52 protein-coding genes (2 of these 52 cut by a window edge) are annotated in these 56,812 nt (G+C 62.4%); 37 read left to right on the forward strand and 15 right to left on the reverse strand.

The window, feature by feature from the left end:
- The 8 genes in view from NCR35_RS23990 to NCR35_RS24025 are tightly spaced (at most 22 nt apart) and all read left to right on the forward strand, a layout consistent with a single transcriptional unit that may run on beyond the window.
- On the forward strand, positions 1-304 hold the 3' portion of the coding sequence (locus tag NCR35_RS23990; protein ID WP_250474163.1) for an MSMEG_0572/Sll0783 family nitrogen starvation response protein. The gene continues 179 nt to the left of window position 1, outside the view; 304 of the gene's 483 nt are visible here — the last part of the coding sequence; its start codon lies off the left edge, out of view; the stop codon is at positions 302-304.
- A gap of 5 nt (positions 305-309) precedes the next feature.
- On the forward strand, positions 310-1,296 hold the full coding sequence (locus NCR35_RS23995; protein ID WP_250536410.1) for a Nit6803 family nitrilase: 987 nt from the start codon (positions 310-312) through the stop codon (positions 1,294-1,296).
- Positions 1,289-2,359, forward strand: a complete 1,071-nt coding sequence (locus tag NCR35_RS24000; protein WP_502801720.1) for an MSMEG_0568 family radical SAM protein — start codon at positions 1,289-1,291, stop codon at positions 2,357-2,359. The genes NCR35_RS23995 and NCR35_RS24000 overlap by 8 nt, the downstream gene beginning before the upstream one ends.
- Positions 2,360-2,361: 2 nt before the next feature.
- Positions 2,362-2,922: an MSMEG_0567/Sll0786 family nitrogen starvation N-acetyltransferase gene (locus tag NCR35_RS24005; protein WP_250536412.1), complete on the forward strand. Its 561-nt coding sequence runs from the start codon at positions 2,362-2,364 to the stop codon at positions 2,920-2,922.
- Positions 2,919-3,863, forward strand: a complete 945-nt coding sequence (locus NCR35_RS24010) for a sll0787 family AIR synthase-like protein (RefSeq protein ID WP_250536413.1) — start codon at positions 2,919-2,921, stop codon at positions 3,861-3,863. The genes NCR35_RS24005 and NCR35_RS24010 overlap by 4 nt, the downstream gene beginning before the upstream one ends.
- On the forward strand, positions 3,851-5,008 hold the full coding sequence (locus NCR35_RS24015; RefSeq protein WP_250536414.1) for an MSMEG_0565 family glycosyltransferase: 1,158 nt from the start codon (positions 3,851-3,853) through the stop codon (positions 5,006-5,008). Before NCR35_RS24010 ends, NCR35_RS24015 begins: the two co-directional genes overlap by 13 nt.
- 10 nt (positions 5,009-5,018) lie before the next feature.
- Positions 5,019-5,303 carry an MSMEG_0570 family nitrogen starvation response protein gene (locus tag NCR35_RS24020; RefSeq protein ID WP_250536415.1) on the forward strand — a complete coding sequence of 95 codons (285 nt, stop codon included), beginning with the start codon at positions 5,019-5,021 and terminating at the stop codon, positions 5,301-5,303.
- Positions 5,304-5,325: 22 nt separating this feature from the next.
- Positions 5,326-6,597, forward strand: coding sequence for an MSMEG_0569 family flavin-dependent oxidoreductase (locus NCR35_RS24025; RefSeq protein ID WP_250536416.1), 1,272 nt, complete (start codon positions 5,326-5,328; stop codon positions 6,595-6,597).
- A gap of 174 nt (positions 6,598-6,771) precedes the next feature.
- Here the strand turns inward: NCR35_RS24025 and NCR35_RS24030 are convergent, their stop codons facing one another.
- On the reverse strand, positions 6,772-7,539 hold the full coding sequence (locus NCR35_RS24030; protein WP_250536417.1) for an SDR family oxidoreductase: 768 nt from the start codon (positions 7,537-7,539) through the stop codon (positions 6,772-6,774).
- A gap of 104 nt (positions 7,540-7,643) precedes the next feature.
- On the opposite strand from NCR35_RS24030, the gene NCR35_RS24035 reads away from it, so the two are divergent.
- The 7 genes from NCR35_RS24035 (at position 7,644) to NCR35_RS24065 (ending at position 16,124) form a co-directional block, all read left to right on the forward strand.
- Positions 7,644-8,588 (forward strand): LysR family transcriptional regulator, encoded by a 945-nt coding sequence (locus tag NCR35_RS24035; RefSeq protein ID WP_250536418.1) that lies wholly within the window; start codon positions 7,644-7,646, stop codon positions 8,586-8,588.
- 310 nt (positions 8,589-8,898) lie between these two features.
- Positions 8,899-9,660 carry an enoyl-CoA hydratase/isomerase family protein gene (locus NCR35_RS24040; RefSeq protein ID WP_244851061.1) on the forward strand — a complete coding sequence of 254 codons (762 nt, stop codon included), beginning with the start codon at positions 8,899-8,901 and terminating at the stop codon, positions 9,658-9,660.
- 51 nt (positions 9,661-9,711) lie between these two features.
- Entirely contained in the window at positions 9,712-10,773 is a 1,062-nt protein-coding gene (locus NCR35_RS24045; protein ID WP_250536419.1) for an ABC transporter substrate-binding protein, read from the forward strand.
- A gap of 10 nt (positions 10,774-10,783) precedes the next feature.
- Positions 10,784-11,845 (forward strand): ABC transporter ATP-binding protein, encoded by a 1,062-nt coding sequence (locus NCR35_RS24050; RefSeq protein ID WP_250536420.1) that lies wholly within the window; start codon positions 10,784-10,786, stop codon positions 11,843-11,845.
- A gap of 9 nt (positions 11,846-11,854) precedes the next feature.
- Positions 11,855-13,636: an ABC transporter permease subunit gene (locus tag NCR35_RS24055; protein WP_250536421.1), complete on the forward strand. Its 1,782-nt coding sequence runs from the start codon at positions 11,855-11,857 to the stop codon at positions 13,634-13,636.
- 23 nt (positions 13,637-13,659) lie between these two features.
- Complete coding sequence (locus NCR35_RS24060; protein WP_250536422.1) at positions 13,660-15,201, forward strand: AMP-binding protein; 1,542 nt, start codon at positions 13,660-13,662, stop codon at positions 15,199-15,201.
- Positions 15,202-15,275: 74 nt separating this feature from the next.
- Entirely contained in the window at positions 15,276-16,124 is an 849-nt protein-coding gene (locus NCR35_RS24065; RefSeq protein WP_250536423.1) for an IclR family transcriptional regulator, read from the forward strand.
- A 63-nt stretch (positions 16,125-16,187) separates the two neighbouring features.
- On the opposite strand, the gene NCR35_RS24070 is transcribed toward NCR35_RS24065, so the two are convergent.
- Positions 16,188-16,991: an IclR family transcriptional regulator gene (locus NCR35_RS24070; RefSeq protein WP_250536424.1), complete on the reverse strand. Its 804-nt coding sequence runs from the start codon at positions 16,989-16,991 to the stop codon at positions 16,188-16,190.
- A 175-nt stretch (positions 16,992-17,166) separates the two neighbouring features.
- On the opposite strand from NCR35_RS24070, the gene NCR35_RS24075 reads away from it, so the two are divergent.
- A complete protein-coding gene (locus NCR35_RS24075) occupies positions 17,167-18,303 on the forward strand; it encodes a branched-chain amino acid ABC transporter substrate-binding protein (RefSeq protein WP_250536542.1) in 1,137 nt (378 codons plus the stop codon).
- A gap of 165 nt (positions 18,304-18,468) precedes the next feature.
- Here the strand turns inward: NCR35_RS24075 and NCR35_RS24080 are convergent, their stop codons facing one another.
- Positions 18,469-20,046: an aldehyde dehydrogenase family protein gene (locus NCR35_RS24080; protein ID WP_250536543.1), complete on the reverse strand. Its 1,578-nt coding sequence runs from the start codon at positions 20,044-20,046 to the stop codon at positions 18,469-18,471.
- A 28-nt stretch (positions 20,047-20,074) separates the two neighbouring features.
- The gene (locus NCR35_RS24085) at positions 20,075-21,415 is read right to left on the reverse strand and encodes an NAD(P)/FAD-dependent oxidoreductase (RefSeq protein ID WP_250536425.1); all 1,341 of its coding nucleotides are present in this window, start codon (positions 21,413-21,415) and stop codon (positions 20,075-20,077) included.
- A 173-nt stretch (positions 21,416-21,588) separates the two neighbouring features.
- Here NCR35_RS24085 and NCR35_RS24090 point away from each other — a divergent pair, with 173 nt between their 5' ends.
- Positions 21,589-22,908: an aspartate aminotransferase family protein gene (locus NCR35_RS24090; protein WP_250536426.1), complete on the forward strand. Its 1,320-nt coding sequence runs from the start codon at positions 21,589-21,591 to the stop codon at positions 22,906-22,908.
- Positions 22,909-22,972: 64 nt separating this feature from the next.
- Positions 22,973-23,725 (forward strand): aldolase, encoded by a 753-nt coding sequence (locus NCR35_RS24095; protein ID WP_250536427.1) that lies wholly within the window; start codon positions 22,973-22,975, stop codon positions 23,723-23,725.
- 83 nt (positions 23,726-23,808) lie between these two features.
- Here the strand turns inward: NCR35_RS24095 and NCR35_RS24100 are convergent, their stop codons facing one another.
- Both NCR35_RS24100 and NCR35_RS24105 read right to left on the reverse strand, forming a co-directional pair.
- Positions 23,809-24,927, reverse strand: coding sequence for an NAD(P)/FAD-dependent oxidoreductase (locus NCR35_RS24100; protein WP_250536544.1), 1,119 nt, complete (start codon positions 24,925-24,927; stop codon positions 23,809-23,811).
- 92 nt (positions 24,928-25,019) lie between these two features.
- Entirely contained in the window at positions 25,020-26,411 is a 1,392-nt protein-coding gene (locus NCR35_RS24105; protein WP_250536428.1) for an MFS transporter, read from the reverse strand.
- 119 nt (positions 26,412-26,530) lie between these two features.
- On the opposite strand from NCR35_RS24105, the gene NCR35_RS24110 reads away from it, so the two are divergent.
- Positions 26,531-27,400 (forward strand): LysR family transcriptional regulator, encoded by an 870-nt coding sequence (locus NCR35_RS24110; RefSeq protein ID WP_350029226.1) that lies wholly within the window; start codon positions 26,531-26,533, stop codon positions 27,398-27,400.
- Between the two features lie 160 nt (positions 27,401-27,560).
- On the opposite strand, the gene ehuA is transcribed toward NCR35_RS24110, so the two are convergent.
- The 4 genes from ehuA to ehuB are packed head-to-tail and all read right to left on the reverse strand — an operon-like array spanning position 27,561 to position 30,711.
- Complete coding sequence (ehuA, locus tag NCR35_RS24115; RefSeq protein ID WP_502801717.1) at positions 27,561-28,406, reverse strand: ectoine/hydroxyectoine ABC transporter ATP-binding protein EhuA; 846 nt, start codon at positions 28,404-28,406, stop codon at positions 27,561-27,563.
- A 52-nt stretch (positions 28,407-28,458) separates the two neighbouring features.
- Positions 28,459-29,127, reverse strand: a complete 669-nt coding sequence (gene ehuD / locus NCR35_RS24120; RefSeq protein WP_244851045.1) for an ectoine/hydroxyectoine ABC transporter permease subunit EhuD — start codon at positions 29,125-29,127, stop codon at positions 28,459-28,461.
- The gene (ehuC, locus tag NCR35_RS24125) at positions 29,124-29,807 is read right to left on the reverse strand and encodes an ectoine/hydroxyectoine ABC transporter permease subunit EhuC (protein ID WP_250536430.1); all 684 of its coding nucleotides are present in this window, start codon (positions 29,805-29,807) and stop codon (positions 29,124-29,126) included. Before ehuC ends, ehuD begins: the two co-directional genes overlap by 4 nt.
- Positions 29,808-29,856: 49 nt before the next feature.
- Positions 29,857-30,711: an ectoine/hydroxyectoine ABC transporter substrate-binding protein EhuB gene (gene ehuB / locus NCR35_RS24130; RefSeq protein ID WP_250536431.1), complete on the reverse strand. Its 855-nt coding sequence runs from the start codon at positions 30,709-30,711 to the stop codon at positions 29,857-29,859.
- 235 nt (positions 30,712-30,946) lie between these two features.
- Here ehuB and ehuR point away from each other — a divergent pair, with 235 nt between their 5' ends.
- From ehuR to NCR35_RS24170, 8 genes are all read left to right on the forward strand, one after another.
- Entirely contained in the window at positions 30,947-32,344 is a 1,398-nt protein-coding gene (ehuR, locus tag NCR35_RS24135) for a MocR-like ectoine utilization transcription factor EhuR (RefSeq protein WP_250536432.1), read from the forward strand.
- Between the two features lie 75 nt (positions 32,345-32,419).
- Complete coding sequence (eutB, locus tag NCR35_RS24140) at positions 32,420-33,382, forward strand: hydroxyectoine utilization dehydratase EutB (RefSeq protein ID WP_250536433.1); 963 nt, start codon at positions 32,420-32,422, stop codon at positions 33,380-33,382.
- 5 nt (positions 33,383-33,387) lie between these two features.
- Positions 33,388-34,392: a cyclodeaminase gene (locus NCR35_RS24145; protein WP_250536434.1), complete on the forward strand. Its 1,005-nt coding sequence runs from the start codon at positions 33,388-33,390 to the stop codon at positions 34,390-34,392.
- 11 nt (positions 34,393-34,403) lie between these two features.
- Complete coding sequence (gene doeA / locus NCR35_RS24150; RefSeq protein WP_250536435.1) at positions 34,404-35,621, forward strand: ectoine hydrolase DoeA; 1,218 nt, start codon at positions 34,404-34,406, stop codon at positions 35,619-35,621.
- 4 nt (positions 35,622-35,625) lie between these two features.
- Complete coding sequence (gene doeB / locus NCR35_RS24155) at positions 35,626-36,654, forward strand: N(2)-acetyl-L-2,4-diaminobutanoate deacetylase DoeB (RefSeq protein ID WP_250536436.1); 1,029 nt, start codon at positions 35,626-35,628, stop codon at positions 36,652-36,654.
- A complete protein-coding gene (locus NCR35_RS24160) occupies positions 36,654-37,133 on the forward strand; it encodes an Lrp/AsnC family transcriptional regulator (RefSeq protein WP_250536437.1) in 480 nt (159 codons plus the stop codon). Before doeB ends, NCR35_RS24160 begins: the two co-directional genes overlap by 1 nt.
- A gap of 130 nt (positions 37,134-37,263) precedes the next feature.
- Positions 37,264-38,742 carry an NAD-dependent succinate-semialdehyde dehydrogenase gene (locus NCR35_RS24165; RefSeq protein ID WP_250536547.1) on the forward strand — a complete coding sequence of 493 codons (1,479 nt, stop codon included), beginning with the start codon at positions 37,264-37,266 and terminating at the stop codon, positions 38,740-38,742.
- A 44-nt stretch (positions 38,743-38,786) separates the two neighbouring features.
- The gene (locus NCR35_RS24170) at positions 38,787-40,205 is read left to right on the forward strand and encodes an aspartate aminotransferase family protein (RefSeq protein WP_250536438.1); all 1,419 of its coding nucleotides are present in this window, start codon (positions 38,787-38,789) and stop codon (positions 40,203-40,205) included.
- Positions 40,206-40,361: 156 nt separating this feature from the next.
- Here the strand turns inward: NCR35_RS24170 and NCR35_RS24175 are convergent, their stop codons facing one another.
- Positions 40,362-41,129, reverse strand: a complete 768-nt coding sequence (locus NCR35_RS24175) for a DeoR/GlpR family DNA-binding transcription regulator (RefSeq protein ID WP_250536439.1) — start codon at positions 41,127-41,129, stop codon at positions 40,362-40,364.
- Between the two features lie 177 nt (positions 41,130-41,306).
- Here NCR35_RS24175 and NCR35_RS24180 point away from each other — a divergent pair, with 177 nt between their 5' ends.
- The 9 genes from NCR35_RS24180 (at position 41,307) to NCR35_RS24220 (ending at position 50,541) form a co-directional block, all read left to right on the forward strand.
- Positions 41,307-42,161: a transketolase gene (locus NCR35_RS24180; RefSeq protein ID WP_244851035.1), complete on the forward strand. Its 855-nt coding sequence runs from the start codon at positions 41,307-41,309 to the stop codon at positions 42,159-42,161.
- Positions 42,154-43,098: a transketolase family protein gene (locus tag NCR35_RS24185; protein WP_250536440.1), complete on the forward strand. Its 945-nt coding sequence runs from the start codon at positions 42,154-42,156 to the stop codon at positions 43,096-43,098. Before NCR35_RS24180 ends, NCR35_RS24185 begins: the two co-directional genes overlap by 8 nt.
- A 14-nt stretch (positions 43,099-43,112) precedes the next feature.
- Positions 43,113-43,910 carry a GolD/DthD family dehydrogenase gene (locus tag NCR35_RS24190; protein ID WP_250536441.1) on the forward strand — a complete coding sequence of 266 codons (798 nt, stop codon included), beginning with the start codon at positions 43,113-43,115 and terminating at the stop codon, positions 43,908-43,910.
- Between the two features lie 48 nt (positions 43,911-43,958).
- A complete protein-coding gene (locus NCR35_RS24195) occupies positions 43,959-44,903 on the forward strand; it encodes a D-ribose ABC transporter substrate-binding protein (protein WP_244851032.1) in 945 nt (314 codons plus the stop codon).
- A 74-nt stretch (positions 44,904-44,977) separates the two neighbouring features.
- Positions 44,978-45,613 carry a DUF2291 family protein gene (locus NCR35_RS24200; RefSeq protein WP_250536442.1) on the forward strand — a complete coding sequence of 212 codons (636 nt, stop codon included), beginning with the start codon at positions 44,978-44,980 and terminating at the stop codon, positions 45,611-45,613.
- A complete protein-coding gene (locus NCR35_RS24205) occupies positions 45,610-47,157 on the forward strand; it encodes a sugar ABC transporter ATP-binding protein (RefSeq protein ID WP_250536443.1) in 1,548 nt (515 codons plus the stop codon). Before NCR35_RS24200 ends, NCR35_RS24205 begins: the two co-directional genes overlap by 4 nt.
- Before the next feature lie 19 nt (positions 47,158-47,176).
- Positions 47,177-48,259, forward strand: a complete 1,083-nt coding sequence (locus tag NCR35_RS24210; RefSeq protein ID WP_250536444.1) for an ABC transporter permease — start codon at positions 47,177-47,179, stop codon at positions 48,257-48,259.
- A gap of 10 nt (positions 48,260-48,269) precedes the next feature.
- The gene (locus NCR35_RS24215) at positions 48,270-49,730 is read left to right on the forward strand and encodes an FGGY family carbohydrate kinase (protein WP_250536445.1); all 1,461 of its coding nucleotides are present in this window, start codon (positions 48,270-48,272) and stop codon (positions 49,728-49,730) included.
- 10 nt (positions 49,731-49,740) lie between these two features.
- Positions 49,741-50,541, forward strand: a complete 801-nt coding sequence (locus NCR35_RS24220) for an SDR family oxidoreductase (RefSeq protein WP_250536446.1) — start codon at positions 49,741-49,743, stop codon at positions 50,539-50,541.
- Between the two features lie 136 nt (positions 50,542-50,677).
- Here the strand turns inward: NCR35_RS24220 and NCR35_RS24225 are convergent, their stop codons facing one another.
- The 4 genes from NCR35_RS24225 to NCR35_RS24240 form a co-directional block, all read right to left on the reverse strand.
- The gene (locus NCR35_RS24225) at positions 50,678-51,850 is read right to left on the reverse strand and encodes a zinc-dependent alcohol dehydrogenase (protein ID WP_250536447.1); all 1,173 of its coding nucleotides are present in this window, start codon (positions 51,848-51,850) and stop codon (positions 50,678-50,680) included.
- Between the two features lie 11 nt (positions 51,851-51,861).
- On the reverse strand, positions 51,862-52,605 hold the full coding sequence (locus NCR35_RS24230; RefSeq protein ID WP_250536448.1) for an SRPBCC family protein: 744 nt from the start codon (positions 52,603-52,605) through the stop codon (positions 51,862-51,864).
- Positions 52,606-52,817: 212 nt separating this feature from the next.
- Entirely contained in the window at positions 52,818-53,966 is a 1,149-nt protein-coding gene (locus NCR35_RS24235; protein ID WP_250536449.1) for a glutathione-independent formaldehyde dehydrogenase, read from the reverse strand.
- Between the two features lie 716 nt (positions 53,967-54,682).
- Positions 54,683-55,585 carry a LysR substrate-binding domain-containing protein gene (locus NCR35_RS24240; RefSeq protein WP_250536450.1) on the reverse strand — a complete coding sequence of 301 codons (903 nt, stop codon included), beginning with the start codon at positions 55,583-55,585 and terminating at the stop codon, positions 54,683-54,685.
- A gap of 150 nt (positions 55,586-55,735) precedes the next feature.
- Between NCR35_RS24240 and NCR35_RS24245 the strand changes: the two genes are divergently transcribed.
- A protein-coding gene (locus NCR35_RS24245; protein WP_284503278.1) for an NAD(P)/FAD-dependent oxidoreductase crosses the window boundary here: on the forward strand, positions 55,736-56,812 show its 5' portion. It continues 249 nt past the right edge of the window; only the first 1,077 of its 1,326 coding nucleotides appear in the window; the start codon lies at positions 55,736-55,738; the stop codon falls past the right edge of the window.

The following is a 56,812-nucleotide window of genomic DNA, read 5'->3' on the forward strand; positions in this document are numbered from 1 at the left end:
CAAGGGCTTCGATACCTCGGTGCTGCTGTATGGTCCGGGTGTGACGCTAGGACTGCAGCGCGGCTTTCCCACGCTCGGCGACGAAGCCTTTCCCGGCCATCTCAACTTCAACAAGCAACTGCAGAAGTTCATGGCCGAAGGGGGCAAGGTCTATGCATGCCGCTTCGCGCTCCAGGCGCTCTATGGTCATGGCGAAGCGTCGCTTATCGAAGGCATCAGGCCGATCAATCCGCTCGACGTGCTCGATATCCAGTTGCTTCACCGCAAGGAGAACGCGCTGATCATTCACACCTGGACCGTGTGATCGTCATGCGCTCGGTACGCGCCGCCGCAGTGCAGATCACACCCGACTTCGAGCGCCCCGAAGGCACGCTCGACAAGGTCTGCACGGCCATCGACGAGGCCGCCGCGAAGGGCGTGCGGCTGATCGTGTTTCCCGAGACCTTCGTGCCGTATTACCCGTACTTCTCGTTCGTGCGCGCACCGGTGGCATCGGGCGCGGATCACATGAAACTGTACGAGCGCGCGGTCGTCGTTCCGGGGCCGGTGACACAGGCCGTCGCCGAGCGTGCGCGCACGGCGCAGATGGTCGTCGTGCTCGGCGTCAACGAACGCGACCACGGCAGTCTGTACAACACGCAGCTCGTCTTCGATACCGACGGCAAGCTCCTGCTCAAGCGCCGCAAGATCACGCCGACGTTTCACGAGCGGATGATCTGGGGCCAGGGCGATGCGGCAGGACTGAAGGTGGTCGAGACGCAAGTGGGCCGCGTCGGCGCGCTCGCGTGCTGGGAGCACTACAACCCGCTTGCGCGCTACGCATTGATGACGCAGCACGAAGAGATCCATTGCAGCCAGTTCCCCGGCTCGCTGGTGGGTCCCATCTTCGCGGAGCAGATCGAGGTGACCATCCGACATCATGCGCTCGAGTCCGGCTGCTTCGTCGTCAACGCAACGGGATGGCTCACCGATGCGCAGATCGAAGCCATCACGCCCGATGCCGGTTTGCAGCGCGCATTGCGCGGCGGCTGCAACACGGCGATCGTGTCGCCGGAAGGCCAGCATCTCGCAGAGCCGCTGCGGGAAGGCGAAGGCATGGTGATCGCCGATCTCGACATGTCGCTCATCACCAAGCGCAAACGCATGATGGATTCGGTCGGTCACTATGCGCGGCCCGAACTGCTGAGTCTCGCAATCAACGATCGCCCTGCATCGCCCGTGACGACATTCAAGGAAACGACAGACGATGAGCGCCAGAGAGAACCTGCCGGCATCGAGCCGGCAATTGATGACTGAACTGCAGTCCGCGGGCCTCAGGCTCGCCGATGCGCGCGCGGGCGTGTCGAGCCGACGCGGCGGCGCGGGTCCGTCCGACCACAAGGCGGTGACGCTCGACGGCGTGACTATCATGGTGCCGGTGCATACGAACACCGCGTGGCACTCGCCGTTCGTCGCCGGTCAACCCGATGCCGATGGCAACAGCGCGCTCATGCGCGATGCCATTCCCATTGCATCCATCAGCTTTCCGAGCGCGCCGCGCTTTTATGCGATGCAGACGCTCGACGGCGTGCCGTACTCGCATATCGCAACCTTGCACGGCAAGGACGTGCTTGCGACGACGGTGCTGCAAACGTGTATCCGTTATGAGAGCCGCCGCAAGTCGTGCAAGTTCTGCGCGATCGGGCAGTCGCTCGCGGCGGGGCGCACCATCGCGCGCAAGACCCCCGAGCAACTCGCGGAAGTCGCGCGCGCGGCCGTGTTGCTCGATGGCGTAAAGCACATGGTTCTCACGACCGGCACGCCGCCGACCCCGGACCGCGGCGCGAAGATTCTTTCCGAGAGCGCCTTCGCGATCAAGGCAGCGGTCGACCTGCCGATTCAGGCGCAATGCGAACCGCCGGATGACGACCAATGGTTCGAGCGCATGAAAGCGAGCGGCATCGACACGCTCGGCATGCATCTCGAAGCGGTGAGCGCGGAGGTTCGCGCACGCATCATGCCGGGCAAGGCGACCGTGCCTGTCTCGCGCTACATGGAGGCCTTTCGTGCCGCCGTGAAAGTGTTCGGGCGGGGACAGGTAAGCACGTACATTCTGGCGGGCCTCGGCGACAGCGCAGCGGCCATCGTCGATATGGCGCGCGATCTGATCGGCCTCGGCGTGTATCCGTTCGTCGTGCCGTTCGTGCCGATCAGCGGCACTCCGCTCGAGGACCATCCCGCACCGACGCCTGACTTCATGCGCTCGGTGCTCGCGCCCATCGGCGCGATGCTGGCCGATGCCGGCATGCGATCCGCCGACATCAAGGCGGGCTGCGGCAAATGCGGCGCATGTTCCTCTCTTTCATCGTACGAGGTGTGAGCATGGTGATCGCCGATACCGTCGATGATGTCGTCGAACACGACTACGCTCCGGTCGAGTTTCGCGTGAAATGGGCGACGCTGCCCTGGGAAGTGCAGGAAGCGCGCAAGCTGCGTCGCGCGGTGTTCTGCATCGAGCAAGGCATCTTCGTGGGCGATGACCGCGATGACATCGATACGCACGCGCAATTGCTCGTGGCATCCAGTTGCGTGGCGGGCATGCCCGAGCAGGTGGTCGGCACCGTGCGCATTCACGAGGAATCGCCGGGCGTGTGGTTCGGCTCGCGGCTCGCGGTGCATGCGGCGTTTCGGTCGCAGGCCAGGATCGGCGCGACGTTGATTCGCCTCGCGGTGTCGAGCGCTCATGCGCGAGGCTGCAAGACGTTCCTCGCCCACGTGCAGGTGCAGAACGTGCCGTTGTTCGAGCGTCTGAACTGGACGTCGATCAGGGAGGAAGCGCTCTTCGGTCGCGCGCATCATCTGATGCAGGCAGCGCTGGATGCGTATCCGCCGTGCGTCACGCCGCAAAGCGGCTTCGTCGCGCTGGCGCGGAGAGCGTCGTGAGCGCGCTGCACGGCATCGTGGAGCGCCTGCGCGAAAGCCGCGGCTTTCGTCACAAGCGCGATATCTCCGGCGTGCTGTCGCGCCTGCCGCATCCGGCCGTTGCCATCGGCGACGACTGCGCCGCGATTCCCGACGGCGACGGCTATCTGCTCTTCGCCATCGAGGGCATGGTCAGCGATTTCGTTCGCGCGATGCCCTGGTTCGCGGGCTATAGCAGCGTGATGGTCAATGTCAGCGACATCTATGCAATGGGCGGCCGCCCGATTGCGATCGTCGATGCACTATGGAGCGGCAGCGCCGATGAAGCCAACGATGTGCTCGCAGGCATGGCGGCGGCATCGAAAGCGTACGACGTGCCTATCGTCGGCGGACACACCAACGTGCGCAGCGATGGCGCGCAACTCGCGGTGTCCATCGTCGGACGCGCGCGCAAGTTGCTGACGAGCTTCGTCGCGAGGCCCGGCGATGCGCTCATCATGGCCGTCGATCTACGTGGCCACTACGAGGAGCCCTATCCGTTCTGGAACGCCTCGGTAAGCGCGCCGGAGCGCCGCGCGCGCGGCGACTTCGAACTGCTGCCGGAGCTTGCCGAAGCGAGTCTTTGCGATGCCGCGAAAGACATCAGCATGGGCGGCGTGCTGGGCACCGCGCTCATGTTGCTCGAATGCTCGAAGGTGGGCGCACGCATCGATCTCGACGCCGTGCCGCGTCCCGATGACCCCGATTTCGAGCGCTGGCTCCGTGCGTTCCCGAGCTTCGGCTTCGTCCTGTCGGTGCGTCAGGAGCATGTGGATGCAGTGCTCGCACGCTTCGCTTCGCGTTCGCTGGCATGCGCCGTGATCGGGCAAGTCGATGCCTCGCAGGAAGTCGTCGTCACGCGCGCACACGAAAACGCGCTGCTGTGGAACCTGCGCGAGGAGCCTTTCATATGTGCGCGATGAAGGCGTTGCGCATTGCGCTGCTGACGCATTCGGTGAATCCGCGCGGCGGCGTCGTGCATACGCTCGAGCTTGCGCGTGCGTTGCACGAGAGCGGTCATGACGTGACCGTCTTTGCGCCGGCGCGTGAGAACGAGGTCATGTTTCGCGCGACGCCCATTCCTGTCGTCCTCGCGCGCGTCGAAGGAAAGCGCGATGTCGCGCAGATGGTCGATGAACGCATTCGTGCGTTGAAGGCCTCGTTGGCGAGTCAGGTTTTCGATGTGTATCACGCACAGGACAGCATCAGCGGCAACGCGCTCGCCGAGCTAAAAGAAGAGGGCGCGATACGCGGCTTTATCCGCACGGTGCATCATCTCGACCGTTTCGACGACCCGCGACTCGCTCATTGGCAACAACGCGCATGGCGTGACGCCGATGAGGTGCTGTGCGTCAGCGAGACGTGGACGCGCACCATGCGCAAGACCTATGGCATCGAAGCAAGTACCGTCAGCAATGGCGTCGATGTGAGCCGATACAGCGCGCCCGTGGATTGCGGCGCCTTGCGCGAACGCTTCGGCATCGCGGGATGCGGACCGGTCGTGCTCGCTGTCGGCGGCATCGAGGAACGCAAGAACACGTCCATGTTGCTCGAAGCGTTCGCCTTGCTGCGCGCGGCGAAGCCTTCCGCGCAACTTGTGCTCGCGGGCGGCGCGAGTTTGCTGGATCACGATGCTTATGCGCGCCGTTTTCTATCGCGCGCTGCGCAACTAGGACTTGAAGCGGACGCCCGCGGCACGCCCATCGTCATCACCGGACCGCTGGACGATGCCGCGATGCCAGCGTTGTTCCGCATCGCCGACGTCGTAGCGATGATCTCGCTGCGCGAAGGCTTCGGCCTCGTCGCGCTGGAGGCGCTGGCAAGCGGCCGGCCGGTGGTCGTTTCAAGAATCGCGCCGTTCACCGAGCATCTCGACGATCGCACCTGCGTCTTCGCCGACCCGCATGATCCATATGACATCGCGCGCGCACTGACCGATACGGGCGGCATCGACTTCGATCATGCGGTGCCGGCACTGCTGAAACGTTACGCATGGCAAGCCAGCGCGCGCCGTCATCTCGACATCTACCGGCAGTGGCTCGCAAACGCGCTGCTCACCTACGACTGAGGACGATTCAATGCCAGTCATGCACTTTCGCATTCGTTGGCCCGATGGCGTCGAAGCCAACTGCTATTCGCCCTCGACGGTCGTCGGCGAGTTCTTCACCGCAGGCAGCCGCTATCCCGTCGATGACTTCGTTGCGCGCTCGCGCGAAGCCTTAAGCATAGGCTCCGAGCGCGTGCGGGCGAAGTTCGGCTTCGCGTGCTCGGCGGCGATGGATCAGCTTGCGCGCATCGAAGAGGACGCGAGCCGTTTCAGCGATACACGCGACGCACATGTCACCGTGCTCGGATTCGAATGACACTTCGTCGAGGGATACGGCCATGTCGAACCCACACTCCAGCGTGATCGTCGTCGGCGGCGGACAGGCGGGGCTTTCGGTGAGCCACTTTCTGCAGCAGTCGGCCATCGATCATCTCGTCATCGAAAAGCACACCTTGACGCATACCTGGCGCACGCAGCGTTGGGACACCTTCTGCCTCGTGACGCCGAACTGGCAATGCGCGCTGCCGGGGCATCCCTATACGGGCGCCGACCCGCACGGCTTCATGAAGAAGGACGAGATCATTGCGTATCTCGACGGCTTCATCGCCAAGGTGAATGCGCCGGTGCTGGAGTACACGGCGGTGACGCGCGTGAAGCGGGACGCAAACGGCCGCTATGACGTGCAGACCACGCGCGGCGCATTCACGGCGGATCACGTCGTGGTTGCTTCGGGCGGCTATCACGAGCCTATCGTGCCGCGCATGGCCGAGCGCTTGCCGGCGGACATCCTGCAGATTCAGTCGTCGGACTATCGGAACGCGGACGCGTTGCCGCCCGGCGCGGTGCTGGTGGTGGGTTCCGGACAATCCGGCGCACAGATCGCGGAAGATCTGCACTTGTCCGGCCGCAAGGTGCATCTCGCCGTTGGCGAAGCGCCGCGCTGCGCGCGGTTCTATCGCGGACGCGATGTCGTCGATTGGCTCGCGGACATGCGCTACTACGATATGCCCGTGACGGATCATCCGCTGCGCGAGGGCGTGCGCGACAACACGAATCACTACGTCACGGGTCGCGACGGCGGGCGCGATATCGATTTGCGCCGCTTCGCGCTCGAAGGCATGGAGCTGTTCGGGCGGCTCGAAGACTTGCGCGACGGCAACCTGCGCTTCGCACCGAATCTACGCGCCGCTCTGGACGACGCGGACAAGACGTACAACAACATCAACGCGAGTATCGACGGTTTCATCGAACGGCAGGGCATCGATGCGCCGCCCGCCTCACGCTATGAGCCGCTATGGGAACCGCAGGCGGAGCGCGAGGCACTGAACCTGCAGGCGAGCGGCATCAGTACAGTCGTCTGGTGTATCGGCTTCAGGCCGGACTTCGGCTGGCTCGACGTGCCGGTGTTCAACGGCAGGGGCCATCCTTCGCATCTACGCGGCGTGACGGCCGTGCCGGGAGTCTATTTCGTCGGCCTGCCGTGGCTGCATACGTGGGGGTCGGGCCGATTCTCGGGCGTTGCGCGTGATGCGCAATACATCGTCGATGACATCTGCAGTGGACGCGTGAAGCGCCATTCAGGTGTTGATGCGTGCGTGGCGCGGGCATGATGCAGGGAAGGGTTCCCGTCACTCCACGTACGCTCGCACTTGGCGGGAGTGAGTCCGGCCATGCAGCCGCGCCCGCAAGATAGCCGCAACGCGCAGCGCATCGCGGGGGCGGCTTTGAACGCTTTGCAGATTCCGGGCCTCTGATTCCTTTGACACGACTGCGTTGGCGTGGCGTTACACGAGACGCGCGCCGCCGTCGACGTTGAGCGTGGCTCCGTTCATGAAGCCATTGGTCATCAGGAACACCACGCCGGCGCCGGCTTCGCTGGCTGTGCCGAGACGGTGCAGCGGCAGCGTCTTCTCCATGTTTGCGACGACCGCATCGCGCGCGTCACCGAGCGCCTTGCGCAGGATCGGCGTATCGATCGGACCGGGCGACAGCGTGTTGACGCGCACCGGCGCGAGTTCGAGCGCGAGGCCGCGCGCGAGTGCTTCCATCGCAGCCGATGCTGCCGCGAGCACCGCGGTGCCGTAGGCGTTCGGACGGTCGGCGAGACTGCCGGAGATGAACGTGATCGAGCCATCGGCGCTCAAGCGGTCGCCCAGCGCGCGAATGACGTGCACGGCCGCCCAGATGCGCTCCTCGAAGGCGTTGCGCAGATGCGCGACGTCCGCCTCGCGCACCGTCCCCGCGACGAACGTGCCGGCGAGCAAGACCAGATGATCGACCTTCGGAATGTCGCGGACCGCCTGTTGCAGCGCGTCTGCGTCGGTTACGTCGGCTGCGCGCCAGCCAGCGAAGCCATGTTGCGCGGCGACGCGTTGAGCCGTATCCGCCGATCTTCCCACGACGATGACCTCCGCGCCCGCGCGCTGCGCCTGGAGCGCCGCGTCAAGCCCGATCCCCGACGTTCCGCCGAAGATGAGTGCGGTCTTGCCCGCCAGTGCGCCGTTGCGAACTTCCGTGGCCTTTTCGTCCTGCGCTTTCGTATTCGCGTTCATGTCCTTCTCCTGGTTGACTTCGCCGGTGTGGCGTCGATGGAAGAAGGTTAATTCGCGAAATCCAGCTTGATAATCAGGCTATGGTTCGTTTTAATGATGCCATCATGGAACAAATCGCCGTCGAAAGACTGACTGGGCTGATCGCCTTCGCGCGCGCGGCATCGCTTGGCAGCTATACGGCTGCCGCGCGTTCGCTGTCCGTTTCGCCATCGGCCATAAGCAAGAGCATTCAGCGGCTGGAGCAGCATTTCGGGCTCAGGCTGTTCAGCCGGACCACGCGCTCACTGACGCTGACGCCGGAGGGACGCGATCTTCTCGAGCGCACGCAACGCCTGTTGCGCGAGGCGGAAGGTATCGAGCAAGGCGTCGCCGCCGCGCGCGCAGAGCCGGCCGGAACGCTCAAGGTGACGGCGCCGCTGCCCGTTGGCGTGAACATCCTTGCGCCCGCGTTGCCCGCGTTTCGCCGGCAACATCCGAAAGTGACCGTCGACGTGCGCCTGAGCGATCGATACGTCGATCTGATCGAGGAGGGCGTCGATGTCGCCATTCGCGTGGGCGATCCCGGCGACACGCGGTTGATCGCGCGCCGTCTCGCGCCGCATCGGATCTGCGCGTTCGCGTCGCCCGGATATCTGCGGGACCGAGGCTTACCGCAGCATCCCAACGATCTCATGCAACACGATTGCGTGAACTTCAGATATCAGTCGACGGGACAGGAGGCTGCGTGGCCGTTCGACGTGGGCGGCAAGCTCGTCGAGTTCACGCCTGCGTCGAGTTTGATTATCGACGTCAGCGACGCGATCGCCGTGACGTTGGCGGCCGGCGCCGGTATCGGCATCTCGACGACGTATATCGCGGCGCCCTTCGTTCGACGGCGCGAACTCGTGCCTGTGCTGCATGAGTTCGCTTATGACCGATTCCATCTGCATGCAGTGTGGCCCGAGAGCCGCCGCAGCAATCCGGCGGTGAGGGCGTTTGTCGGATTCTTGCAGGACATCTTTCCGTCTCCCGCCCCGTGGGACGTGCTCGTGCAGGCTCATGCTTCCTAGCACTTGTTGTCGAGGTACGCGTTAATCGTGTGCAACGGACGGCCGTCGAACGATACCGACGTGTGTGGACCGTTCAGTCACGGTGCCATCAAGCACTTCCCGAAAGGCCGTCGCGTGCGGCCGCTCGTCACGCCATAGGCGGCGCAGTCCGGAGCACGCTACGCGTGCATGTCAGCTGACGCATCAACTCTCTCTTCCCAAGGCAGCGACCGAGAAATCCGGCTCGCCGCCAACCGCGTAAACCCGCTTGCATCGTATTTTTGATGGGGATATATTGCAATCTACCATCAACTATTGCATAGCGATAACTATGGACGACGACGTTCTGTTCTCGAGTCACGGCCGCGTCGCGGTCATCACGCTGAATCGTCCGGAGCGCCTGAATGCGTGGACGACGCCGATGCGAAACAAGATCATCGACGCGCTCGACCGCTACAACGGCGACGATGAAGTGGCCGCGATCATCATGACCGGCGCGGGCAACCGCGCATTCTCGGCGGGACAGGACCTGTCCGAAGCGCACGACTTCGACGGCGAGCGCGCCGTGGCATGGGTCAAGGAATGGCAGCGCTATTACGCCGCACTGCGTGGCCTGAAGAAGCCGCTCGTCATGGCGCTCAACGGCACGGCCGCAGGCTCGGCGTTTCAGGTGGCGCTGCTCGGCGACATCCGCGTCGGGCATCCGGGCGTGCGCATGGGCCAGCCGGAAATCAACGCGGGCATCGCCAGCACCACGGGTCCGTGGATCATGAACTCGATGCTCGGCATGTCGCGCACCATCGAACTCACGCTCACCGGACGGCTGATGGACGCGGAGGAATGCCATCGAATCGGCCTGATTCATCACCTCGTGCCGGAGGAGAAGGTCTTCGAAAAGGCACTGGAGATCGCCACCGAACTCGCCGCCAAGCCGCCCGTCGCCATGCGTCTGGACAAGCAGCGTTTCCGTGAAATGACGGAGCCGGGCTTCATCGACTGCATCGAAGCGGGCATGCGCATCCAGCGCGAAGCCTACGACTCCGGGGAGCCGGCACGCATGATGGAAGAATTCTTCAAGAAGCGCGCGAAGTAAATCGGGCTGAAGCGGGCCGTTCCTTTTAATCCCAGTGCGGGAGACCTGAACATGACGCAAGACTTCAACCCGACGCGCCGCCGCATTCTGCACGGCGCGGGCGCCCTCGCCGTCGCGGGCGCAATGCCGCTCGCCGCGCGTGCAGAGAGCAAGCAAATCGTGGTGTCGGACCCGGGCGGACCGTACACGACGGCTTATCGCGAAGCGTTCTACGATCCGTTCGAGAAAGCCACCGGCATCAAGGTCGTGAGCGTCGCGCGGGAATCGCAGCCGGTCGCGCAGTTCGCCGCGATGGTGCAGACGAAGAACTACGTGTGGGACGTGACCACGCTCACGCTGTCCGCCGACATTCCGTATCTGGAGTCCAAGGGCCTGCTGGAACCCATCGGCCTCAGGCCGGGCGACTTTCCGGACATCATGCCGGAGGCCATCACGCCGAACTGGCTCGGCGTGGACGTCTATTCGACGGTGCTCGCGTATCGCGCCGACAAGTTCAAGGACAACGGGCCGAAGTCGTGGGCGGACTTCTGGGACGTCAAGAAATTTCCGGGCCGCCGCTGCCTGCGCCGCAGTCCGCTCGACACGCTCGAACAGGCGCTGCTCGCCGATGGCGTGCCCCTCGACAAGCTCTATCCGCTGGACGTGGACCGCGCCTTCAGGAGCCTCGACAAGATCAAGCCGCACATCGACATCTGGTGGACTTCCGGCGCGCAGGCGATGCAGGCGATCCAGAGCGGCGACGTCGACATGATCTCGACCTGGAACGGCCGCGCGCAAGCCGCGAAGGATGCGGGCGCGCCGGTCGCGATCGTGTGGAACCAGGGTCTCTATTCGATCGAAGGCTGGGGCATTCCGAAGGGCACGCCGCGCGCCGATGCGGCGAAGCAGTTCGTGCGCTTTTGCGCCGACGCGAAGCGCCAGGCGCTGCTCACGCGCACGCTGGCCTACGGGCCGACCAACAAGCGCGCGTTCGACGCCATCGGCCGCGACCGCGCGACGCTTTTGCCCACCGCGCCGGACAACATCAGGGACATGAAGCTGCCGAGTCCGCAATGGTGGGAAGCGAACCGGCAGAAAGTCACCGAACGATTCAATTCGTGGATCATTTCCTGAGGAGCGGACGATGAGCTCGAAACTCGAGGCGATCGGCATCGCCAAGCGCTACGGCGACACGACGGCGCTGGAACCGACGGACCTCGCCGTGCAGGCGGGCGAGTTCCTGACGCTGCTCGGTCCCTCGGGTTCGGGCAAGACCACGTTGTTGCAGATGATCTCGGGTCTCGTCGCGCCGAGCGCGGGACGCATCGAGATAGACGGGCGCGACGTGACGCACACGGAGCCGGGCAAGCGCGGCATCGGCATGGTGTTCCAGAGTTACGCGCTCTTTCCGCACATGAGCGTGTGGGACAACGTCGCCTATGGCTTGCGCATGCGCCGCAAATCACGCGACGAAGTGCGCACGGCCGTCGACGAATCGCTCGCCATGGTGCGCATGACCGAATACGCGAAGCGCTTTCCAAAGGAGCTGTCGGGCGGACAGCAGCAACGTATCGCGTTGGCACGGTGCTTCGCGTATCGGCCATCGGTGATCCTGCTCGACGAACCACTCGGCGCGCTCGACAAGAAACTGCGCGAGCACATGCAGGCGGAGATACGCCGCCTGCACAGGGAGCTCGGCGCGACGTTCGTCTACGTCACGCACGATCAGGACGAAGCCCTGACGCTCTCCGACCGCATCTGCCTCATGAATCAGGCGCGCGTCGAACAGGTGGGCACGCCCGCCGATCTCTACGACCGTCCCGCTACGCGTTTCGCGGCGGGTTTCATCGGACACTCGAATCTGCTCGAAGGCGCGCTCGACGAGGCGCGCGGCAGTGGCGGCGAGCCGATCCTGCTCGCGGCGGGCGGGCGCATTCCGTTGCCGCTCGGCGCGTCGATCAGGCCTGCCGCGCGTCATACCTTGCTGGTGCGTCCTGAAGCGCCGCGTCTCGTCGAACCGCAAAGCGGCTTCGTCGACGGCACGATCGCCGACGTCGTGTTCTTCGGCAGCGACACGCGCGTGCAACTCGCGATGAACGACGGCAGCGCGCTCACCGTGCGCTGCGAACGTAGCGTGAGCCCGCGCATCGGCGATCGGGTGGGCCTCGTGTGGGACCCGTATCGCACGACGCTGCTCTCCGCCTGAGGACATGCCATGACCCTTGCACTGCATGCGCAACGCGAGAACGAGGCATCGCGGCGCGGTCGTTCGGTGTGGATCGCGCGCACGCTGCGCATCCTGCCGATTCTGCCGACGCTCGTTTTCCTGCTGGTGTTTTTCATCGTGCCGGTCGGCGAGATTCTGCAAGGCGGCCTCGTCAGCGCGGAAGGGCAGATCGGTTTCGCGCAGTTCGAGCGCATCGCGCGCACGCCGGTCTACGCGAAGGTGCTGGGGATCACCTTCGGCATCTCGTTCTTGACGGCGGCGCTGTCCATCTTGCTCGGGTATCCGGTCGCCTACCTGTTGAGCCGTCTGTCCGAGCGCGTGCGCGAACGCTGGCTGCTGTGGATCATGCTGCCGTTCTGGACCAGCTATCTCGTCAAGACCTACGCGTGGATGCTGCTGCTGTCGAAGACCGGCGTACTCTCGACCATCGCGCTGTCGCTCGGCCTCGTGCGCGAGACGAGCGGCACCATTCCCTCGCTGACGGGCGTGCTCATCGGCATGGTGCATTCGATGCTGCCGCTCGCCGTGATGACCATGCTTCCGGTGATGCGCGGCATCGACGAGCGCCTCGCGCAGGCGGCCGAAACGCTCGGCGCGGATCGCAGCACGAGCTTCTTCACCGTGTTTCTGCCGCTGTCGTCGCCGGGCGTCGCGGCGGCGGGCTTGCTCGTGTTCATTTCGAGCCTCGGCTTCTTCATCGTGCCGGCGCTGCTCGGCTCGCCGAAAGAAACGATGATCGCGCAGCTGGTCATTTCGTCCGTGCTCGAACTCTTCGACATGAAATTCGCCGGCGCGCTTTCGACCGTGTTGCTGCTCTGTTCCATCGTCATCTTCTTCGTCTACGACCGTATGGTCGGACTCACCTCGCTGACAGGCGAAGTCACCGAGCGCTCGCGCGGCTCCCGTGCGGCAGGCTTGAGGCTGCGCGTGCTCATCGCGGCAGGCCGCTTCTTCGCGCCCTTCCTCATGCGCCGCAAAGTGAACGCGGACACGACCGCACGCGCGGCGAGCCCGCTCGGGCTTTATACGTGCGTCATCATGGCGATGCTGGTCGTGCCGGTGCTGTCGGTCATTCCGTATGCGTTCACGAAGAGCGACTACATCGCGTTTCCGCCGAAGCTCGTGAGCACGCGATGGTTCGGCACCTTTCTCGAATCGCCCGTTTGGCACAGCGCCATCGTGCGTTCGTTCGAAGTCGGACTCGGCACCGCGTTGTTGTCGCTTCTGCTCGGCTTCGGCGCGACGCTCGCCATGACGCGCATGCCGCGCCGCGCGAGCAAGCCGGTATTCGCGCTGCTGGTCGCGCCGTTGATCGTGCCGCGCATCGTCGTGGCGGTCGGGCTTCTGTATCTGTTCGGTCGTTTCGGGCTCACGGGAACCAACCTCGGCCTCGTGATCGGTCACACGGTGCTCGCCATTCCGTATGTCGTGGTCACGCTCGCGGCGGGCTTCCAGCGTTTCGACTGGCGGCTCGACGACGCCGCGCGCGTGATGGGCGCATCGCCGTTGCGGCGCATCACGTCGGTCGTGCTGCCGCTTCTGATGGCGAGCGTGACAGCCGCATTCCTGTTCGCGTTCCTCGTCTCTTTCGACGATCTCACCATCGCCATCTTCGTGAGCGGCGGCATCAACTCGACGCTGCCCAAGCAAATGTGGGACGACATTCAGCTCGCGGTCACACCGACGCTGGCGGCGGTCTCGACCACGCTCATCGTGCTGATCGCGCTGGTGGTCGCGGTGTCCTCCTGGCTCAAGCGCCGCGCGCGCTGATTGGCTTCCTATCTGCTTCAGACATGCACCGATACCCCGAATACTTCGCGCATCGCCACGCAGACGACGATCTCGACTGCGCGCCGCTGCTTGCCGCGGGCTTGCGCGCCGCACCCGGGCGCACCGTCGTCCACTTCGATGAATGCGTCATTACGTGCGCGGAAGCGTCGCGGCACATCGCGCAATTGCAGCGCTGGTTCGCCGACGTGGGTCTCGTCGCCGGCGATCGCGTCGCGGTGATGCTCGGCAATAGCGCCGAGCATATTCACCTGATCTACGCGCTCGTGCTGAGCGGCCTCGTCTGGGTGCCGGTGAACACGAAGCTGCGCGCGGCCGGCCTCGAATATCTGGTGCAGCATGCGGAGCCGAAGCTCTTCGTCGTCGACGACGAATTCGATGCGGCGACCGCCATCATCGACTGCGGTCGCGCGCGCCGCACGCGCTTGCCGGCGTTCGATCCGGGCGATACCAACGACGCCTTCGCGACGCCCGCCATCGCCGTGGACGACCCGCTGTGCATCATCTATACGTCGGGCACGACCGGCGCGCCGAAAGGCGTGATCTTCACGCATCGCATGATGCGCATTGCAAGCGAGGCCGCGTTGCGCGTCGCAGATGTGCGCGCAGGCGACCGGCTGTTTCTATGGGAGCCGCTGTGCCATATCGGCGGCGCACAGATGCTGCTGCTGCCGTTTCTCGAAGCCGTCACGCTGCACGCGGTGCCGCGCTTTTCCGCATCGCGCTTCTGGTCGCAGGTCGAGCGCGCGGGCGCGACGCAGCTGCATTACCTCGGCGGCGTGCTCGACATTCTCATGCGGCTGCCCGAATCCGCGCAGCCGGCCGCGCATACCTTGCGCGTCGCGTGGGGCGCGGGGGTGAGCGCATCGGCGTGGGAAGCGGTTCAATCGCGCCTCGGCGTGCGTCTGCGCGAGTGCTACGGCATGACCGAATGCGCGAGCTTCGCGACGCTGAATGTGACGGGCAAGCCGGGTTCCATCGGCCGCGCGCTGCCGTGGATCGAGGTCGAACTGCTCGACGATAACGGCCTTCCTGCGAAGCCGGGCGAAGCCGGCGAGATCGTGCTGTCGAGCAAGGTGGAAGGCACGTTCCTGCCGGCTTATCTGAAGAATCCCGATGCGACTCGCGCCGCCCTGCGCAACGGCAAGCTGCACACGGGAGACCGCGCGCGCCGCGATGCCGATGGCGATCTCTTCTTCATCGGACGGCAGACGGACAGCATGCGCGTGCGCGGCGAGAACGTATCGGCGTGGGAAATCGAACGGGTCTTCGCCACGCATCCGGCAGTGCGCGCAAGCGCCGCGATCGGTGTGGCATCGGCCATCGGCGAGCAGGACATTTTGCTCAACGTGCAGTTCAAGGATGCGCCCGTCGAATGGGAAACGCTGCACGCGTGGGCGCGCGAACGGCTGGCGAGTTTCCAGTTGCCGCGCTATTACCGCGCGGTGCCGGGCTTCGAACTGACGGCGAGCGAACGCATTCGCAAGCATCTTCTGCCGCGTAATGTGGACGACGCATGGGATCGGCTCGCCGCCGCGCGAGCGTGAGTGCAGGTATATCTCATATAGATGATGTTCTGGCGCTATGTGATAATTTGGCGTCCAGCAACAACATGAAAGCGATGAGCGACGAATCCAAAACCACAGCCACGCGCAGGCGCCGGGTGCCCGCAAAGAAGGCGGGCGGTGATTCGGCGGACCCGAGCGCGTCTTCGCTCTACGTGCAGTCCGTGGAAAAAGCGATGAAAGTGCTGACGGCCTTCGACGGCACGAAGCGGCAATTGTCGCTCTCGGAAATTGCGTCGCTGACAGGCTTCGATATGAGCGCCACGCAGCGGTTCACTTATACGCTGAGTGCACTCGGCTATCTCTTCAAGGACCCGGACAGCCGCAAGTACGAATTGTCGCCGCGCCTTCTGGACTTCACGTACCACTATCTCACGTCGAACGACCTCGTCAGTCGTGCCACGCCATACCTCCAGCAACTCGGCTCCGAAACCGAAGAAGCGACCAATCTCACCGTGCTGGACGATACGGACATCGTCTTCGTGCTGCGCATCGTGAGCCGCAACGTTTTCAATGCCCACGTGATCACGGGCTCGCGCTTGCCGGCGTATTGCACGGCGCCGGGCCTCGCCATTCTTGCGACACTCGACGACGGCGATATCGACGATATCCTGTCGCGCTCGAATCTCGTGCAATACACGGCATCGACGGTGCATGAACCGCACAAGATCAAGAAGCGGATAGAACAGATCCGCAAGCAGGGCTACGCGCATACGGAAGACGAATACTTCGTGAGCGATATCTCGACCGCTGCCGCGATCACCAACGCCCACGGGCGCGGCATCGGCGCGGTGAACATCGCTGTGGCGCGCTCACGCTGGAACACGGAGCGCGATGAACGTCGCGTTGCCGACCTCGTCATCTCGACCGCATCGGCCATTTCGACGCGCCGACGCGTGCAATAGGGAAGCGGCCGCGCAGCAGGTCCGGGATGGTCTTCGCTTAGCTGAGATCGCACTCAGCCATCGTCAGGCTTTTTCAGCGCCTGCGGACATCGCGACGGTAAGCCGTTTTGCCGCCAGTGCCAACGTGCGCTGATGCTCCTCGCGTCTTTCGCCGAGCAGGGACGAGATGCCGCCAGTGAGCGCCACGCTGAAAATGACGCCGACATCGGGCAAATGGATTGGCAAAGCCAGGCCGCCGAAGCCTTCGTAATCTTCGCCGTTGCAGACCGCGAAGGCCCCGTCACGTATGCGGGAGAACTCGGCCAGAAGGGCATCGGTATCGGTAATCGTCTTGTCGGTCAGCCGAGGCAGCGGGTAGGGCAGGAGGCGCCGCACCAATGCGGGTTCCTGGAAGGCAAGGATGGCCTTGGCGGAAGCAGCGGCATGCATTGCCAACTGGCGGCCGGGCACGACATACCCGCTTGCCGGATCGTTGGGCGTAACCATCGCCACCGACCGGATCTTTAGGTCTTCGAACTTTGCAACGAAGCACGTCTGACCCGTCTGCTCGGCGACTTCGCCGAGAACGACGCGCGTCAGTTTCTCGACCCAATCTGCCCCCGCGCTCGAATACAACAGGCGGCGCACGCGTGACCCCGGGATGTAGAGCAGCGGCGACGCTGGGCTTGTCTCGAGCACTTCGCTCTCCAACAAGCCACGCAATAGTCTGTGAACCGTTGTTTTGGGCAACCCGACGATCTCCGAAACCTGCGCGAGGCCAATCCCGGAAGGGAACGCGCATACCACCTCCAGAATCCGGAAGTAACGATCAAGTGGCTTGTCTTCGCTTTTCGAGGCCCGTGCGGTTGGGTCAATGTCCATTTGCATACCGTTTTTCGGAACGCTCCCATTATGCCCAACGCGTCGGGCGGCGACAACGTCCGAAAGGGGGCGAAAGCGGGCGATCAACGCTTCCCCTATATATGCACCCGCTTTTTTTTCGAATAGGATGCTAATAGACCGGAACGCAATCCCGCTTTTCGGAACTCAATTGGAGAACTCAATGAAATCCGTGTTGTCTCGCGTCCTGATCCCGACGGCGCTTGCGTTCGCTGTGCAATCGGCATGGGCGGCCGATATCGAAGTGAAAATAGGACTCGGAGCGCCGCTGTCCGGGGGCTCTGCTGCCTATGGGAAGGACATCGAGAATGGCGTCCGCATTGCTCTGGACGAGGCGAATGCGCAGAACATCCGGGTCGGTGCACAGACAGTTCATTTCGTGCTCGACAGCCAGGACGACCAGGGCGATCCGCGTATTGGCGTTCAGGCCGCGCAGAAGTTGGTCGACGACGGTGTGACCGTGGTCATCGGCCACTTCAACTCGGGTATCTGCATTCCTGCATCGACCGTTTACGCACGCGCAAACGTCGCGATGATCACACCGGCAGCCAGCGCGCCGGGCATCACGTCACGCGGGCTGACTAACGTTTTCCGGACGCTTCCGCAGGACGCCCAGAACGCCGCCCTGGCGGGGCAGTACGCGGTGAAGGGACTGAAAGCGAAGCGCATTGCGATTCTCGACGATCGCACCGCGTTCGGCCAGGGCGAGGCCGACGAGTTCGAGAAAGCGGTGAAAGCTGAAGGCGGCACGGTCGTCGCGCGCGAATTCACTAATGACAAGGCAGTGGACTTCAGTTCGCAGCTTACGGTGTTCAAGTCACAGCGGGCCGACCTCGTCTACTTCGGCGCGCTCGACCAGCTTTCGGCCAACCTGGTCAAGAAGATGAAGCAGTTGAACATGCCGGCTCAGTTTCTCGGCGGCGGCGGGATCGTCGACGACGTGTTCCTCAAGCTCGCGGGAAGCGCGGCGGAGGGCGCCCAGGCATACGAGTACGGCCAACCGCTGACGAAACTGCCGCAAGGACCCGCGTTCATCGCGAAATACAAGAAGCAATACGGGCAGGACGTGCTGGCATACGCGCCTTTTGCCTACGATGCAACGTGGACTGCGATCAAGGCCATGCAGGCTGCGGGCACGACGGACTCGAAAGCCGTCATCGAGGCACTTCACAAGATCTCGGTCGAGGGCGTGACGGGCAAGATCGAGTTCAACGCGGCAGGCGACCTCAAAAGGCCGGTATCGACGCTGTACCAGGTTCAGGACAACAAGTGGGTTCCCATGGCGGCCAGCGTGAACTGAGACTAAGGCGGCGGACAAGCTCGGTCGATACTTCATGCGATTCGGCTTGTCCAGGCAATTTAGGACGCCTATTCACGAATCGGCTAATGGGTCGGTCGGTATGGCGATCGGATAGCGTATTTCTCCAGGAGTCGTTGCCCGAATGGGCAACGACTTGCCCCAAGATCAACCGAGAATGGTCTGGGATTGTTCGCGCATGAACTGCGGAAGGTAATTCGGCCCGAGTCCTCCCTTCGATGTCACACCCGAACCCTTCCAGCCGCAAAAACTCTGAACGCCTGGCCATGCGCCCGTCGTTGCACCGGCCGGTCGGTTCGCATATAGCGCGCCGGCTTCTGCACTGTTGAGAAATTGTTCCAACTCGGCTCTGTCCTCGGTGTAGATGCCGGCTGAGAGTCCATACGTCACGTCGTTGCCTTCGGCGATTGCTTCATCCAGTTGACTGAAGGTGCGCAGAGCGAGGAGCGGGACGAACTGCTCCTGCTTGGTGAGGACATGACCTTTTTCGACCTTGACGAGTGTCGGCTCGAAATAGTGTCCACCGCTCAGCTCTGGCGAGATCTCGGCGCGCCTGCCGCCGAACACGACGCTATTGCTCGCCTGCGCCGATTCGAGCGCGCGAGTCATTCGTTGTGCGGCGGCCTGATTGTAGACGGGTCCGATGAACGTTTCCCGGTGTTCGGGATTTCCGACGACGAGCTTTTGCGTGTACGCCTGCAAACGCCGGACGAAGTCATCAGCCACGGTTTCGTCGACATAGACGACAGAACAGGCGCTGCACTTCTGACCTTGCAGCCCGAAGGCGGAACGCGCTACGCCTTGCGCGGCCTTGTCGAGGTCGGCGTTCTTCGTCACATAGGCGGGATTCTTGCCGCCCATCTCGGCGATTACAGGCTTGGCATAACTGCCCGCGTTCACCGAGCGGAAAATATGCATGCCCGTTTCGTAGGAGCCGGTGAAGGCAACGCCTGCAATCTTGCTGTGCGCAATCAGTTCGCGGCCCGTATCGTTCCGTCCGGCAACGAGATTGACCACGCCGTCCGGAACCCCGGCTTCCTCGAGCGTCTCCATGACGATTCGCGCGGTCAGCGAACAGCCTTCGGACGGCTTCATCACGATCGTGTTGCCCGTGACAAGCGCGCCGGTAGACATGCCGATGAGAAGCGCCGCCGGATAGTTGAACGGCGAGATGACGGCGAACACGCCGAGCGGGCGAAGAATGCTGATGGTGCTTTCGGTCGGAAGCGCGCGGTTCAGAGGCGTCGTGTAACCGTCGTGCCGTTCGATCTCCGAGCAGTAGTATCGAACCATGTCGAGAATCTCGTCGGCTTCACCTAGCGCTTCGCTTCGCGATTTGCCGACCTCCAATAGCGCGGCCATCGCAAGCTCGTATTTTCGGGTTTCGAGCACTTTCGCCCAGTTCCGAAGGATCTCCACTCGCTTCTGCCAGCCGAGGCCGCTCCATGCCGGAAACGCTGCCCCGGCTGCATGCACCGCCTGATCCACGGCAGCCGCCGATGCCGCGACAAAGGTGCCGAGATCGGTTTTGCCGTCGATAGGGCTGAAGACAGTGAAAGGCTCGCCATCGAAACTGTCTTGCGCTCCGATCCTGTTTGGATACTTCTTGCCTGCGAGGCTCGCCTTGAACTTGGGCAGTTCTTGATCGAGGTAGTCATGCAGCGCGGTCAGGTCCACGCCAGGGTTGGCATAGACGACCCGCGGGAAGTCGAAGGTGTTGCTCATGTCTGCTTCTCCAGGTTGTTGCGGGTTTTTACGACGCGAGAACGCCCGACCGTGTACGCGAGTCCAGTGACTGCCAGTAACGGGTGACGAGCGGCACGAACCAGGGCTGTCCGTTATAGAAGGGAAGAGTGCGGAAAGACTTGTCCGCGAAGATGCTCGCGGCTTCACGCTGGCCCAGGACCGCCTGACCGATCTTCGTCCCGAGATACGTGCCCATCGGGATGCCGACGAAGCAATAGCCCGCAGCGAAGTAAATGCCTCGGTGGCAGCCCATGTGCGGGAAGAGATCGAACGTCGCCGCGCACTTGCCGGTCCAGCTGTGATCGATGGCGGTCCCGGCCAGAGAGGGCACGAGACCGCCGAGAATCCTGGATAGTCGCTCGCCCTTCTGAGCCGCCGGACCTGGCCGAGAACCCGTCAAACCGCCGAACAGGACGCGCGTGCCGTCCGGCGAAGGGCGAATGAAGAGCGCGTTATGGTTCGAGTCGATGGCCACCTTGCCGCCGGGGAGGGCCAGCCGCATCTCCGCGCCGGATAGAGGACGCGTGGCGATCATGAAGGCATCGAACGGAATGAGCCGCCGGTCCAGCCAGGGCAGAAGTCCGCGCGTGTATCCGTTCGTGCCGATAACAACGTCGCGACACTTGATCGAGCCGGACGATGTCGAAACATCGAAGTGTCCTTGCTCGCCGTGCACAGCCGTGACCTCCGTGAAGCTCTTCAGCGTGACGCCGGCCGCCCTGGCTGAACGGAGCAGTCCGGCGTGATACAGGCCCGGATGAAGCCCTCCCAATCCGTGAATGACCGCGCCGCCTACATAGCGGTCGGTTCCCAGTTCGTCGGCCACCCCCGCGCGCGAGACGGCTGTGAACTCGAAGCCCAGATGTTTGCGCTGCATTTCCAGATCGCGAAGCATCTCGGTCAGATGAGTTTCGCTTGCCGAAGGCATGAACCGGCCGTTGGCCTTCATGAGGCAGTCGATGTTCTCATCGCGGATGCGTGTCTCCACCGAGCGCGCGGCCGCATCCAGCTCTCCGTAGAGATTTTTCGCAAACGTCAGCCCGTATTTGCTCACGATGCTTTGGAAGCTGTGCTTGAAGGCGCGGCTGACGAAACCGGCGTTCCGTGTACTTGCGCCATGACCTAATGCCCGAGCTTCGACGACAACGACGGACCTGCCGCCTCGGGCAATAGTCAACGCTGCATTGAGACCGGTGAACCCCGAGCCGATCACGACGACGTCCGCACGGGAAGGCAACGTGTTGTCAGCACCTTCGTCGGCCGCGAGTGGCGCGGCCTTCCACCAGTATGGGTCGGCCGCCACGCTCGCGGCCGTCGCAGGGTCGACCTGCTTCTGAATTGCCACCATTGCTCCCCTGTTCGTTCCGAATTACGGAATACCTTCTCGATTTCTGTATAAAGTGTGGGCGATGGATTTTCCGCTGTCAATCGGCAAACAACGCTTTGCTTCGACCGAGCTTCAAGTGGTAGCATTAACATATATCGAAATATCATTCCGAAAATCGGAATAGGAGCTAGGTGATGCTTTACCCATCGGATCTGTCGGCGTCGAGGTTGCTTCATGAGCAAGCCAAACGCTCGTTGCCGGGCGGCAATACGAGAACGACCGTGTACATGAAGCCATATCCGCTCTATGCGGCGCGCGGGCAGGGCTGCCGCGTCTGGGATCTGGACGGGGATGAGCGCATCGATTGCATCAACAACTTCACGTCGCAGATCCACGGGTACGCTCATCCGGTTATCAACGAGGCGGTGCGCAGGCAACTCGAACTCGGCACCTGTTTCGGGCTGCCCACGGAGTCCGAGGTCGAACTCGCGGAGATGCTGGTTCAGCGCGTTGCCTCAGTGCAGACCGTGCGCTTTACGAACTCCGGAACGGAAGCCGTAATGATGGCGATGAAGGCGGCGCGAGCCTTCACTGGCCGCCCCAAGATCGCGAAGGTCGAAGGCGCCTATCACGGGTCGTACGACTATGCGGAGGTCAGTTTGGACCCCAATCCGGGCAACTGGGGCAACGGCGCGCCGGCCTCCATTGCCTATGCGCAAGGCACCCCGAGCGGCGTGACAGACGACATCGTGGTGCTGCCGTTCAACAATCCGGAGGCAGCGCGCGAGCTTATTCGCGCCCACAGGGGACAGCTTGCCGCGGTGCTGGTCGATCCCATGCCGAACCGGGCGGGTCTGGTGCCTGCGACGAAGAGCTATATCCAGGCGCTACGAGAAGCGACTCGCGAGATCGACGCGTTGCTCATATTCGACGAAGTGATCTCGTTCCGGCTGGGCCATGCCGGCGCGCAACCTCTATGGGACGTCGAGGCGGATTTGACCACCTTCGGCAAAGTCATCGGCGGCGGCTTCCCCGTTGGAGCGGTGGGTGGGCGGCGGGATGTGATGGATGTCTTCGATCCGTCGAACGGAAAGCCGGCGCTTCCGCATGGCGGCACGTTCTCCGCGAACCCCATCTCTATGCGCGCCGGCATTGCCGCGCTCCGCCTGCTCGATGCACAAGCGTTTGCCCGACTCGATGAGATCGGCGAGCGCGTTCGCGCCGGGTTCAACGCATCCTTCGAAAGACATGGTGTAAAGGGCAAGGCAGTCGGCGCAGGTTCGCTTTTGAAAGTGCACTTCACCGCGCGCGAGGTCATCGACTACCGAAGCGCGTTTCCGTTACCGGACGAAGCCGGCATGCTCGGCCAGTTCAACCTCGCCCTGCTGAACCGCGGCGTGCTTTCGGCAAGCTACGGACTCATGGCGCTGTCGACGCCGATGACCGACGCGGATATTCTCCAGATCCTCCAGGCAGCCGACGACGCAATCGCCCACGTCGCCGGACTGCATTGAGAGGAGAGAAGAACGGGGAGCCGGCCGCTGCCGTCTCGTCCTGACACTGCCGCAAGGAGCGACGATGCATCGACCGTTTGATTTCACCGCGCCCGCAATCGTCCAAGCGCGCATCGACCTGGCCGCCTGCTTTCGCATGGCCGCCGAACTCGGTATGCACGAAGGCATCTGCAACCATCTGTCTGCTGTCGTACCGGGGCATCCGTCGCTGTTCTTCGTGAACCCTCTTGGCCTGTCGTTCTCGGAGATCACGGCGTCGCGATTGCTCATTTGCGACTTTGAAGGAAACGTTCTCGACGGCCTGGGCGAGCCTGAGCGCACCGCGTTCCATATCCACGCGCGCATTCATGTGCTGCATCCGTCGGCGAAGGCCTGCTTCCATACGCACATGCCTTACGCGACAGCCCTGTGTTCCATCGAGGGCGCGCCGCTTTCGTGGACAAGCCAGGCATCCTTGAAATTCTTCGGTCGCATTGCCGTCGATGACGAGTACAACGGACTCGCCCTCGACCCCGGCGAAGGCGATCGCATAGCCTCCATCATGGGACATGCCAGCATTGCGTTTCTTCGGAATCATGGCGTGATCGTCGTTGGCGCATCCATTGGAGAAGCCTGGGACGATCTGTATTATCTCGAGCGCGCCTGTCAGAACGAGTACATGGCGCGATGCACGCAAGGCCGTTTGAGCCGCGTTGCCGAAGAGACGGCCGCCCGGACGTCGAAGCAGTGGTCGTCGTTCGGGCCGGTGGCCGGGCGTTTGCACCTTGCCAGCATCAAACGCCATCTCGACCGTCTTGCTGTGGATTACGCCGCGTGAACACATTCGGCTGATAGCCGACGCTGGCGCTTCAGCAGAAGGCCCTCGATGCCCGCCGACTTCGGCGGGCTCACAAGGATGGCCTAGGCGGCAAAACGGTCCGAGCGATAAGGGTCCAATAGGCTGACCGTCGCGCCGTCGAGCAATTCGGTTGTGATGAGCTGCGACAGTGCGGCGGCAAGACTGATGCCTGCATTCGTCGTGATGGAAAGCACGCCTGGCAACGCTTCGTCACGGCTCACGACGGGCAGTCCGTCAGCGGGAATGACGCGCCGCGTTTCGGTGACTTTCTCGACAACGGCGTTCTTCAAGCCCGGAAGCACTCGCGCCGCTACACGTACGAGTTCTTCGGGGTCGGGCGTGCTCGGATCGCCAACGGGCGAACCCGAGAAGTGCTTTGCGATTACCACGCGACCGTCGATGCGCTGGATCGCGTGAACATGCGCGCCAAGAATCACCGAATCGAAAATGCGTGGCAACGGCCCGAGATGAACGACGCTCCCTGTGCTGTGAACGAGCGGGGCCTTAAGCCGCGTACCTTCGACGAGTGCCGGGTTCTCGATGCCGCCCGCGAAGATAAGAACATCGGCATCGCGCTTGCCGCGCTCACTCTGTATCACATAACCGCTGCCTGTCTTCGAGAAGCCTCGATACGCATCGTGTGGGGAGTACTCAGCCCCGCGTGCGACCGCAGCTTCGAGCAACTTCGACGTCAGTTGCACCGGGGACATCATTCCTTCGTCGGGCGTGTACAGGATGTCTGTCTCCGCTCCCGGTTCGAACCCCGGCTCTATCTCGCGTGCCTCGGCCGCGGTGACGCGGTGCGTCGGGCTGCCCCAGCGCTGGCGCCGGTCCAGTTCAGCCGCGAGTTCCAGTGCTGCCTCAGTGCCGGGCTCGGCACTCTGAATGCACCCCGACCAGCGGATCGGCAGACCGTCGATTTCGCTTTGCAGGTAACGCCAGCGCAGATGCGACAGTCGATGCAGATTGAAGTAGTGCTGCGCATCACGCTCGCCGAGCGAGTCCGCGTTGCGGAACTTCGTCTGGTTCGTTATCCACGCGAATGATCCCGACGTGGCGCCTTTAGCGACTTCGTTCTTGTCCAGCACGGTGACGCGCGCGCCGCGCTTCACGAAATCATAAGCGAGCGTCGTGCCGATAATGCCAGCGCCGACGATTACGACTTTAGGTGCGGAATTCATAGAGATTAGCTGTGAGTTGCTGTGACTGTAAGTTGCTGTGACTGACGTGCCTTGGAGATGTACGGCGTAGAGATGTACGGCGTCCCTGCGCATCAGCTGCGAGCTTCTCTTCGCTGCAGTGAGCGTTCGCCGACGCTCGTTTCCCCGCCCTGAGTGTTCACCGCGCCAAGCGACGCGTTACGTGTCTCGGGAGCCATGCGAACGGATACAAGCAGGCCGATCAGGCTGATCCCGCCCGCGATGAGCAGCCCAGTAGCGCTTCCAAAGCGCACGAGCACTGTAGGCAGAAGGAATGTTCCAGCCGCGGCGCCTATGCGGCTCGCAGACATCGCGAGTCCCATGCCGGTTGCACGAAGATCAGTCGGGAAAACCTCATTCGGGTAGATGAATTGCAGCCCGGAACCGGCAGCTTCGGCCACGGTGAAGAGAATGAACAGACCGATTGCAATCGTGCCAATGCTCGACATCGGCGTCGCCAGAAGAAAGAGTGCGAGCGTTGCAAGAACGAACGATGCGAGACAAAGCGTGCGCCTGCCGATGCGGTTGACGACGAACATGCCGATTGCAGTTCCGACGATCGCAAACGAAATGATCACGAGCGATCCGGCGAGCGGCTGCGTTACCCCGAGCGACTGCAACAGCATCGGCTGAAAAGTTTTGATTGCAAAGGAAGGCGCGATCTGACACATCCAGAAGATCGAGCAGAACAGCAGCATACGTCCGTAGCCCCGCGAAAGCAGTTCGCGGATTTTGGACAATCCCATGCCACGCCGGGTAGTGCTAACGCGTGTTTCGGCAACGAGCGCATCGAAGTCGACGAGCGGCCCAAGATGTTGTGTCACGATACGACGGGCCGCCTCTACGCGTCCTGCGGAGATCAGCCATCGCGGCGACTCGGGGATGTTGAGGCGCAGCAATAAGAAAACCGCCGAGGGGATAGCAGCACTTGCAAGAACGTAGCGCCATACGCCGCTTTCGCTGCCATTGATGATTAAACCCGTTGCAAGGCTCAGGGTGTATCCGACCCAGAGCAAAAGAACGAGACTCGCGAGCACCGGCCCGCGGAGCTTCCGTGGCAGGAATTCAGCTGCGAGTGCGGTCGCAATGGGATAGTCCGCCCCGAGCGCAACCCCCATAACGAAGCGAAGGACAAACAGCGTCGTCATGTCATGCACGAACAGGTGCGCGAGTGAACAGATAACGAATACAGCAAGATTCAGCACATACATCTTCTGGCGGCCGAAGCGGTCCGTCATGGGTCCGAAAACCACGCCGCCGAGGAACATGCCAATGAGACTCGACGCGCCGATCAGGCCGATCTGGACCGCGCTTAGAGCAAGGTCCTTGGCTATGAACGGCAGCGCTACGACGATGATCCCTAGCAGGTAGCCGTCACAGAACGGCCCGCCAGCCGCCACGATGGCAATCCTTTTATGGAAGCCGTTCGTAGGTAATTCTTCGATGCCGACGAGTGCCTTTGCCATACGCGCGTCTCCAGACGTTATCGAACCAGTACGAAACTCTTTCCTGTTCGACTAAGCTAAGGTCGGGCACAATATCGGTCAACGTCGGAATTTATTTATCAAATATCGAAGGGCTCGATATGCTGTTCAGCGAGGAGATCAATACTTTCCTGGCGGTGGTGCGGTCGGGGAGTCTGCTTCAGGCGGCCGAGATCGTATCTACGACACAGTCGACGGTCTCCTATCGCATCCAGTCACTGGAGCGCCGGATAGGGCAGCCTCTGTTGCGGCGCTCGAGGGGAGCGCGGGGGATCTCACTGACCTCCGCAGGTGAGCGTTTTCTCGACATCGCTGAACGGTGGAAGATGCTGGAAGTGGAGGCCGAGCAACTTCAGGCCAACCAGGTTCGGCACCTTGCTGTCGGTTCGGTGGACGCCGTCGCAATCAACGTGCTTCCCCCGTTTGTCGCTGCGCTCCGCGATGCGACACCGCCCGTCCGACTGCACATGGAAAGCTCGCGCTATTTCCAGCTTGCGAACCGCGTCGCTTCTGGCCACTTGGACGTGGCCTTCACTCTGACGCCATCCGACCACGTCGATCTCGTTGCAACGAAGATCCGCGACTACGCGATGCTTGTGGTCCATGCTTCGTCGGGGACGGTCCCGTTGCCCGAGGCTCTCGACATGGCGGATCTCGATCCATCCCGAGAAATTCATTTGCCGTGGTCGCCTCAGTTCGACTTATGGCGCGTTCGGCGCGGGTTGTTGCGGCACGTGAACTGGGTCGAGAAAGCACATATGTTGGCGCCGATGTTGCGAAACGGAGCTTGGGCCGTAGTACCCAGTTTCTTGGCGAAGCCATTGGTCAAGGAAACCGGATGTACGGTCCATCAGATCGCGTTGGATCCGCCCGATCCGATTTCCCTATTCATGATTTTGCGTAAACACAGTATGGATGCCACTGCAGAACAGCAGCAGCTCATCGAGATGGCTCTCGCTGCCGTGACATGACTGAGGCGACAAATGGAGTCAGACGACGAGGATGTATCTCTCGGCAATACTGGCTTTGGCGCTTAGCTGCTTCGTCTTGCCGGCGCTGCCGGTACGGTCTGTCACGCTCATCTTCTTGGGCAACGCATCTTCCCCAAGCTCCGGTTGAGGGAGGCGGCCTTCAAAGCGCCTCCGTCACCGCACGTAGAAACTGCTGCGTCCGCTCATGCTGCGGCGCGGAGAAAAACAATTGCGGCGGCGCCTGCTCGATAATCTTGCCTGCAGAGAAGAAGCAGACGCGATCCGCGAAATCCCTGGCGAACCCCATTTGATGGGTCACCATGAGCATCGTCAGGTCATGCTCCGCGCCAAGACGGCGGATCACACTCAGCACTTCCCCACAGAGTTCCGGATCGAGCGCAGAGGTCACTTCGTCGAAGAGCATGACCTTCGGACGCATTGCAAGTGCGCGGGCAATGGCAACGCGCTGCTGCTGCCCGCCCGACAGCTGTGACGGATAGTGGTTGCATTTCTCTTCGAGGCCGACCATCGACAAGAGTTCGCGCGCGCGTTCGGTGGCTTCTTTTTTCGACAGGCCCAGTACGCTAATCGGCGCCTCTATGGTGTTCTGCAAGGCCGTCATATGAGGGAAGAGATTGAAGCTCTGAAACACCATGCCGATCTTGCTGCGCACCTTGCGAACGTGCCGCGGCGACGCGGGTGTCAGCTTTCCATCGCGCATTTCATGGGTCAGCGGTTCGCCATCGACTTCGATGACGCCATCGGTCAGCGGATCGAGCGTCATCAGCACGCGCAGCAGCGTGGATTTTCCCGAACCGCTCGGCCCGATGATTGCCACTTTCTCATTGCGGGCAATGTCGAGGTCGAGGCCATCCAGCACGGTCAATGCGCCATAGCGTTTCGTCACGTTCCGAAAGCGCACGATCGGCGCGTCGGCATTGGCGCCGGCCGCTGCGCCAAATGCGGGGTCGAGGTCTCGTTTCATCTGCTGCTCCTGAAGATCCATTTCCGTGCGCCGTCCGCCGGGTTCGAGTGTTCAGCACGCGTCGCGTCCTGCATCACGGCAAGCGCACGCGTCGTTCGAGGTGACGCACGCCCGAGGCGAAGGTCACGCTGATGATGAGAAAGAAGATGCCGGTCATGGTGATCGGCTCCAGATACCGGAAGGTCTCCGAGCCGATATTCTTCGCCTGCTGCATGAGTTCCACGACCGTGATCGCGGATAGCACAGGCGTGTCCTTGAACATCGCGACGAGATAGTTCCCGAGCGCGGGAATCACCGGACGTATGGCCTGCGGAAGAATGACGCCGCTATACGTGCGCCACGGCGAGAGCGAGAGCGCGCACGACGCTTCCCATTGCCCGCGCGCAACTCCGTTCAGCCCCGCGCGATACACCTCCGACACGTAGCAGGCGTAGTGAACCGCAATGCCGATCGTCCCGGCTGTCAGCGCCGACATCGTCAGGCCATAGAGCGGCGCCACATAGAACAGCACGTACACTTGAATCAGCAAGGGCGTGCTGCGTATGAACTCGATGAAGAAGGCCGTGGTCCTTGCAACGGGCGCCATGTCGCTGCGCCGCAGAATGGCGAGCACGAGGCCCAAAACCAGCGCAATGGCGAAGCCCACCAGCGTGATGCCGATGGTGTATGTCGCTGCGCGCGCGAGTTCGGGGAGGATATGCAGTGCATATTTCACATCGAACAGTTGGCTGATGGTGGTCATGACGCGGCCCTCGGAACGGCACGACGCACCGCCACGTGACTGCTGACACGTCGCTCGAAATAGCGCATCACGGTGGCGATGATCTGCGCAAGCACGAAGTAGATGAGCAAGGTGAGCCCGAAGATCTCGGCGGTCTTGAAGGTCGCTTCGTCGAGCTGGCGCGCGCGGAAAGTCAGATCGGACAGCGTGATGAGCGACACGAGCGACGTGCCTTTGAGCAACTCGATCATCAGATTGGTCGCGGGCGGCAGTGCATTGATCATCGCCTGAGGCAGCACGATCCGGCGCAGCCTTGCCGATGCCGGCATGTTCAGTGCAAGCGCCGCTTCATACTGCCCGCCCGGGACCGACCGCAATGCGCCGCGCAAGATCTCGGAACCGTACGCGCCGTAATGCAGGCCAAGCCCGACGATCGCGACCGTGAACGGCGTCAACTTCAGGCTGAACGGCGGCAGGGGCAGAACGAAGAACAGCCAGAACAATTGCACGAGCAGCGACGTGCCGCGAAAAATCTCGACATAGGCGTTGCCGGTCCATCTCAGCAGCCGGCATGGCGCGGCGCGCATCACAGTGGCGACGCTCGCCATGATGATCGCGAGCAGGATACTGAAGATGGCGATCTGGATCGTGACGAGCGTGCCCTGCATCATCAAGGGCAGAAGCTCATTGAGGTCACTCATGACATTTCCTCGCTCATGGATTCAAGCGGCACGCGCCTCGATGCCAGAGTCAGCCGGCGCAGAGTTCGGGTGCTTTCTTCGTTGTCAGATTGGACTTGTCGAAGCCGAACGGCGCGACCGTCTTCAGATGATCGTCCGTGCCGAGCCACGCATGCAGTTCCTTGTTCACGGCATCACGCAAGTCGGTGTCTTCGGGACGGAAGGCTAGCGCGCCATAACCGGTGTGCTTAGGGTCGTCGTTGAACTGGCCGATGGCTTCGACTTGCGGTCCACCCTTCGAGGCAAGGCCTTTCATGGTCAGCGCGGTGCCGACAGCGGCATCCGCCCGGCGAGCGCGCACGGCCTGAAGCTGCGCGGTCGTGTCGGGCACCTGCAGAATCTGATCGTCCTTGATGCCGGCTTCGCGCGCATAGCCGAGTTCCGCTGTTCCCGCCATCACCGCGAGCTTCGCGTCCGGTTGCTTCGCGACATCCGCATAGCTGTGGAGCTTCTTCGGATTGCCCTTCATGGTCAGCAGCGTGTCTGGAATCTGGTACTGCGGGTCAGCGAAAGCAACCTGCTTGCATCGTTCCGGCGTGATGTACATGCCGGCCGCGATTACATCGAAGCGGCCCGCCTTGAGACCCGGAATCAAGGCGCCCCATTCGGTGAGCACCGCATCGACCTTCTTGACGCCAAGTTTGGCAAACACCTTCTTGGCGATCTCGGGCGATTCGCCCGTCACCGTGCCGTCGGCTGTCGTGAAGGCAAAGGGTGTTTCGTTCGCGTAGCCGATGCGGACTTCGCCCGTGCGCTGAATGCGCTGCAGCGTCGTTTCAGCGCCTGCGCTCGCCGCATAGCCCGTGAAGCTCGCCATTGCGACGCAAGCCGCTACCAGAATGCCAGACAGTCGCTTCGTCTTCATATTAATCCCGTTCGTATGGTGTCTTAGCTTGCAGAAATGAGGCCGCATGACGTCGCGATATGGGAGAAAACCCTTAAGCCTCAGGTGCCTGAGACCGCCTTGCAACGCAGCCACGAACGCAGAATACAAAGCCATATATATGTTCCGATTGCTCTAGGACAATTATTTTCCAGGGTAGTTTTGCGCCACTATTGGGCACGTGCGGAAACTAATCGGGCATCGAGGGAGCAGCGACGTGAACGGACGATGGCGCGACGCCGTGCGCAGCGTGCAGGGCGTGCAATCGAAATACAAGCGGCTCGTCAAGGCCATGGCGGCGGACATCGAAAGCGGCACGCTCGCTTCGGGCGCGCGTCTGCCGCCGCAGCGCGACGTGGCGGCGGATCTGAAAATCAGTGTCCAGACGGTCACTAACGCCTATAAGGAATTGGAAAGGCAAGGCCTGATCCGATGCGAAGTCGGACGCGGTAGCTTCGTCACGGCGCGCGTGACGGAGACCATGTCCAAATACATGCTCGATACCGCCGAGCGCTCCGTGGTCGATTTTTCGATCGCGCGTATCGTCCACACGCCCGAGCACGATGCGATGTGGCGCAAGGTCTGCGCGACCTTGTCGACCATCGAAGACCAACCGTGGATTCGCGCTTTCAGGCCCATTGCCGGGTTCGAGAACCATCGCCAGGCGGGCGTCGAATGGCTCGCGACGCTCAACATGCCGGCGAGCGTCGACTCCTTGCTCGTGACCAACGGAGCCGCGCATGCCATTTTCCTGGCGTTGGCATCGACTGTCGGTCCAGGCGATACCGTGTTATGCGAAAGCCTCACGGATCACGGTGTCATCGGCTCCGCAAACGTCCTGGGGTTTACGCTCAAGGGTCTGGAAATCGACGAGCACGGCATACGGCCCGAACATTTCGAAGAAGTCTGCGACAGCGAACGTGTCAGCGCGCTCGTGTGCACGCCGACGCTGAACAATCCTACCGTCGCGCTGATGCCTGACGCGCGCCGCCGTGCGATCGCGCGGATCGCCGAGCGGTATGGCGTGTATGTCATCGAAGACGATGTATACGGCGCGCTGCTGGCCAAGACGCAGACGCCCATTGCGAGTCTCATTCCCGAACTCGCGTTCTATTGCACCAGCATGACCAAGTCCGTGTTGAGCGGTCTGCGTACGGGCTTCATGACCGTGCCGCGCCGTCTTGCGTTGCGCGCCGAAAGCGTGCTGCGCGTGAGCTGCTGGATGGCGACATCGCCGATAGCGGAAGTCTCCTCGCGCTGGATCATGGACGGCACGGCGCAACGTCTCGTGGATATCCAGCGCGAACGGCTCGCCTCACGTCAGGGCGTCGTACGCGAGTTGCTTGGGGAATATCTGCTGGGCAGCCATCCGAATGCATTGTCCGCATGGCTGCGCGTACCGGGCGAATGGCAAGCGGAGCGCATCACGCGCGAATTGCGCAACCGGAACATCGCGGTCACTTCGCCCGATCCGTTTCTCGTGCGCGGCGCCGAGCGGCCCAATGCAGTGCGCTTGTGCGTCGGCGCGGAAGTCGGTGAGCGCACGTTCCGCATGGCCGTCGAAACGATGCGTGAGGTCTTCGAACAATATCCGCACGTGCACGATTTCAATTGAACTAGGACATTCGAAATCGATTTTTTAGGACATTAGACTCGGTTGCATCGATCAACGAACAGCAACCAAGCCGATATGTCCGCACTTTCGCTCGCCGATGTCTATCGCGCTCGCCAACGCATTGCAGGGCGGGCGCTCGTCACGCCGCTCGTGCAGTCGGCGTCGCTCAGCGAAGTGGCGGGCGTGCCTGTGCATCTCAAGCTCGAAACGCTCCAGCCCACCGGCAGCTTCAAGCTGCGAGGCGCGACCAACGCGCTCGCGCAGATCGCCGATGAGGGATGCAAGCGCGTCGTGACCGCATCCACCGGCAATCACGGCCGCGCCGTCGCGCATGCCGCGCGCGCACTCGGTATCGAAGCGGCAGTGTGCATGTCCTCGCTGGTGCCGAAAAACAAGGTCGATGCGGTCGCTGCGCTCGGTGCGCGCGTCGTCATCGCCGGCAAAAGTCAGGACGATGCGCAGCTCGAGGCGCAACGTCTTGCACGCGAGGAAGGCTATGCGTTCGTGCCGCCTTTCGACGATGCGCGCGTGATCGCGGGGCAAGCGACCATCGGCTTGGAGATATTGGAAGCGTTGCCGGATGTCGCCGCTATCGTGGTGCCATTGTCGGGCGGCGGATTGTTCAGCGGCGTCGCGTTGGCGGCCAAGCGCATTCAGCCGGCGACAGAAATGATCGGCGTGTCGATGCAACGCGGCGCGGCCATGCATGCCAGTCTGAAGGCAGGCGCGCCTGTTTATGTCGATGAACTGGAAACGCTCGCCGATTCGCTCGGCGGCGGCGTCGGCCTCGATAACCAGCATACCTTTGCCATGACCCGCGAGTTGATCGACCGCGTCGTTCTGCTCGACGAGGTATCGATTGCCGCCGGCATTGCGCACGCATATCGCCAGGAGCGGCTCGTCGTCGAAGGGGCGGCGGCGGTCGGCATCGCAGCCGTGCTCGATGGCGATGTGCGTTCACGAGGGCCCATCGTGATCATCGTCAGCGGCTGCAACATCGATATCGACACACACCGCCGTCTGATTGGAGCTGCGTGAATTCCATGTCCGCCCTCGACCGATCCACTCTTCTGCTCTCGCAAGCGCAACTTCGCAAGCTCGTGCCGCTCGACCGCGATGCGATCGCGCAGGTCGAGGCCGCGTTCCGTTCGCTGGCCACCCAAGCGGTTGTCATGCCGCCCGTCCTGCGTCTCGACATTGCACGGCACGCAGGCGAAGTGGACGTAAAAACCGCCTATTTGCCGGACTTTTCGAGTTTCGCCATCAAGGTGAGTCCGGGGTTCTTCCATAACCCCTCGCTGGGACTGCCGAGTCTGAACGGTCTGATGCTGGTCTTGTCCGCGCAGACGGGACTGACCGAAGCGGTGTTGCTGGACAACGGCTATCTCACCGCGGTACGCACCGCGGCGGCGGGCGCGGTGGCCGCGCGATGGCTCGCGCGTCGCGATGCGAAGCGTGTGGCGATCATCGGCGCCGGAGAACAGGCGCGCTTGCAACTGGATGCGCTGCGTCTTGTGCGCGAGATCGAGCATGTGACCGTGTGGGCGCGTGAGCGCGACCACGCAGCGCAATACGCACGCGAATGCACGGGTCTGCCGTGCGATGTGGCCGATACGGTCGGCGATGCGCTCGAACACGCCGATATCGCCATCACGACGACGCCGACCCGCGAGCCGCTGATTCATGCACGCGATCTGCATCCCGGCTTGCACATCACCGCGATGGGTTCGGATGCCGAGCACAAGAACGAGATTGCGCCCGACGTGTTCGCGAAGGCACTGTATGTTTGCGATCGCGTCCAGCAAACGCGCGTGCTCGGCGAACTGCATCACGCCATCGCAGCAGGCGTGGTCGAAGCCGATGCATCGTTCGCGGAGCTCGGACAGGTCATCGCGCAACAAGCGCCCGGCCGTACGAGCGACGAACAAGTCACCCTTTGCGATCTGACCGGCACCGGCGCGCAGGACACCGCCATCGCGGCGCTTGCGCTGCAGCGGGCGCGCGCTGCGAAGGCAGGCACCATTTTCCACAACGACGTGACGCTCTGAGAGACGGGACGATGTCCGAAATCAAGCAACAACGAGAAGGCGAGGCGCCTGCGGTACGCCTGCCGTTCGAGCGTAGCGAATACGCTGCCCGCATCGCGAAGACGCGGCGCGCGATGGAGACGGCGGGCATCGATCTCTTGATCGTGACCGATCCGACCAATATGGCGTGGCTGACGGGCTACGATGGTTGGTCCTTCTACGTGCATCAGTGTGTGCTGCTCGCAACCGATGGCGAACCCGTCTGGTACGGACGCGGGCAGGATGCCAACGGTGCGAAGCGCACGGTGTTCATGGGGCACGACAACATCGTCGGGTACCCGGATCACTATGTGCAGTCGCAGGTGCGCCATCCGATGGATTACTTGTCCACTGAAGTCATCGCGGCACGGGGCTGGGACAGAAAGCGCATCGGCGTCGAGATGGATAACTACTACTTCAGCGCGAAGGCCTATGCGTCGCTCAGACAGCATTTGCCCGCCGCTACATTCGTCGATGGGACGGCGCTCGTCAACTGGCAGCGTGCAGTGAAATCGCCGCAAGAGATCGAATACATGCGCGTGGCGGCGCGCATCGTCGAGAAGATGCACGCGCGCATTCTCGAGAAAGTCGAGCCGGGCATGCGCAAGAGCGACCTCGTGGCGCACATCTATGAGGCGGGCATCACCGGTATCGAAGGCCACGGCGGCGATTACCCCGCGATCGTCCCTTTACTGCCGACCGGCTCCGATGCGGCGGCCCCGCATCTTACCTGGGACGACTCGCCATTTTCGGCTAACGCGGGCACGTTCTTCGAGATCGCCGGCTGCTTCAAACGCTATCACTGTCCGCAGTCCAGAACCGTTTATCTCGGCAAGCCGCCCAAGCATTTCATCGATGCCGAGAAGGCCGTGATCGAAGGCATCGAAGCGGGCCTCGCTGCGGCGAAACCGGGGAACAAGACCGAAGATATCGCTCATGCGTTCTTTGCCGTGCTGCGCAAATCGGGCATCGAAAAAGACAGCCGCTGCGGCTATCCGATCGGCGCAAGTTATCCGCCGGACTGGGGCGAGCGCACCATGAGCTTGCGTCCCGGGGACAAGACTGTCCTCGAACCCGGCATGACGTTTCACTTCATGCCGGGCCTATGGCTCGACGACTGGGGCCTCGAAATCACGGAAAGCATCCTGATTACCGATACGGGCGTCGAAACCTTCTGCAATACGCCCCGCAAATTGTTCGTGAAGGAGTAGCACGATGCGCGCGTCACCGATCAGTCCGACCGTCGACTTCGACGCCGACGGTGTTCAGCACGGTTTCCTGAAGTTGCCGTATTCGCGCAACGATTCGGCATGGGGCGCAGTGATGATTCCCGTTACTGTCATCAAGCGCGGAGATGGACCGACTGCGCTGCTCACGGGCGGCAATCACGGCGACGAGTACGAAGGGCCGATCGCGCTATCGAAGCTCGCATCGACGTTGAAGGCAGAGGACGTGAACGGCCGGGTCATCATCGTGCCGTTCATGAACTACCCCGCGTTTTGTGCAGGCACACGCACATCGCCGATCGATGCAGGCAATCTCAATCGCAGCTTCCCCGGCAAAGCCGACGGCACGGTGACGGAGAAGATCGCCGATTATTTCCAGCGTCATCTATTGCCGCTCGCGGACTACGTGCTCGACATTCACGCGGGCGGCCGCACGCTGGATTTTCTTCCATTCGCTGCCATCCACGTATTGGAAGATGCGGCACAGCAGGCGCGCTGCGAGGCCGCCATGCGCGCGTTCGGAGCGCCATATTCCATGCGCATGCTGGAACTCGACAGTTCCGGTCTTTACGACAGCGCGGCGGAAGAAGCAGGCAAGGTGTTCGTGTCGACGGAACTGGGCGGCGGCGGTTCGTCCACGGCAAGAAGTGTTGCCATAGCAGAGCGCGGCGTCCGCGGGTTCCTCGCTCAGGCGGGTATCGTCGAAAGGCAGGCGGCTAAATGCGGCGAAGCGCGCACGACCACGCTGCTGGATATGCCCGACGCGAGCTGCTTCACCACGAGCGAACATACGGGCCTGCTGGAGATGTGCCGCGATCTGGGCGACATGGTGCAAGCGGGCGACGTACTCGCGCGCATTCATGGCACCGCGCGCTCTGGCGCGGCGCCCGTCGAATACACCGCGAAGCGCGCCGGAGTGCTCGCGGCGCGTCACTTCCCCGGTCTCGTCCAACTGGGCGATACGGTAGCGGTCGTCGCCGAGATCGTCGAGCGCGATGTTCCTGTTCCCGCGGCGTGATGAAGCTCGACCGATACGATCTCGCGATTCTGCGCATCCTCGCGCGGGATGGCCGCATGACGAAATCCCGTCTTGCAGAAGAGGTGAATCTTTCGGTCTCGCCTGCGTGGGAACGTGTCAAGAAGCTCGAGGAAAGCGGTCTCGTCAAAGGCTATCGCGCCGACATCGACTGGACGGCTGCCTTCAAAGGCAGCCGTATCGTCGTGGAAGTGTCGCTCTTGCGCCATACCGCCCACGACATGCGCCGCTTCGAGGAGCGGGTCAGCGCGGCGCCCGAAATCGTGCAGTGCTATGCGACGGGCGGCGGCGTCGATTATGTGCTGCATGTCGTCTCGCGGGACATCGATCACTATCAGCGTTTTATCGATTCGTTGCTGGTCGAAGAACTCGGCATTGAACGTTACTTCACCTATATCGTGACCAAGGTGGTCAAGAACGTGGCCGAAGGTCCACCCGACTGGGCTGAAGAGGTGCTCTGAAAAAACAGCAGGCAGATGGCCAAGCAAACAGAAAAAACATCAACGGAATAGCGTCGAAACGAAAAATTCCGGAGCGTCTGAAGCCTAAAGTGGATACATGGAACGCATCTTTCCAACCGGAGACCTCGACATGCTGCTCGGACATCCCGTACTCTTCAAATCGCACTGCTATATCGACGGCCGCTGGGTCCATAGCGACAGCGCCGCATCGATCGCGGTCACGAATCCGGCGGATCAGAAGGTGATCGGTCATGTTCCGATGCTCGATCAGCCGCAGATCGTCAGCGCCGTCGATGCAGCCGATCGCGCATTCCAGTCATGGCGCTGGGTGCCGCAGCAAAGGCGCAGCGCCATGCTGTTGCGCTGGCATGAGCTCATCATGCGGCATCAGGCGGATCTCGCCGGCATTCTGTCGCTGGAGCAAGGCAAGCCGCTTGCCGAATCGAAAGGCGAAATAGCCTACGCGGCGAGCTTCGTCGATTGGTTCGCGAACGAAGCGCAGCGTCTGGCGGGTCGCACGATCCCGACGCATATCGATGGCGCGCATCTCGGCACCGTAATGGAGCCTGTCGGCGTCGCCGCACTCATCACGCCCTGGAATTTCCCCGCCGCGATGATCACGCGCAAGGCAGCTGCGGCGATTGCCGCGGGCTGCACGGTCGTCGTCAAGCCCGCGCACGAGACGCCGTTCTCCGCCATCGCACTGGCGCAACTCGCGGAAGAAGCCGGGTTTCCGGCGGGCGTCTTCAACGTCGTCATCGGCGAGCCTCAGATGGCGATGGAAACGCTCGTCAGCGACACGCGCGTGCGTGCCGTCAGCTTCACCGGCTCGACGCGCGTGGGCGGCCTCGTTGCCCGAACGGCGGCGCAGGCAGGCATCAAGAAACTCGCACTGGAACTGGGCGGCAACGCGCCGTTTATCGTGACCCACGATGCCGATATCGAACAGGCCGTGCGCGTGGCGGTAGGCGCGAAGTTCCAGACGTCGGGTCAGGATTGCTGCGCCGCCAACCGCATTCTGGTTGCACGTCCGGTCTATGAGCACTTCGTCGAACGCTACAGCGAAGCAGTGAAGGCGCTGAAGGTCGGCAGTGCATTCGAAACGGACGTCGACGTAGGGCCGCTCATGCATCAGGCCGCTTTCGATGCGACCGTTGCGCGTATCGAAGACGCGAGAGCGCGCGGCGCGCGCATCGTCACCGGGGGAAAGCGGCACGAGCGCGGCGGATGGTTCTATGAACCAACCGTCGTTGCGGAAGCCGAGGCAGGCATGCGGATCTACGACGAGGAAAATTTCGCGCCGGTTTCGGCGGTGTCCGCCTTCGATAGCCTCGATGAAGTCGTGGCCCGTGCCAACGACACCGAATACGGTTTGGCCGCATACATCTGCGCAACGCGCATTGACACCATCTTCCAGTTGGTCCGCCGGCTCGACTTCGCGATGATTTCCGTCAACGGCGTGAAGTTCACCGGCGCGCCGATTCCTTTCGGTGGCATGAAAGCGTCAGGACTCGGACGCGAGGGTGGCGCGGAAGGCTTCGAACCCTTCGTCGAAACCAAATACTTTTGCCTCGGCAACCTCGGGCTTCCGCTCACGAGCGCAGCCTGAAGAGACTTCCTCAAAGACACGAATCGAGATCCAAGGAGAAGCACATGAGCCAACAACATCCAACGCTCGAACAACTGTTCGCCGACGACCGCGCGCATTTCATGCACCCGTCCACGCACGCCCACGATCACGCGAGCGGCGCGCTGCCAGGCAAGCTCATCACGGGCGCGAAGGGCATTCGCATCGAAGATCATCAGGGCAAGAGTTACATCGATGCTTTCGCAGGCCTCTATTGCGTGAATATCGGTTATGGCCGGACCGAAGTGGCCGATGCCATCTATGAGCAGGCCAAGAAACTCGCGTACTACCACACGTACGTGGGCCACTCGACCGAGGCAATCATCGAACTGTCTTCGCGCATCATCGACTGGTCGCCCGCAGGCATGAAGAAGGTGTACTACGGCATGTCGGGATCGGATGCGAACGAAACGCAGGTCAAGATCGTCTGGTATTACAACAACGTGCTCGGCCGTCCGAACAAGAAGAAAATCATTTCGCGGGAACGCGGCTACCATGGATCGGGAATCGTGACGGGAAGTCTCACGGGCCTGCCGAGCTTTCACCAGCACTTCGATTTGCCGGTGGAACGCATCAGGCACACCGTTTGCCCTCATTGGTATCGCAAGGCGCCGGCCGGCATGAGCGAAGCGCAATTCACGGGCTACTGCGTGGACGAACTCGAAAAGCTGATCGCGAAGGAAGGCGCCGATACCATCGCGGCCTTCATCGCCGAACCGGTGATGGGCACGGGCGGCATCATCGCGCCGCCGCAAGGCTACTGGGATGCGATCCAACAAGTACTCAGCAAGCACGACATTCTGTTGATCTCCGATGAAGTCGTTTGCGGCTTCGGCCGTCTCGGCTCGAAGATGGGCGCCCAGCACTTCGGCATCAAGCCGGACCTCATCACCATCGCGAAGGGCCTGACGAGCGCGTATGCGCCGCTCTCGGGCGTGATCGTCGGCGAGAAGGTGTGGGACGTCATCGAGAAAGGCTCGCAGGAGTTCGGGCCGATGGGCCACGGCTGGACGTATTCGGGTCATCCCATCTGCGCGGCTGCGGCGCTCGCCAACCTCGATATCCTCGAGCGCGAGAAGCTGACCCAGAACGCCGCCGATGTCGGCGCCTACCTGCAGCAGCAATTGCACGCGGCCTTCGATTCACATCCGCTCGTTGGCGAAGTGCGAGGCGCGGGCATGCTGGCGGCGCTCGAATTCATCGAGGACAAAGAGAGCCGCACGCCGTTCGACGCAGCGTTGAAAGTCGGTCCGAAGGTGTCGGCCGCCGCGCTCGAACGCGGTGTGATCGCGCGCGCGATGCCGCACGGCGATATCCTCGGCTTTGCGCCGCCGCTGATCACGACGCGCGCGGAAGTCGATGAGATCGTCGGCATCGTCAAGCAGGCAGTCGATGTGGTCGCCAACGAAGTCATCGGCTCAGCGTTGGCTAGCTCGACGCTCTAAGCAGCAAGGCTGCCAGCCGTCGCCCATGCTCGTTGTGCGATGAGCCGTCATGGAAGTTGCGACAAGCGTCGCTATTCCATCGGGCGAGGCGAGCACAATTGAGAAGCGCATTAGCGCTCCAGTAAGCGCGGTTGGCAGAACGAGCGCGTTGCCGCTCTACGCGTAGATGATTTCCGTCCCGTTCCGGCGCAGCCACTCGACGAAAGGCGCTTCAAGGCCGTTGTCGGTCACCAGGTAGTCGATGCTATCCATCGCACCAAAGGCCGCAAACTCGCGCTTGCCGAACTTCTTCGAATCCGCCAGCAGGTAAACCGTCTTCGCCGCATCGATCATCGCGCGCTTGACGTGCAGGTCGATGAAGTCCGGATACGAGATGCCCGACTCCATCGACACGCCGCCGGCTGCGAGAAACAGCTTGTCGACGAACATGCCCTCGAAGAACGTCGATGCCTTCTCGCCCGACACTGCGATCGTCTCCGGCTTGAAGATGCCGCCCGTGAGCATCACGCGATTGGTCGGCTCCGCGCCCAGCAGAATGGCGATATTGAGCGCGTTGGTCACCACGCGCAGGTTCTGCCGGTCCAGCAGGTTCTTTGCGAGTTCCGTCGCGGTCGCGCCGCAATCCAGGATCACGGAATCGCCGTTCTCAATCAGGCTCGCTGCCTTCTTGCCGATCATCGCCTTCTCAGGACTCGTCGGCAGCACGGGCGTTTCGTAGCTGCGCCGCGCGCCGTCGCTTTGCGTTGCCTTCAGCCGCACGTTGCCGTGCACGCGCTCGACGCGTCCTAGCCGCTGCAACTCGTCGATGTCCTTGCGGATCGTCGGCATCGACACGCCGAATTCGCTGGAAAGCTCCGAGAGCTTCACCAGTTTCGCGGTCTGCACGCGTTCGAAAATCTTCTCGGTCCGGGTTCGTTGATCCATTTTTTATTTTCCTGCGCAGGCGCTGCATGAAGGCGCCTCTCTAATGCGCATTGTGCCTGATCAGAAGATCGGTGGTGCTTCACTAGGTGTTTTCCCTTTCGCTTCGATTTCCCTTTGACTTTCGAACGAAACTAAAAGAAACTGCTTCCAAGCAAACGGGAAGTCTGGGAGCAGGGAATGGAAAACCCCTTCAAGCAGTCCGGCGACGCGCTTCATCGCCGGGCGCAAGAGATCCGCAAGAAGATCTGCGTGATGAACGCGACGGCCAAGAGCGGTCACACGGGCGGCGACATGTCGGAGGCCGACATTCTCGCGGCGCTCTATTTTCATGTGATGCGTTATGAGGTCGACGCTGAGCGCAAGGTGCGTTGGCATGACGAATTCATTCTGAGCAAAGGTCACGGGGTCGGCGGTCTCTATTCCTGCTTCGCGGAACTCGGGTGGCTGAACGACGAAGAACTGCTCACGTATCTGAAAGACGATTCGCGTCTGCCGGGCCATCCGGTGCGCCAGAAGTTGCCCACCTTCGTCACCGTCAATACCGGCGGTCTCGGTCACGGTTTTCCCATTGCGGCCGGGCTCGCGATGGCGAAGCAGCGCCACGCTTCGAAGACGGAAGGCGCCACGGGCCGCGTGTTCGTGCTGACCGGCGACGGCGAACTCGAAGAAGGCTCAAATTGGGAAGCCGCGATGGCGGCGGCGCATTTCGAACTCTCGAACCTCGTCGTGATCGTCGACCGCAACCGGCTTCAGCTTGCCGACTTCACGCACAACATCATGGACCTGGACCCGCTCGACGAGAAGTTCCGCGCTTTCGGTTTCGAAGTTCACGACGTCAATGGAAACCAGCCCGATGCCATTTGGAAACTAATGGAAAGTCTCGACTACGACAATCGCAAGCCGAAAGTCGTCATCGCGCACACCATCAAGGGCCGCGGGGTGTCGTTCATGGAGAACGTGCCGGCGTGGCATCACAAGTTCCCCGACGAAGACCAACTCAAGCAGGCGCTGAAGGAGCTCGACCATGCGTGAACTCGCTGACTTGCGCGACGGCGCGGTGAACGCGATCAGCCGGCTGACTGCGGCCGGCCAGGACATCATCGTGATGGTCGCGGATTCGACGTCGACCTCGAAGATCGGGCCGTACCTCGAAAGTTACCCGGACCGCGTCATCAACGTAGGCATCGCGGAGCAAAACATGGTCGGCATGGCGGCGGGGCTCGCGCTCGGCGGACACATCGTGTTCACCGCGAATGCCGCGCCGTTCCTCGTCGGACGCGCCAACGAACAGGTGAAGAACGACGTCTGTTACAGCGCGACCAACGTCAAGATGCTCGGCTTGAACGCGGGCGTCGCGTACGGGCCGCTCGCATCGACGCATCACGCTATCGACGATCTGTCGATCATGAGCGGCTTCGGCAACGTGCAGATTTTCGCGCCGTGCGATGAGGCAGAAGTCGCGCAAGTGATCGACTATGCGGCATCGGTAGACGGACCTGTCTACATCCGCCTCGACAACGCGAAGTTTCCTGTGGTGCATGACGAGTCGTACCGCTTCGAGCCGGGCCGTCCCGACGTGCTGATCGAAGGCTCGAAAGTCGCTGTGATCGCGCTGGGATCGGTCGTCGGCGAGGCGCTCGACGCGTGCGAAGCCTTGCAAAAAGAGGGCGTCGTGAATCCGACGCTCGTGAACCTTTCGTCGCTTCGGCCGCTGGATCAGGATGCGCTCGCTTCGATCATCGAGCGTCACGAGACCATCGTGACCGTCGAGGAGCATTCGCTGCACGGCGGTATCGGCGCGACGGTCGCATTGCTGATGGCGCGGCGGCAGATCGGGCGGCCGCTCACGACGCTCGGCATCACCGAAGGCGAATTCGCGAAGTACGGCACGCGTAAGGGCATCCGCAAACACTATGGCATCGACGCGGCTGGTATCGCAAATGCCGTACGCGCGCACTGCGTTCAATAAAAGAGGAGACGGGAATGAGCATTCAGTACGACATGTCGTTGCGCCACGGCGTGGACTTCGACTTCCGGCTCGATGGCAAGGTGGCAGTGGTGACGGGCGGGCTGGGCGGCATCGCCATGGCGACGAATGCCGCGCTGATCGCGAAGGGCGCACGCGTCGCGATTCTCTATCCGAGCTTCGAAGAACCGCGCGTGCAGGCCGCCATCGAAGAACTCGGCGCGAACAACGCAAAAGCCTTCCCTTGTGATGTCGCGAATGAGGCCGACGTCGAGAAGGCCATTGCAGCGGCTCACGATCATTTCGGCGATCTGCACTTGCTCGTCAATGCCGCAGGCTGCATCACGCTGACGCCCGCGGAAAACATCGGCTACGACGAATGGCAGCGGCAGATCGGCGTGAATCTCACTGGTCCCTTCCTGTGCTCGAAGCACTTCGCGCGCGTGGTGCTGGCAAGCGGCCACGGCGGCAAGATCGTGAACATCGCGTCGCAGGCTGCGACCGTCGCCATCGATCAGCATTGCGCGTATACGTCGGCGAAAGCGGGCCTTATCGGCATGACCAAGGTGCTCGCGAAGGAATGGGCGCCGCGCGGCATTACGGTCAACACGGTCTCGCCGACCGTCGTCTTGACGCCGATGGGCGCGGCCGCATGGGAGGGCGAAAAGGGCGAGAACATGAAGAAGCTGATTCCGGTCGGACGCTTCGCCTATACCGATGAGATCGCCGCCGCGATTCTCTTTCTGCTCTCGAACGGCGCCGACATGATCACGGGCGCCGACATCATGATCGACGGAGGCTACACGATCGCCTGAGCCAGTCCAACGCTGTCGAAGAAAGACAAACAAACCGGAGACAACAACATGTGGAAGAAGCTTGCAGTTGCAGCAGCGGTGGCCGTTTCGTTCGCCGCCGCGTTGCCCGCCACCGCCAATGCAGCAGGCCAAGGCACCATCGCGATTCTCGTGAATGCGCTCGACAATCCGTATTACGCAGCCGAAGCGAAGGGCGCGGATGCAGAAGCGAAGAAGCTCGGCTACGACACCATCGTGCTTTCCCATGGCGAGGACGTGAACAAGCAAAACGAGCTGGTCAATCTCGTCATTGGCAAGGGTGTGAAAGGCATCATTCTCGATAACGCCGATTCCAACGCGAGCGTCGCGACGGTGCGCGCAGCGGCGGACAAGAAAGTGCCTGTGGTGCTGATCAACCGCGAGATTCCCAAGGACGGCATCGCCATTGCGCAGTTGAGCCATAACAACCTGCAAGCGGGTACCGAAGTGGCGCAGCGTTTCGTGGAAGCCATCGGCGAAAAAGGTGAGTACGTCGAACTAACGTGCAACCTCGCGGACAAGAACTGCGTGACGCGCTCGCAGGCGTTCCATCAGGTGCTGGACCAATATCCCGATTTGAAGATGGTCGCGCGTCAGGATGCGAAGGGCGCACTGTTGCCCGGCAAGCAGGCGATGGATTCCATCTTGCAAGAGCATCCGAACATCAAGGGCGTGATCTGCGGCAATGGCCCCGTTGCACTCGGCGCGATTGCTTCGCTGGAGTCGGCGGGGCATAAGGACGTGACCGTCATGGGCATCGACGGCAGCAACGACGAACGTGACTCCGTGCTGGCGGGCAAGCTGAAGGCGACCGTCATGCTGCAAGCTCAGGGCATCGCCATTCACGGCGTCGATCTGCTCGACAAGTACATTAAAACCGGCAAGACCGGCGAGCCGGAGCGTCAACTCACGCGCGGCATTCTCATTACGAAAGACAACGCGTCACACGTGAAGGACTTCTACTACAACAAGTAATACGCGTTGTTGCTCCGTGCGGGCGCCGCAGGGCTGCGCCCGCACATGGCTTGTCATGTGAGGTCGAGGTCGTCATGGTTCATCCCGTATTCGCGCGCTGGCGGCTGGCTATGATGCTTTGCGTCGCCAGCTTGTCGGCGTGCCACGTCGTCACCGATACCGAATTGGCGGATATCCGCGCGCAAGGGCAGCACAAGGGCCCGGACGCTGCGAAGATCCTGAACGACCAATTGGTCCCCTACGCGGACAAGAACGCGAAACCCGCGGCGCAGGTCATCAGCGCGCTGAATCAGAACTTCGACGATGCCTGCAAGCAATACGGCTTCCGTCAGAGCAATGCATTCCCGTGCAACTTCTGGCTGCGCGTGCAGGGCAAGGTGACGAAGATCGATTCGACGTCGCGCGTCGGCAAGGCGTATGTCGAGGTGACGTCCGCGAACGGCGGCGAGCCGGTACAGGTCGCGCTCGAAACGGGCCCGGTCGTGATCGGCACGGGCGTGCGCGACGGCTTTCCCGGCGTCAAATACAGTGACTTCGACGATCAGACGCGCTTTGCCGCGTTCGGCCAGGAATTGAACAAGCTCGTCGTGGCGCGCGTGCAGAGTTCGCTGAAGCTGAAGGTGGGCGATCCGGTCGATGTCTCCGCCGTGTACAGCACCTGGAGCGAGCCTGCGGGCGAAATCCGCGCGATTCCGGTGGCCTGGAAATGAACGAGAACCAGCATAACGCCCGCACGATGAACCCCGTCAACGTGATCGAAACGCGCGGGCTGTCGAAGCAGTATCCGGGCACGGCGGCGCTCGTCGATGTCGACTACAAGGTGCGGCGCGGCAAAGTCAACGTGCTGATCGGCGAGAACGGCGCGGGCAAGTCCACGTTGATGAAGCTGCTCGCGGGCGCGGAAACGCCGACCTCGGGCGAAATCTGGATCGACGAGAAGCTCGCGCAGATCACCGATGTGCGTAGCGCCGAGCAGCACGGCATCGGCATCATTTTTCAGGAGTTGAATCTCTTTCCGGACATGACGGTGGCGGAGAACATCTTCGCTGGCAACGAGATCACGAACTCGGGCGTGATCCGCTCGAAGATGGAGAACCATCAGGCGAAAGTACTGCTCGACCGGCTGAACATCGCAATCGATCCGCGCACGCGGCTCGGCGATCTGTACGTCGGTCAGCAACAGCTCGTCGAGATCGCGAAGGCGTTGTCGAAGCATATCAAGGTGCTCATCATGGATGAGCCGACTTCCGCGCTCTCGAAGACGGAAGTCGAGATTCTCTTCAAGATCATCGGCCAGCTCAAGGAAGAGGGCGTGACGGTGATCTATATCTCGCATCGCCTCGAAGAGATCATGGCGATCGGCGATTGCATCACCGTGCTGCGCAACGGGCGGCTCGTGGCGGAGAACGATATCGCCAACATCGACATTCCGTGGATCATCGAAGCGATGGTCGGCTCTTCGAAGAAGCGTTTCGCGTTCGAGCAGCACGAAATCGGCCGCGAAGTGCTGAAGGTGAAAGACCTCGCGCTCAAGCGTTCGAACGGGATCTACGCGGTCGATCACGTGTCCTTTACCGCGCGTGCCGGCGAGGTGATCGGCATCTACGGACTGATGGGCGCGGGCCGCACCGAGTTACTCGAATCGCTGCTCGGCGCAAATCCCCTTGCGCTCGGCGAAATAGAACTCGCAGGCAAGGCCATCGAAGACCTGCCGATTCCGAGGCGCATCGAAGCGGGCATCGCGCTCGTGCCGGAAGATCGCCAGAAGCAGGGCATGGTGCAGCTGATGACCATACTCGAGAACATGACGCTTTCCAGCCTCGGCAAGTTCACGCGGCGCTTCGTCGGCGCGCTCACGCGCGACAAACAAGTAGAAGCGGCCAACGACATCGTGAAGAAACTGGCCATCAAGGCTGCGTCAGTCGATGCGCCGATTACGTCGCTATCCGGCGGAAACATGCAGAAGGTCGTCATCGGCAAGGCGCTGTTGACGAAGCCCAAAGTGTTGCTGATGGACGAGCCGACGCGCGGCATCGACGTGGGCGCGAAAGAAGACGTCTACAAGACGATCAGCCTGCTCGCGCGCTCGGGCATCGCCGTGATCTACGCGACATCCGAACTGGACGAAGCGATGGCCGTGTCCAACCGCGTCTTCGTGATGGCGAGCGGCAAGCTGACCGCCGTGCTCGACCGGCCCCAATTCGACAGCGAACGCATCGTGCGGGCTTCGACGCCCGCGACGGCCGTAGTGTGAGGCAACCGAGATCCGAACCATGAATACACCCAACAGCAGCAACCCGCCGGTCACGCCGGTGCATGCCAAGCACCACCGGCACGGCGCCTATGTGGCGTCGCGCATCGCGGTGAATCTGCTGAAGCTGCGCATCTTCATCGCGCTCTTCGCGATCATCATCGTGTTCTCGCTCGCCACCGAGAGCTTTCTTTCGACCGGCAACCTGCTGATCATGGCGAAGCACGTCACCGTGGTGGCGATTCTTTCCATCGGCATGACGCTCGTGATCCTGACGGGCGGTATTGACTTGTCGGTAGGCTCCATCGTCGGCATTAGCGGCATGGCGGCGGGATATCTGCTGCTCGAAGGCGTGAAGATCGGGCATCACGTCGTGTTCTTCAATCCCTGGGGCGTGACGATCATCGCGTGTTTGCTGGGCGCGTTGATCGGTGCGGTGAACGGTTATCTCATCACCATGCTCAACGTCGCGCCGTTCATCGCGACGCTCGGCATGCTTTACGTGGTGCGCGGCGCGGCGCTGCTCGTCAACAACGGCAGCACGTTCGCGGACCTCGAAGGCAATCCCGCACTCGGCAACACGGGCTTCGAATTCATCGGCAACGGCACGATTCTCGGCCTCTCGATGCCGGTGTGGATCATGCTGGTGCTCGCGGCCATCACCATCTTCGTCGCGCGGAAGACGCCGCTCGGCCGCCGCATCTATGCCATCGGCGGCAATGAACAAGCGGCAAAATTCTCGGGAATACGAACGAATCGCGTGAAGCTTTTCGTCTACATGTTCTCGGGATTCTGCGCGGCGATCGTGGGACTCGTCATCACGGCGCAGTTGCAGACGGCGCATCCGTTGACGGGACAGACCTACGAACTGAACGCCATCGCGGCGGTCGTGCTCGGCGGCACCGCGCTCATGGGCGGACGCGGCACGGTATTCGGCTCCGTCGTCGGCGCGTGCGTGATCAGCATTCTGGGCGACGGCATGGTGATGTGCGGCATCAGCGATTTCTGGCAAATGGTCATCAAGGGCCTCGTCATCATCTTCGCCGTGGTCATCGACCAGTTGCAGCAGCGCCTGCAGTCGCGCATGGTTTCGCTGACCGCGTGAGGACTAGACCATGAGCCATATTCTCGCCATCGATCAGGGCACGAGCGGCACGAAGGCGCTGGTCTTCGACCAGACCGGGCAGGTTCATGCGCGCGGGTTCGCGCCGGTTTCATGCACCACGCCGCGCACGGGCTTCGTCGAGCAGGACGCGAATGCGCTGTATGCGTCCGTCCTCAAGGCTGTGGCCGAGTGCATGAGCAGCTTCAAAGGCGACATAGCCGGCGTTGGCATTTCGAATCAGCGCGAGACGGTCGTGTTATGGAACGCGAACGGCGAGCCGATCGTGCCGGGTGTGTCGTGGCAATGCCAGCGATCGCTGTGCATTTGCGAACGGCTCAAGCGCGACGGCTTGCAGCCGCTCATCGCGCAAAAGACGGGCTTGCTGATCGACCCATATTTTTCAGGCACCAAACTCATCTGGCTCAATGAAAACGATGAACGCGTGCGCGCGCATATCGCGGCAGGCGACGCGTACTTCGGTACGGTCGATAGCTGGCTGCTGTATCGGCTGACGAACGGCGCGGCGTATCGCACCGACGTGACGAATGCGTCGCGCACCATGCTGCTCAACCTTCGCACGCTGGAATGGGATCGCGAACTCATCGAGACGTTCGGCCTGCAAGGACTGCGCTTGCCCGAGCTTCGGCCGTCTGCGTCCGACTTCGGCATGACCGATTTCGACGGGCTGCTGGACACGCCATTGCCTATCCTCTCGATGATCGGCGATTCACACGCCGCCGCCGTCGGCGAAGGGTGCCTGAGTCCCGGCGTCGCGAAGGCGACGATGGGCACGGGATCGTCCATCATGATGAACGTCGGCGGGAAGGCGCGCGAGCCCGAACACGGCCTCGTCTCGACACTCTGTTTCGCTACCGACAAGCGCGTGGACTACGCGCTAGAAGGGATCATCATCAGCGCAGGATCGACGCCTGCGTTCCTCAAGGAAAAGCTCAACCTGTTCGACGATTTCGCCAAGGCCGAGCAGGCGTTCACCGAGTACGACAACGGCGGCGTGTTCGTGATTCCATCGTTCTCGGGCATCGGCTGTCCGCACTGGAAATACCCGGGCGGCGCGCAGATCGTCGGACTCAACTTTTCGACTTCGTGGCAGCATGTGGCGCGCGCGGCGTATGAATCCATCGTCTATCAGATCAAGGACGTCATCACCGTGATGGAGCAGGCGGCCGACGTGCCGCTTGCACAACTCTTTCTCGATGGCGGCTTAACGCAGCGTCCGTTCCTTCTGCAATATCTGTCAGATGCGTTGAATCGGCCGGTCAGCACGCTTGCGGTCAGCGAGATTTCAGCGTCGGGCGCGGCTGCGCTCGCGGCGTATCAGTCGGGCATCGTGGCATCGCTCGAAGACTGGCAGACGCAACGCGTCGTGGCACGACGCGTCGAGCCGGGCAGCGGTGTCGAGGCCGCCGCGGCGAATCACGCGCAATGGCTGCGATGGATAGAGCGTCTTTAACTCCCGGAGAATGTCAGTGGCGCAACAATTGAAGCGGTTCGAGAACAAAGTCGTGGTCGTGACGGGCGGCAGCCGTGGCATCGGTCTCGCCATTGCCGAGCGCTTCGCGCAGGAAGGCGCGAAGGTGTGCGTGACCGCGAACGAGAAGAGCGTGCATGATGCGGCGGCGCGTTTGCGCGAATCGGGCTTCGACGCGCTGTCCGTCGAGACGGACGTGACGAATAAGGCTCAGGTCGTCGCGCTGTATGAGGAAGTCGCGAGCAAGCTAGGCGAAGTGGACGTGTCGGTGCAGAACGCGGGGGTCATCACCATCGCCAAGTTGCCGGACCTGACTGAAAGCGAGTGGGACAAGGTCATGGCCGTGAATACCAAGGGCGTTTTTCTGTGCTGCCAGGAAGCGGCCACACGCATGGTGCGCGCAGGCAAAGCGGGGCGGCTCATCAACACAGCGTCGGGTCAGGCGCGGCAGGGTTTCGTCTACACGCCGCATTACGCGGCGAGCAAATTCGGCGTGCTCGGCATCACGCAGAGTCTCGCGAAGGAACTGGCGCCGACCGGCATCACGGTGAACGCGTTCTGTCCGGGCATCATCACGACGGACATGTGGTCGTACAACGACGAAGCGTGGGGCAAACTGCTCGGCGATTACAAACCCGGCGAGTTGATGGCCGAATGGGTCGCGAACATTCCGATGAAGCGTGCCGGCAATGGCGGCGATGTGGCGGGGCTCGTTACATTCCTCGCCTCGGACGACGCCGCGTACATCACCGGTCAGACGGTCAACGTGGACGGTGGCATGTTCATGTCGTGATGCTGGCTTACTCTTTGAGTCACGGAGGGGACTAAGCCGGTACAGTTCATCAACGAGGGCGCCACCTCCTTTGCCGCTCCCGCACGCGAGGCATCGATAAGGAATGCCCAGCCGGCACGTGCGACGTACGTCAAGCTCACGGTGCGAACACCGCACGGACGCAGCCGTCCGTCTTGTGCTTGAACATGTCGTAGCCGCGTGGCGCCTCCTCCAGCGAGAAGCGGTGAGTGGCCAGATAAGCAGGGTTGAGCTCGCCTTTTTGCGCGTGCGAGAGCAGCCGATCCATATACGCTTGCCCGTGCTGCTGGGCGCTGCGCACCGTCATGCCCTTGTTCATGATGGCGCCCATCGGAAACTTGTCGATCAGCCCGTACACGCCGAGCACCGACAGCGTGCCGCCTTTGCGGCAAGCCATCACGGCTTCACGCAGCGCCTGGCCGCGGTCCGTTTCCAGACGCAGGGCCTGCTTGACGCGGTCATACGCGTATTGCGGCCCGGTGCCATGCGCTTCCATCCCTACTGCGTCGATGCAAGCGTCGGGGCCGCGCCCGCCCGTCATTTCCATGAGCGTGTCGAGGACGCTGTCGACTTTCGTATAGTCGATCGTTTCCGAGCCGGCGTGCTCGCGCGCCATCTGCAAGCGCTCGGGGAAGCGGTCGATCGCGATGACCCGTTCCGCGCCCATCAGACGCGCGCTTTGCTGCGCCATCAGCCCGACGCCGCCGCAGCCCCACACGGCGACGGTGTCGCCCGGCTGAATGTTGCAGAAGTCGGCGCCCATGTAGCCGGTCGGGGCAGCATCGGAAAGAAACAGCGCGGTCTCGTCCGCGACGCCATCCGGGATCTTGAAGCAGTCGTTGTCGGCAAACGGCACCCGCACGTATTGCGCGTGCGCGCCCGCATAGCCGCCGAAGGCGTGGGTGTAGCCGTAGATGCCCGCCGTCGTATGTCCGCCCAGAAGCGGTGCCTGTAGTTCGGGCTTCGGGTGCGTGTTGTCGCACAACGAGTAGAGGGAGTGCTCGCAATACCAGCACTGTCCGCAGACGATGAATGAAGGCACGACGACGCGGTCGCCCTTCGCGACACGCTTCACCTCGGGGCCGATGTCCTCGATCACGCCCATGAACTCGTGGCCGATGACATCGCCGGACTTCATCGTCGGGATATAGCCGTCGATGAAGTGCAGATCCGAGCCGCAGGTGGTCGACAAGCTGACGCGCAGAATGGCGTCATGGGGATTGATGATCTCCGGGTCATTTACAGTCCCGACGCGCAGGTCATTGACCCCGTTCCAGTACAGTGCTCGCATGCTCGTTCTCCTTAGCGCTTCGTTTCGCGAGCAGCGGGCTGCCGCTCAGTGGTGGGAATCTCGCCGGTTTCGACGAGGCTCTTGAAGCGCCGCAGCGCGTTGTCGGCAATCACGTTCACCGGCGTGGCGCCCAATAGTTGGACCAGGCCTTGGCCGAGCGCGCCGCCGGGCGGATCGAACCGGACATGCAGTGTCGCTACCGTGCCGCGGCCGTTCGGTGCGGCGTCGAAGCGAACGGAACCCTCGTTCGCAATGGCGGCGCCGGGCAGCGAGCGCCATGCGATGCTTCCGCCGGGCTGATCGACGATCTCCGATTCCCATTGGTAGAGGCGGCCGAGCGGGGTCCTTATCTCCCAGCGCATGCGGTTGTCGCCAATCGGGTGCAATGTCGCGAATCCCGCCATGAGTTGCGGGAGAGTGCGGGAGTCGAGCCAGCGTTGACGGAGCGCGTCCGCCGGCTTGCCGATGGTGATGACGCGCTTGGCTTCCGGCTCGGCGTGCGCCTCATTCGCTCCGCCGCGATGAAGCGGGATACCGCGCCCCGCGCTCAGCACGGCTGTCCCCGCGCAAGCCGTGAGCGCGAAAGCCAGGGCACTTTTCTTCCGGCCTACGAGTCCCGAGACAATCAAGGCTGCGCTCAGCGCGACCGGGATCCAGCCCATGCTTTGGATGAGCTCGCCGGGCGAGATGCTCGACGCAACTTGGCCGCGCCCCGATGATCCGTGCGGTTGGATAGCAACGACGTTGCTTGCCATGGTCAATGCTCCTGGGATGACTGTCTCGCTACGCGGACGGGCTTCGTGCAGCGAGATCGCTGAGAGATATGGGACACTCGTCCTCACGCGCGGCCATGAATCGCGGAACTGCGCCGTGGCCTGCATCGCCCAAGGTAGCGGGCCGGTTCGCGATTCCATGGACCTCGACAAGTGCCTGACTGCGTCGCCGCTATGATCGCGGCGTGACTTCGCTAGCCTCCGGGGTGCAGCACAACCTTGGTCCAGCCATGATCGCGCACGTCGAAGTGTTGATAGGCGTCGGGCGCCTCGTCGAGCTTCAACTCATGGGAAACGATGAACGACGGCTTCGCGCGGCCCACTGAAATGAGGTCGCGCAGCTGCCGGTTGTACGCCTTGACGTTGCATTGGCCCGTGGCGATGTGCTGACCTTTGAACCAGCACTTGCCCCAATCGAACGCGATCTTTCCTTGCTTCGCCAGTTCGTCCTGCGCGCCCGGGTCCTCGGGAACGAACACGCCGACCACGCCGATGCCCCCAGTGAACTTCACCGACGACACCAGATTGTTCATCGTCAGATTGGGATGTTCATGGCGTTGCGGAGCCGGATCGTGACACTGGTAGCCGACGCATTCGCACCCTACGTCCGCGCCGTTCCCGTGCGTCAGGTCCATGACGCGCTGCACCGGGTCTTCCTTGGAGTAATCGATCGCAATGGCGCCGATCGATTCGGCCAGCTTCAGCCGGTCGGGATGGCAGTCCACCACCATGACGGTGCACGCGCCCTTGATCATGGCCGAGTGCGCGGCCATGAGACCCACCGGTCCGGAGCCATAGATCACGACCGCATCGCCTGGCCGCATGCCGGCCAGTTCAGTGGCGTGCCAACCGGTGGGGAAGATGTCGGCGCACATGACGTAGTCGGTCTGTTTCTCCTCGGCGCCGGGCGGCAGCTTCAAGGACCTGAAATCCGCCCAGGGCACTCTAAGATACTCGGCTTGTCCGCCCGGCCACGGTCCCATGTCCGCAAAGCCGAACGCGCCGCCTGCGATACCCGGCTGGTTCGCGCTGAGGCAAAACGCGGTAAGGCCACGCTCGCAGTTCTTGCAGTGGCCGCAACTAATATTGAATGGCAGGCACACCCAGTCGCCGGGCTTGATGCGCTCCACGGCCGGTCCTACTTCTTGGACCACGCCCAGATTTTCGTGACCGAAGATGCGGCCTTGCTCGAAGTCGGTTCGGCCTTCGTACATGTGCAGGTCGGACCCGCAAATGTTGGTGCTGGTGATTCTGACGATGGCATCGGTCGGGCGCTCGATCTTGGGATCAGGCACATCTTCTACGGCAACCTGGCGGGGGCCGCGATATACAACTGCTTTCATAGTTATCTCCTGAAAAGGCGACTGAAAGATGAGCCGCTCGGCGACTCACGACGACATCGACACCCGCAGGCGTACCTGTGAGACATCTCGGTCTCTGGTGGTGATGCGTATCCCGGTAACGAAGTGCACGTCCCTTCTGTATGCAGATCGATAGCTTGCTACCGCGCTCGCTATGAGCGGATATAACTCGTAAGTCCGTAGCTATCCTAAGTATTGCCCAATCTTGGGGCGCTAGACCACGGCCATTCATCGCCTAGATTCGCAGCTATTCATATGCCCGCCTGCGCAACGCTAGTGCAACTGAACGGCCAGATGCCAAAGTCCGCCGCGCTCGATGCGGCGCAGAAAGCCTTGAGGGCTAATGCGTGTCTCGCTTGAACCGTACACAGGGACTCCCGGGAGACGAATCTGTATGCGCATGTTGGACCGAATATCAGCACTAACGGGAGACAGAAAAGCACGCTTGTGCAAGAACAATGCTTTTGAACATTTTTCTTTCACCGGTAAAAACTCGAACCGGCCAGCGCAAGCCGCTTCTTCTGCGTCGGTGCTTTGGGTGCACAAGGGTGAGGCGCATAGGGTGCTAGCCTGGTCATCGTCCAGATCCTGTTTCTGACCGTACGCTGACATCTTTCTGAGGAGAGTCGCCGCTCACGGAGACGATCGAGGGGCACCTGCGTCAACCGCGATGGAAAGAAGTCGAAACATGTCCAGGCTCACGTGAGCGCGCCCGGCTTCAACGCCGCCATCTCTTCATGGACGAGTTCGAGAAACGCGCCGACCACCGGGTTGCCTCCCGGCGACTGCGGGTAAAGCGTGAAGCCCCGAAACCAGATTTCCGGCGCGAACGGACGGAAAACGATGCGCGCCGGATCGGCATCCACGGTCGCGAGCGGATTGACGATGCCCACGCCCGCGCCGCGCGCCACGAGCGCGCAGATGGTCGCGCCATACGGCGTCTCGACTGCGGGCACTTGATCCACGCCTGCCGGACGCAACGCGCGATCGAGCGCCGCACGCGTGTCGTCCGCATAGGAAGGCAGAATGAGCCGTTCGCCACGCAAGTCGGCCGCGCGAATCCGCGTGCGCTCCGCAAGCGCATGATGCGCCGGCAACGCGCATAACCCCGCCAGTTCATAGAGTTCCACGCTCATCACGCCGAACGCGTCCGGCGTGGTCGTCGCGAAGCCCAGATCGCAGTGTCCCGACGACACCCAGCGCTGAATCGTGCTCTCGCTGCGCATTTCGAGCGACGCCGCGACGCGCGGATGAGCGTCCGCGAATCGCGCGATCACGGCAGGCAAAAACGAGAGCGCGAGCACCGGCGCCGCCACGATACGCAGCCGCCCGCTGCCGAGTTCCAGAATCTCTCGCGCCGAGTGTTGCAGCTTTTCCAGGCCGACGAAGCTGCGATCCACCTCGCGATAGAACGCACTACCGGCGTCCGTGGCATGAATGCGTCCGCCATTTCGCATGAAGAGCGTCAGTCCCGTCGCGGCTTCGAGTTCCGCGATCAACCGGCTGATGCTCGGTTGCGACGTGCCGAGCTCTTCGGCGGCGGCCGTCATCGAACCGCGCAGCATGACCAGCCGAAACGCCTCGACCTGCCTGAGGTTCATCGTTTTCTCCGGGCGTGGGCCGCAAACACATCGGCCGAACATCGTCAGCTTGCCATATCAAAAATGAATGGAAGCCGTTTTTGGCGCTATTTGACCGGATGATTTGCGGGGGCGACACTGGACTCGACTCAAGCGAACAGGGTGGACTGCATGCGTCCCGATGCGTTGCTGTTTCACGAAACTTTCCGCTGCATCCCGTATTGGTGGGATGCCGCACCGCCCGAAGTCTCGCCGGAACGCTTGCCTGCGAGCGTAGACGTGGCGATCGTCGGCAGCGGATATTGCGGTCTCTCGGCGGCGGCGGAGGCCGCGAAGCATGGCGCGCGCGTCGCGGTGCTGGATGCCGCCGAGATCGGCGCGGGCGGCAGCACACGCAGCGGCGGCATGGTGTCGAGCGGGCAGAAGCTCGCGCTGACCAACGCCATTCGCGGCGTGTCCGCCGAACGTCTCACGCGTCTCATGCAGGAGTCGATGGCGAGCTTCGACTATCTCAAGGGCATCATCGCCGAAGAATCGCTCGACGCCGACTTGCGCATCACCGGCCGCTTCTTCGGCGCTTATACGCCCGCGCATTTCAACGCGCTGCGCCGCCAAGGCGAGTTGTTGCGCGACAAGACCGGCGTCACGGTGCATGTGATCGAGCGTGATGCGCAGCGCGGCATCATCGGCTCCGACTATTACTACGGGGGCATGCTCGTCGACGAATACGGCGGACTGCATACCGCCAAATATCATCGGGCGCTGCGCGATCTCGCGCGACGGCGCGGCGCGACGCTGCATTCGCATGCAGCCGTGCAGCGCATCGAACGAATGGGACATGCGCGCTTTCGCGTGCATACGGCGCGCGGCGTGTTCGATGCGCGGCAGGTGCTGGTGGCCACCAACGGCTATACCGGGCCGCTGCTGCCGTTCTTCTCGCGCCGCGTGCTGCCGGTCGCGAGTTATCAGATCGCCACGGAGCCGCTGCCCGAAGGCCTCATGAATGTGCTCAATCCGGGCCGCCGCATGATCAGCGATTCGAAGCGCAATCTCTTCTACACGCGGCCGTCGCCGGATGGCACGCGCATGATTTTCGGATCGCGCCCCGCCATCCGCGAGATCGACGAACGTGAGGCGGCGCGCCGGCTCTACGCGAAGCTCGTGCAATTGTGGCCCGCGTTGAGAGATGTGCGCGTCACTCATGCATGGAAAGGCTTCGTCGCGATGACCGGGGACAGGCTCGCGCAC

The sequence above is a fragment of the Caballeronia sp. AZ10_KS36 genome, assembly GCF_023631105.1.
In the GTDB taxonomy this organism is placed as follows: Bacteria; Pseudomonadota; Gammaproteobacteria; order Burkholderiales; family Burkholderiaceae; genus Caballeronia.

Bases quoted from the DNA above. Each gene is read 5' to 3' on its own strand.
- NCR35_RS24065 (WP_250536423.1), top strand. From the start codon at position 15,276: ATGAGCGACGAATCCAAAACCACAGCCACGCGCAGGCGCCGGGTGCCC.
- NCR35_RS24000 (WP_502801720.1), top strand. From the start codon at position 1,289: ATGACTGAACTGCAGTCCGCGGGCCTCAGGCTCGCCGATGCGCGCGCG.
- NCR35_RS23995 (WP_250536410.1), top strand. From the start codon at position 310: ATGCGCTCGGTACGCGCCGCCGCAGTGCAGATCACACCCGACTTCGAG.
- NCR35_RS24215 (WP_250536445.1), top strand. From the start codon at position 48,270: ATGAGCCATATTCTCGCCATCGATCAGGGCACGAGCGGCACGAAGGCG.
- NCR35_RS24240 (WP_250536450.1), bottom strand. From the start codon at position 55,585: ATGAACCTCAGGCAGGTCGAGGCGTTTCGGCTGGTCATGCTGCGCGGT.
- NCR35_RS24220 (WP_250536446.1), top strand. From the start codon at position 49,741: ATGTCAGTGGCGCAACAATTGAAGCGGTTCGAGAACAAAGTCGTGGTC.
- NCR35_RS24185 (WP_250536440.1), top strand. From the start codon at position 42,154: ATGCGTGAACTCGCTGACTTGCGCGACGGCGCGGTGAACGCGATCAGC.
- NCR35_RS24055 (WP_250536421.1), top strand. From the start codon at position 11,855: ATGACCCTTGCACTGCATGCGCAACGCGAGAACGAGGCATCGCGGCGC.
- ehuA (WP_502801717.1), bottom strand. From the start codon at position 28,406: ATGGATCTTCAGGAGCAGCAGATGAAACGAGACCTCGACCCCGCATTT.
- NCR35_RS24070 (WP_250536424.1), bottom strand. From the start codon at position 16,991: ATGCAAATGGACATTGACCCAACCGCACGGGCCTCGAAAAGCGAAGAC.
- NCR35_RS24225 (WP_250536447.1), bottom strand. From the start codon at position 51,850: ATGCGAGCACTGTACTGGAACGGGGTCAATGACCTGCGCGTCGGGACT.
- NCR35_RS24145 (WP_250536434.1), top strand. From the start codon at position 33,388: ATGTCCGCCCTCGACCGATCCACTCTTCTGCTCTCGCAAGCGCAACTT.
- NCR35_RS24015 (WP_250536414.1), top strand. From the start codon at position 3,851: ATGTGCGCGATGAAGGCGTTGCGCATTGCGCTGCTGACGCATTCGGTG.
- NCR35_RS24180 (WP_244851035.1), top strand. From the start codon at position 41,307: ATGGAAAACCCCTTCAAGCAGTCCGGCGACGCGCTTCATCGCCGGGCG.
- NCR35_RS24165 (WP_250536547.1), top strand. From the start codon at position 37,264: ATGCTGCTCGGACATCCCGTACTCTTCAAATCGCACTGCTATATCGAC.
- NCR35_RS24175 (WP_250536439.1), bottom strand. From the start codon at position 41,129: ATGGATCAACGAACCCGGACCGAGAAGATTTTCGAACGCGTGCAGACC.
- doeA (WP_250536435.1), top strand. From the start codon at position 34,404: ATGTCCGAAATCAAGCAACAACGAGAAGGCGAGGCGCCTGCGGTACGC.
- NCR35_RS24170 (WP_250536438.1), top strand. From the start codon at position 38,787: ATGAGCCAACAACATCCAACGCTCGAACAACTGTTCGCCGACGACCGC.
- NCR35_RS24075 (WP_250536542.1), top strand. From the start codon at position 17,167: ATGAAATCCGTGTTGTCTCGCGTCCTGATCCCGACGGCGCTTGCGTTC.
- NCR35_RS24105 (WP_250536428.1), bottom strand. From the start codon at position 26,411: ATGGCAAAGGCACTCGTCGGCATCGAAGAATTACCTACGAACGGCTTC.
- NCR35_RS24030 (WP_250536417.1), bottom strand. From the start codon at position 7,539: ATGAACGCGAATACGAAAGCGCAGGACGAAAAGGCCACGGAAGTTCGC.
- NCR35_RS24050 (WP_250536420.1), top strand. From the start codon at position 10,784: ATGAGCTCGAAACTCGAGGCGATCGGCATCGCCAAGCGCTACGGCGAC.
- NCR35_RS24230 (WP_250536448.1), bottom strand. From the start codon at position 52,605: ATGGCAAGCAACGTCGTTGCTATCCAACCGCACGGATCATCGGGGCGC.
- NCR35_RS24045 (WP_250536419.1), top strand. From the start codon at position 9,712: ATGACGCAAGACTTCAACCCGACGCGCCGCCGCATTCTGCACGGCGCG.
- doeB (WP_250536436.1), top strand. From the start codon at position 35,626: ATGCGCGCGTCACCGATCAGTCCGACCGTCGACTTCGACGCCGACGGT.
- ehuC (WP_250536430.1), bottom strand. From the start codon at position 29,807: ATGAGTGACCTCAATGAGCTTCTGCCCTTGATGATGCAGGGCACGCTC.
- NCR35_RS24080 (WP_250536543.1), bottom strand. From the start codon at position 20,046: ATGAGCAACACCTTCGACTTCCCGCGGGTCGTCTATGCCAACCCTGGC.
- ehuD (WP_244851045.1), bottom strand. From the start codon at position 29,127: ATGACCACCATCAGCCAACTGTTCGATGTGAAATATGCACTGCATATC.
- NCR35_RS24085 (WP_250536425.1), bottom strand. From the start codon at position 21,415: ATGGTGGCAATTCAGAAGCAGGTCGACCCTGCGACGGCCGCGAGCGTG.
- eutB (WP_250536433.1), top strand. From the start codon at position 32,420: ATGTCCGCACTTTCGCTCGCCGATGTCTATCGCGCTCGCCAACGCATT.
- NCR35_RS24195 (WP_244851032.1), top strand. From the start codon at position 43,959: ATGTGGAAGAAGCTTGCAGTTGCAGCAGCGGTGGCCGTTTCGTTCGCC.
- NCR35_RS24100 (WP_250536544.1), bottom strand. From the start codon at position 24,927: ATGAATTCCGCACCTAAAGTCGTAATCGTCGGCGCTGGCATTATCGGC.
- NCR35_RS24090 (WP_250536426.1), top strand. From the start codon at position 21,589: ATGCTTTACCCATCGGATCTGTCGGCGTCGAGGTTGCTTCATGAGCAA.
- NCR35_RS24040 (WP_244851061.1), top strand. From the start codon at position 8,899: ATGGACGACGACGTTCTGTTCTCGAGTCACGGCCGCGTCGCGGTCATC.
- NCR35_RS24190 (WP_250536441.1), top strand. From the start codon at position 43,113: ATGAGCATTCAGTACGACATGTCGTTGCGCCACGGCGTGGACTTCGAC.
- NCR35_RS24160 (WP_250536437.1), top strand. From the start codon at position 36,654: ATGAAGCTCGACCGATACGATCTCGCGATTCTGCGCATCCTCGCGCGG.
- NCR35_RS24025 (WP_250536416.1), top strand. From the start codon at position 5,326: ATGTCGAACCCACACTCCAGCGTGATCGTCGTCGGCGGCGGACAGGCG.
- NCR35_RS24205 (WP_250536443.1), top strand. From the start codon at position 45,610: ATGAACGAGAACCAGCATAACGCCCGCACGATGAACCCCGTCAACGTG.
- NCR35_RS24110 (WP_350029226.1), top strand. From the start codon at position 26,531: ATGCTGTTCAGCGAGGAGATCAATACTTTCCTGGCGGTGGTGCGGTCG.
- NCR35_RS24060 (WP_250536422.1), top strand. From the start codon at position 13,660: ATGCACCGATACCCCGAATACTTCGCGCATCGCCACGCAGACGACGAT.
- NCR35_RS24210 (WP_250536444.1), top strand. From the start codon at position 47,177: ATGAATACACCCAACAGCAGCAACCCGCCGGTCACGCCGGTGCATGCC.
- NCR35_RS24035 (WP_250536418.1), top strand. From the start codon at position 7,644: ATGGAACAAATCGCCGTCGAAAGACTGACTGGGCTGATCGCCTTCGCG.
- NCR35_RS24020 (WP_250536415.1), top strand. From the start codon at position 5,019: ATGCCAGTCATGCACTTTCGCATTCGTTGGCCCGATGGCGTCGAAGCC.
- ehuB (WP_250536431.1), bottom strand. From the start codon at position 30,711: ATGAAGACGAAGCGACTGTCTGGCATTCTGGTAGCGGCTTGCGTCGCA.
- NCR35_RS24235 (WP_250536449.1), bottom strand. From the start codon at position 53,966: ATGAAAGCAGTTGTATATCGCGGCCCCCGCCAGGTTGCCGTAGAAGAT.
- NCR35_RS24200 (WP_250536442.1), top strand. From the start codon at position 44,978: ATGGTTCATCCCGTATTCGCGCGCTGGCGGCTGGCTATGATGCTTTGC.
- NCR35_RS24005 (WP_250536412.1), top strand. From the start codon at position 2,362: ATGGTGATCGCCGATACCGTCGATGATGTCGTCGAACACGACTACGCT.
- NCR35_RS24095 (WP_250536427.1), top strand. From the start codon at position 22,973: ATGCATCGACCGTTTGATTTCACCGCGCCCGCAATCGTCCAAGCGCGC.